The sequence below is a fragment of the Micromonospora sp. WMMD964 genome (assembly GCF_029581455.1).
In the GTDB taxonomy this organism is placed as follows: Bacteria; Actinomycetota; Actinomycetes; order Mycobacteriales; family Micromonosporaceae; genus Micromonospora.
The window spans coordinates 3,426,216-3,483,886 of record NZ_CP120860.1 but is presented as its reverse complement, the minus strand read 5'-3'; the positions used below and the strand labels follow the sequence as shown (position 1 = coordinate 3,483,886).

The window sequence follows — 57,671 nt, the reverse complement described above, 5'->3', positions numbered from 1 at the left end:
TCGCGGAGCACCACCAGGGTCCACCGCTCACCGAGGATCTCCATCGAGCGGGCGATGGTGCAGTTCTCCACCGACCAGTCCAGTGCCGCGGGTCGCATCCGACCAGGCTAGGTCTCGTTGACAGACTCAGCAAGCGGGTGTCAGGCTGCGTCCATGACGCAGACGCAGGAACCGGGGCGCAGTCGTACCTTCAGCTGGGCCGACCCGGCAGCCAACGCCGCCCAGGTCGGTCGACGCAGCGGCATCGACATGCTGCGGGCGATGATCGCCGGCGAACTGGCCGCGCCACCGGTGATGCACCTCCTCGACATGACCCGCATGCAGGCCGACGAGGGGCGGGTCAGCGTCGAGCTGACCCCGCAGGAGTTCCACTACAACCCGCTCGGCACCGTCCACGGTGGCGTGCTCTCCACCCTGCTGGACACCGCCGCCGGATGCGCCGTGCACACCACACTGCCGGCCGGCGTCGGCTACACCTCGCTGGACCTCAACGTGAAGTTCCTCCGCCCGGTCACCGTCGACAGTGGCACCCTGCGGTGCGAGGGCACGGTGCTGCAACGTGGCCGCCGCACCGCCCTGGCCGAGGCCCGCATCACCGACGCGAACGCCCGCCTGATCGCCCACGCCACCAGCACCTGCCTCCTCCTCCCCCAGCCCTGACCCCCTGACCCTCCCTGCCCCGCCCCACCGCGCGTTGATCAAGAGGTTTGCGTCAGAAAACCGGCTTCCGGTGACCGAAACCTCTTGATCAACACGAGCTAGGCGGGTGGGGGGTGGGGGGGTGGGGGGTGGGGGGGGTGGGGGGTTAGCGGAGGGCCAGGCGGGCGGCTCTCGCGTCGCGCTTCTCCTCGAAGCGGCTCGCGGCGCGGTCGAGGTCCTGCAGGTGGGTGGCCAGTTGCTCCTGGGCGGCTGCGCCGTCGGCGTCGAGGCCGGTCACGTTGAAGACGTCCCACTGACGCAGCACCGGCTGCAACACCTCGTCGCGGTGCTGGCGCAGGTCGTAGATGCCGGCCAGGGCGATCGCCACGGACTTGCGGGCGAAGCCCTCGATGCCGTTGCCCGGCATCTGGAAGTCGGCCACCACGTCGGCGACGGCCCGCATGGCCTGGCTCGGGGCCAGCTCGAACGCGGCGGCCAGCAGGTTGCGGTAGAAGACCATGTGCAGGTTCTCGTCGGCGGCCACCCGGGCCAACAACGCCTCGCAGGCCGGGTCGCCGGTGGCCTTTCCGGTGTTGCGGTGCGAGATCCGGGTGGCCAACTCCTGGAACGAGACGTACGCCAGCGAGTGCAGCACCTCGTCGCCGTGGGCGTTGGTGTAGCCCTCCGACATGTGCGTCATCCGGGCCCGCTCCAACGCCACCGGGTCGACGGCACGGGTGACGGTCAGGTAGTCGCGGATCGCGACCCCGTGCCGGCCCTCCTCGGCGGTCCACCGGTGCACCCAGGTGCCCCACGCGCCGTCGCGGCCGAACAGGGTGGCGATCTCGTGATGGTACGAGGGCAGGTTGTCCTCGGTCAGCAGGTTCACGATCAGCGCGGTACGAGCCACGTCCGGGATCGTGGAGTCGGTCGGCGACCACGCCTCACCGCCGAGCGGACCGTCGAAGGTGCGCCCCTCGCTCCACGGCACGTACTCGTGCGGGAACCACTCCTTGGCCAGCTTGAGGTGCCGGTCCAGGTTGCGGGCAACCACCGGCTCCAACTCGACGAGCAGTGCGGTCTGACTCAGTGTGGTGCTGACGGTCACGAGAAGCTCCCTACGGTGGCGTAACTTACGCTACCGTAGGTCCCCGCGGCCGTTAGCGCCAGTGGGAGCCCTCAACCGACCGCCGGCTTCAGGTCCTCCGCCGGTGGCATCCACTCCTGGGCGACGGCGGTGACCTGCTCACCGGAGCGGATGTCCTTCACCTCGTCCGGCGCCCCGTCGACGCCCGGGAACCAGACATACGGAATCCCCCGCCGCTCGGCGTAGCGGATCTGCTTGCCGAACTTCGCCGCGCTCGGCGACACCTCGGTCGGCACGCCGCTGCGGCGCAGCGCCTCCGCCACCCGGTTGCTGGCCGTCCGCCGCTCCTCGCTGGTCACCGCCACGAGGACGGCGGTCGGCACCTCCCGGGAGACCGACAGGGCCCCCGCGCCGAAGAGCAGCCCGAGCAGCCGGGTCACCCCGATCGAGATGCCCACCCCGGGGTACGAGACCGCGCCCGCGCTGGCCAGGTTGTCGTACCGGCCGCCGGAGCAGATCGAGCCGAACCGCTCGTAGCCGCGCAGCTGGGTCTCGTAGACGGTGCCCGTGTAGTAATCCAGGCCACGGGCGATGCGCAGGTCCGCCACGCAGAGGCCGGGCGAGTGCTCGGCGGCGGTCTCCACCACCCGGACCAGCTCGTCGATGCCCTCGTCGAGCAGCGGGTCGCTCACTCCGAGCGCGCGTACGGCGTCCGCGAACGAGGCGTCCGGCGCGGAGATCTCGGCCAGCGCCAGGCACGCCTTGGCCTGCGCCTCGCTCGCCCCGGCGGTCTGGGCGAGCAGGTCGGCCACCTTCGCCGGGCCGATCTTGTCGAGCTTGTCGACAGCGCGCAAGGCCGCCTCCGGGTCGGTCAGCCCGATGCCCCGGTAGAAGCCCTCGCAGATCTTGCGGTTGTTGACCTGGATGGTCACCGGTGGGATCGGCAGGGACCGCAGCGCGTCCCCGATGACCAGGGGCATCTCCGCCTCGTGGTGCGGGGCCAGGGTGTCCCGGTCGACGATGTCGATGTCGGCCTGGACGAACTCCCGGTAGCGGCCCTCCTGCGGTCGCTCACCCCGCCACACCTTCTGGATCTGGTAACGGCGGAACGGGAAGGCCAGCTTGCCGGCGTTCTCCAGCACGTAGCGGGCGAACGGCACGGTCAGGTCGAAGTGCAGGCCGAGCTGGTCGTCGCCGCCCGCGCTCTCCGCGTCGGCGTGCAGCCGCCGGATCACGTAGACCTCCTTGGAGGTCTCACCCTTGCGCAGCAGCTGGTCCAGCGGCTCCACCGCACGGGTCTCCAGCGGCGCGAAACCGTACAGCTCGAAGGTCGCCCGGATCCGGTCGAGCACGAACTGCTCGATCATCCGCTGACCGGGGGTCCACTCCGGGAAGCCGGAGATGGGCGTGGGCTTGCTCATCGGCGTACTCCTTGCGCTTCCGCGCCGGTGGCGCGGTGATGTCGTGGGTCCGCGCGCGGCGCGGAGGAGGTCTAGAGGCCCCGGGTGGGGGCCGCCGGTCGGCCGCCGCCGACCTGGGCCACCTCGACGAGGTACGGGTTGCTGACCCGCTCGCGGCCGATGGTGGTGGCGGGCCCGTGGCCGGGCAGCACGACCGTGTCGTCGGCCAGCGGAAGGATCTTGTCGCGCAGGCTGCTGAGCATGGCCGGCATGCTCCCGCCCGGCAGGTCGGTGCGGCCGATCGACCCGGCGAAGAGGACGTCGCCGGAGAGGCACAGCTCGTCGGCCTCCCAGCTCGACCCGGCACCCGGGAGCCGGAACAGCACCGACCCGCCGGTATGGCCCGGGGCATGATCGACGGCGATCTCCAGACCGGCGAGGGTGAGGGTGGCGCCGTCGGTCAGCTCCGCCACGTCCTCCGGCTCGGTGTAGCTCAGCCGGCCCCCGAACAGCGACGTCAGGTCGGTGGAGAGCCCCTTGGACGGGTCGGCCAGCATCTCCCGGTCACCGGGATGCACGTAGGCGGTGATGCCCCGCGCGCCACAGACCGGCGCGACCGAGAAGGTGTGGTCGAGGTGGCCGTGGGTGAGCAGCACGGCGGCCGGATGCAGGCGGTGCTCGGCGAGCAGCCCGTCGAGCTGGTCGAGCACCCCGATGCCGGGGTCGACCACCACGCACTGCTCCCCCGGCGCGGTGGCGACCACGTAGCAGTTGGTGCCGAAGGCGTCCGCGGGAAAGCCGGCCACGAGCACGGGCGCTGTCCTCTCCGTCGAGCAGTAGTCGTCCTGCCAGCAGCCTAACGGGCACGCCGAGCGACTTTGCCGCGTCCGTCTCAGGCACCCCGTACGGCACAGTGACAACTCCCGATAAGCGCTGCTCGCGATGGGGTGGAACCTCGTACACCACATTCCCAGTCGCTAGCCGTACACTCTGGCGGGCGTGTGGCGCGACACACGTGACGCCCGGACGGGCCGGGACGCCCGGCCGCCGGCGACGACCAGGTGAAGGAAAGGGGAGCACGGGTGGCTTCCAGCAGGGACCGGCAGCGCAAACTGGCGCGGGCCAAGCTCGACCGGCAGATGGCTCGCCGGGCCGCCGCCACGCGGCGCCGCCGGCAGATCCAGGCCGGGGTCGGGGCCGCTCTGATCCTCGTGTTGGTCGTGGCCGGCTCGGCCTGGGCGCTCGGGGCGTTCGACTCCGACCCGAAGCAGAACACGGCCGCGGCGGAGACCTGCATCTGGACGCCGCAGGACGCGACCGCCAACACCAACCTCAAGGACGTCGGCACGCCGGCGACCAAGGACCTGCCCACCGACGGCACCCGGACGATGACGGTGACGACCAACCAGGGCGCGCCGATCACCGCCGAGCTGAACCTGACCAACTCCCCGTGCGCGGCGGCGAGCATCGCCCACCTGGCGAGCCGGTCGTTCTACGACAACACGAAGTGCCACGAGATCACCGCGGACGGCGCGCTGCGCTGCGGCGACCCCAGCGGCACCGGCCTCGGCGGGCCGACCTACTCGTTCTACGACGAGGAGCTGCCGACCGTGCCGTCGGCGTCCCCGTCGGCCAGCCCGGCCCCCGGCCAGCCGCCGACGTACCCGAAGGGCACCGTGGCGATGATCTCCAACCCGCCGGGCAGCAACGGCAGCCAGTTCCTGTTCTTCTTCAAGGACTTCACCACCACCGACCCGAAGTTCCCGGTGATCGGCCGGGTGACCGGCGGGCTGGACGTGGTGGAGAAGATCGGCGCCCTCCCGACCGTGGACAATGGGACCGGAGCCAAGGTCAAGCCCAGCACCGACGTGACGATCCAGAGCCTCACCGTCGGTGAGCCGGTCACCGGTGCGGCGCCGTCGGCCACCGGCGCTCCGGTCAGCAGCCCGAGCGCCGGCTGACCGGTCGCCACCACCCACCCAGTCGGCACTCAGCAGCAGACAGCCAGGAGGATCCAGGCGTGACGTCCACCAGAGAGCGGCAGCGCGCGGCGGCACGCGCCCGGCTCGAGAAGGAGATGGCCGAGCGCTCGGCCAAGGCCCGCAAGCGCCGGCAGACGCAGGCGATCGTCAGCGCGGGTGTCGCGCTGGTGCTCGTGGTCGCCGGCACCGTCTGGCTGGCGGTGAGCCTGGGCGGCGACGACGACAAGCCCGACACCACCACCGCAGCGCCGGGGGCGTCCGAGTGCGCGTTCAACGCGCTGCCCACCGATCAGCGGCCCCCGCAGATCAAGGACGTCGGGCTGCCGAGCAACGAGCAGTCCGGCACCGGCGTGCAGACCATGACGATCGACACCAACCTCGGCCCGATCACCGCCAAGGTCGACCGTTCGCTGGTGCCGTGCACCGCCGGCAGCTTCACCTACCTCGCGGAGAAGAACTTCTTCGACAACACCAAGTGCCACCGTCTGGTGACCGAGGGCATCAAGGTGCTGCAGTGCGGTGACCCGAGCGCCACCGGCAACGGCTGGCGGGACACCGACGGCCAGGGCGGCCCGAGCTACCGCATGGCCGAGGAGAACCTGCCCACCGACAAGCGCCCGCCGTACCCGGAGGGTGTCATCGCGATGGCCAACTCCGGCCAGCCGGGCAGCACCGGCAGCCAGTTCTTCATCGTGTACGGCGACTCTCCGCTGGACCCGGCGTACACGGTGCTCGGCACCATCACCGGCGGTCTGGACATCGTCAAGGACGTGGCCAAGGCCGGTGACGACGGGGCGTTCGCCCAGCAGGCCGGTGGTGGCCACCCGAAGAAGGAGGTCGTCATCAAGGACCTCACCATGAGCAACCCGCAGGGCTGACACCCGCGCACACGGAAGCGCCCGCCGGCTGAGCCGGCGGGCGCTTCCGTGTGCGGGTCAGGCGCCGGAGGTGACCCGGTAGGCGTCGAAGACGCCGTCGACCTTGCGGACCGTGGCCAGCAGGTGGCCCAGGTGCTTCGGGTCGGCCATCTCGAAGCTGAACCGGCTCACCGCCACCCGGTCACGGGTGGTGGTGACGGTCGCGGAGAGGATGTTGACCCGCTCGTCGGAGAGCACCCGGGTGACGTCGGCCAGCAGCTTGTGCCGGTCCAGTGCCTCGACCTGGATGGCGACCAGGAACGTCGAGGCGGAGGTGAGCTTCCAACTCACCTCGACCACCCGCTCGGCCTGCGCCCGTAGGTCCTCGGCGTTGGCGCAGTCGTCGCGGTGCACGCTCACCCCGCCGGAGCGGGTGACGAAGCCGAACACCGAGTCCGGTGGGACCGGGGTGCAGCAGCGGGCCAGCTTGATCCAGACGTCGCTGACGCCCCGGACCACGACACCGGGGTCGCTGCTGCTCTGCCGGCTGCGCGGTGGCCGGGTGGCGACGGCGGTCTCGGCGATGTCCTCCGCCGCGCCCTCCTCGCCGCCGTACGCGGCCATCAGCTTCTGCACCACCGACTGCGCGGACACCTGACTGTCGCCGACCGCCGCGTAGAGCGACGCCACGTCGGCCAGGTGCAGGTCCCGTGCGATCGACATGAGCGCGTCGGAGGTGAGCATCCGCTGCAGGGGCATGCCCTGCTTGCGCATCGCCTTGACGATCGCGTCCTTGCCGGCCTCGATCGCCTCCTCGCGCCGCTCCTTGTTGAAGTACTGGCGGATCTTGGTGCGGGCGCGCGGGCTCTTGACGAAGCCGAGCCAGTCCTGCGTCGGGCCGGCGGTCTCGGACTTCGACGTGAAGATCTCGATCACGTCGCCGTTGGAGAGCGTCGACTCCAGGGGCACCAGCTTGCCGTTGACCCGCGCGCCGATGCACTTGTGCCCGACCTCGGTGTGCACCGCGTACGCGAAGTCGACCGGCGTCGACCCGGTCGGCAGCGGGATGACGTCACCCTTCGGGGTGAAGACGTACACCTCCTGGCTGGACAGGTCGAAGCGCAGCGCGTCCAGGAACTCGCTGGGGTCGGCCGCCTCCCGCTGCCAGTCGAGCAACTGCCGCAGCCAGGTCATCTCGTCGATGTGCGCCGGCGGGCCGACGATCTGGGTGCCCTTGTGCTCCTTGTACTTCCAGTGCGCGGCGATGCCGAACTCCGCGGTGCGGTGCATCGCGTACGTGCGGATCTGCATCTCCACCGGCTTGCCGGTGGGCCCGATGACAGTCGTGTGCAACGACTGGTACATGTTGAACTTGGGCATGGCGATGTAGTCCTTGAACCGGCCCGGCACCGGCTGCCAGTTGGCGTGGATGACCCCCAGCGCCGCGTAGCAGTCCCGAACCGTGTCGACCAGGATCCGCACACCCACCAGGTCGTAGATGTCGTTGAAGTCCCGACCCCGCACGATCATCTTCTGGTAGATCGAGTAGAGGTGCTTCGGCCGCCCGGTGGTCTCCGCCTTGATCTTGGCGGCCTTCAGGTCGGTCTGGACCTTCTGCGTCACCTGCCGCAGCAGCGCCTCGCGCTGCGGCTGGTGCTCCCCGATCAGCCGGTTGATCTCCTCGTAGCGCTTCGGGAACAACGTGCCGAAGGAGAGGTCCTCCAGCTCCCACTTGATCGTGTTCATACCGAGCCGGTGCGCCAACGGCGCCAGGATCTCCAGCGTCTCCTTGGCCTTCTGCTCCTGCTTGGGGCGGGGCAGGAAGGTCAGGGTGCGCATGTTGTGCAGCCGGTCGGCCAGCTTGATCACCAGCACCCGCGGGTCCTTGGCCATCGCCACGACCATCTTGCGGATCGTCTCGGCCTTGGCCGCGTCACCCAGCTTGACCTTGTCGAGCTTCGTGACGCCGTCGACCAGCAGGGCGACCTCGCCGCCGAAGTCGGCGCGCATCTGGTCGAGCGTGTATTCGGTGTCCTCGATGGTGTCGTGCAGCAGCGCGGCGACCAGCGTGGTGGTGTCCATCCCCAGGTTGCCGAGGATCGTCGCCACGGCGAGAGGATGGGTGATGTACGGGTCGCCGGACTTGCGGTACTGCCCGGAGTGCCACCGCGCGGCCGTGTCGAAGGCGCGCTGGAGCAGCCGGGCGTCGGCCTTGGGGTGGTTGTCCCGGTGACTCGCGATCAGCGGCTCCAGCACCTCGCTGACCTGGGAGGTCTGCCAGGGCGCGTTGAACCGGGCCAACCGGGCCCGGACCCGCCTGCCGGTGGGCGCGTTGGACAACCCGAAGCCCCCGCTCGGCGACGGGTCGATGCCCGCGTCCGTCGGGAACGGCACCACCACCCCGTCGGCGCCGGGCGACGCCTCAGCACTCGGCGGGCCGCTGACCGGGCGGACCGTGCTCTCGCCCGCCGCCCTGTCGGAGCCGTTGCCGGTGCCCGTCACCCGGGCCGGCACGTCGCCTGTCCGGTCGGTCACCGAGCCGTCAGCGTCGCCTGTCGGGTGCACCGTGCCCTCCGCCGGAGGGACGACATCGTGGGACACCGGCCTCCTCACCGCTCGCCGGAAACACACCGACCGAACATCGGTCGGCCTGGTCTCGCCTCGCCCGACGTGTGCCGCCGGCTTCGGCAAAGGGCAATGCTACCCGCACGGACGGCCCCCTGCCGCTCCGCCGGACGGTCGGCACCGGCTTCACCTCGACCGATCCGCCACCAAACGGTCGCCGACCCGTCGAGGGGGTCTAAACGGTCAACAGGGCGTGAACGGGACGCTGAGCCAGCCGCTCCCGCCCACCCAGGAAGCCGAGTTCCAGCAGCACGGTGAAGCCGGTGACGGTCCCGCCGGCCCGCTCGACCAGATCCAGCGTCGCCTCGGCGGTGCCCCCGGTCGCCAGCACGTCGTCCACCACCAGCACCCGGTGCCCGGCCGTGAAGGCGTCCTCGTGCACCTCCAGGGTGGCCTCGCCGTACTCCAGGGCGTAGGAGACCGAGTGCGCCGGGCGGGGCAGCTTGCCCGCCTTGCGCACCGGCACCACGCCCACCCCGGCGGCGTACGCGACGGCCGCCGCGACGACGAAGCCGCGCGCCTCGATGCCGACCACCACGTCGAAGGCGTCCCGCCCGTGGTACGCGACGATCCCGTCGACCACCTCACGGAAGACCTTCCCGTCGGCGAACAGCGGCATCAGGTCCTTGAACAGGACGCCGGGCTTCGGGAAGTCGGGCACGTCCAAAACCCGACTGGCGACCAGTCGGGCGGTCTCCGGGCCGCTGTCCCCGCGCGCCTCGGTGCTGTGGGTCTCCGTCACGGCTGTCTCGTTTCCCTTCGACGACGAACGGCGTCCGGCAACAGCATGCCGGACGCCGTTCGGGTGGTCCCGTTCGGGTGTTTAGCCTCGGGTCAGCGCCGCTTGGCGCCACCCGGCCGGTTGCCGCCGCCACCCGGGCGACCGCCTCGGGCACCGGTCGGCCGCTTGCCCGCCGGCCGTGCGCCCACCTTGGGGGCGGCGCCGGCCAGCGCCGCGGCATCCGGGTCGAGCGGCTCGTCGGTGGCGTCGGCCTGGGCCGGGCTCGCCGGACCCTTGCCGGCGGCCTCGCCCCGGGCGATCGCGCCCCGCCGGGTCAGGACGCGCTTGTTGTGCGCCTGGATCCGCGGGTCGTAGTTCTTCAGCAGCGCCAGCAGCGGCGTGGCCACCAGGATGGAGGTCAGGAACGCCACCGCCATACCGACGAACAGCACCAGACCGAGGTCCTTCAGCGTGCCGGCACCGAGCAGGCCGGCACCGATGAAGAGCAGACCACCGACCGGCAGCAGTGCCACCACCGAGGTGTTCAACGACCGCATCAGGCTCTGGTTGATGGCCAGGTTGGCCGCCTCGCCGTACGTCTGGTTGTTGTTCGCGGTGATGCCCCGGGTGTTCTCCTGGACCTTGTCGAAGACCACCACCACGTCGTAGAGCGCGAAGCCCAGGATGGTGAGGAACCCGATGATCGTCGACGGGGTGACCTCGAAGCCGACCAGCGAGTAGATACCGGCGGTCAGGATCAGGTTCATGATCAGCGAGGAGACCGCGGCGACGGCCATCCGCCACTCGAAGCGCAGGATCAGGTAGACCATCACCAGCGCGATGAAGATGACCAGACCGAGCACGGCGCGCTCGGTGACCTGGCTGCCCCACGCCTCGCTGACCTGGTTACTGCTGATCTGGTCGGCGTTGATGCCGAGGTCCTCGGCGATCTGGGCCTTGACCGCGGTGGCCTGCTCGGCACTGAGCTGCCCGGTACGCAGCTCGTAGGAGTCGCCACCGGGGCCGCCGACCTTCTGCGCGGTGACCACCTCGATGCCGGTGTTCTCCGCGGCGAGCGCCGAGTTGACCTCGCGCTCGGCGTCGTCCAGGGTGCCGACGCTCGCCGGTACCTGGAACGAGTTACCGCCGGCGAACTCGATGCCCAGGCTGAAGCCGCGAATCGAGAAGCTGAGGATCGCGATCAGGACCAGGACTCCGGCGACGCCGAACCAGAGCTTGCGTCGGCCGACGATGTTGAGACCGGCCTCGCCGTTGTAGAGGCGGCTCGCCAGACCGTTTCGAGCCATCTCAGGCCTCCTTGGCGCGCGGGTTGCGGGGCTGCTGAGTCGGCTGGTTGCGAGCCGGGAGCGCCCGGCCCAGACCGCTGACCCGCGGGGACAGGAACGCCCGGGTCCGGGCGAACATCGTCATGATCGGGTGACGGAAGAGGAAGACCACGACCAGGTCCAGCACCGTGGCCAGACCGAGCGCGAAGGCGAAGCCCTTGACCGTGCCGACCGAGACCACGTAGAGCACCACCGCGGAGAGCAGGGTGATCGCGTTGGCCGAGATGATCGTCCGGCGGGCCCGGATCCAGGCCCGGGGCACCGCGCTACGCGGGCTGCGCCCCTCCCGGATCTCGTCCTTCAATCGTTCGAAGTAGATGACGAACGAGTCCGCCGCCACACCCAGTGACACGATCATGCCGGCGATGCCGGCGAGGGTGAGCGTGAAGCCGATCTGCCGACCGAGCACCACCAGCGCGCCGAAGACCAGCAGCGCGGAGAGGATGAGGCTCAGGAAGATCACCGAGCCGAGCAGCCGGTAGTAGAAGAACGAGTAGATGATGACCAGCAGCATGCCGATGCCGGCGGCGAGCAGACCGGCACGCAGGTGGCTCGCGCCGAGCGTCGCGGTGACGTTCTGCGCCTCCTGCTGCTCGAAGGTCACCGGCAGCGCGCCGTAGCGGAGCTGGCCGGCGAGCGCGCTGGCGTCCTTCTGGTTGAAGTTGCCGGTGATCTGCGAGTTGCCGGTCAGCACACCCTGGATCTCCGGCGAGGAGACGATCTCGTTGTCCAGCACGACGGCCACCCGGCACTTGCCGTCCTGACCCAGCGCGGTCGCGTCGCAGGCCTGACCCTCGTTGTTGAACGACTCACGGGTCAGCGCGGTCCACTTGCTCTGGCCCTCGCCGGAGAAGTCCAGGCTGACGACCCAGGAGTTGGTCTGGTCGAGCACCGCGTCGGCGTCGTCCACGTCGGTGCCGAGCACCTTGGCCTGGTCCAGCAGGTACTTCGACGCGCCACCCTCACAGGCGACGACCTGCTGCTTCGGCTCGGAGATCGACGCCGGCGGGCGCTTGTCGAGCTGCGCACAGCCGATCGTCGGCACGTTGAACTGCATCTGCGCCGGCAGCACCGCCACCTCCTGCGGCGACAGCGTGCCGAACGGCTTGAGCTTGTCGCCGAGCGACGGGTCGGCGGTCAGGTCGGCCGGGGCCTGCAGCCCGTTGGCGGCCTGCCAGGCGGCGGCGCCGACCTTCTGCTCGACGGCCTTGCGCTGCTCCTCGATGCTGGCCGGCACCGGCTCGGCGCTGGCACTCGGCGTCGGCGTGGCGGCGCTCGGCGAGGCGGACGCGGAAGGCGTCGGCGTGGCGCTGGGCGACGCGGGGGCCATGCCGCCCTGACCGCCGCTGGGCGACGAGGTCGCCTTCGGCGCGCCGCTGCCCGACGGGGTCGGGGTCGCGCCGCCGGACGGGGTCGGGACGGCGCTGCCCGACGGGGTCGGGGTGGCGGCCGGCGGCGCGGCGACCGTCCCGCTGCCGTCCGCCGCCTTCAGCACCTTCCGGAAGCGCAGCTCGGCCGCGCTGCCCACCTCGTCGAGGTTCCGGTTCTCACCGGGCAGGGAGATGACGATGTTCCGGTTGCCCTCGGTGACCACCTCGGCCTCGGCGACGCCGAGCCCGTTGACCCGGCTCTCGATGATCTGCCGGGCCTCCTCGAGGTTCTCCGCCGTCGGCGGCCTGCCGTCGACGGAGTTGGTCGCCTCCAGCGTCATCCGGGTGCCGCCGATCAGGTCCAGGCCGAGCTTTGGCTCAAGCCGGTCCTTGAAGCTGCCGTTGGCGCCGGCGAAGAACACCAAAAGATAGAGGACCACGAAGATGAACCCGAGCACGGCGAGCTGCCGCCCGGGGCGCATCTGTCCCTGAGGTGGTGCCACGGCTGTCCTGTCTCCCTGTACGGTCGCGCCGCTCTGCGCAGCGACGGCGGTGTCGGGCCGGTGATCCCGCCCGACGGGTCTGCCTTGAGCCGACGTGAGGCCGACACGAGGACCGGGCGGCGTGCTTCGCCGACTGTCACGGGAACGTGCCGACGCCCGGCGTCGACCCAACTATCCAGTTTTCACGTCTCGTCCGCTGCCCCGTCGGGCGCGGCGACCCGGCCGTACGCCGAACCACCACCCCGGGAGGGGGCGGTCAGTCCTTGGTGGTGTCCGCGTCCTCGGTCACCGGCTCGCTCGGCAGCTCCGCGCGGGTGACCACCCGGGCGATGGCCGGGCGGGCGTAGCGGGTCTGCACGCCCGGTGCGACCTCGATCAGGACGGTGTCGTCCTCGATGCCGGTGACCGTGCCGTAGAGCCCGCCGATCGTCACGACCTCGTCGCCGGGGCCGAGGTTGGACTGCATCGCCTCCGCCTCACGGCGGCGCTTCTGCTGGGGCCGGATCATCATGAAATACATGACGCCGAAGAGCAGGGCGATCATCAGGATCGGCGTGAAACCGCCGGCCCCGCCGCCCGATGCTGCGTAATGCACGGTTACTGACCTTCCCATTGGCCGCCTTCCCGGCACCGGGGGTGCCGGAGCGGAGGCGGATTCTCACGTCCTGTACAGACCGCGGCGAAGTCTAAACCCTGCACCTGAGAACACCGAATGCGGCACAGATCACGTTCACATCACGGCTGTTCGGTATCCAAGGAGAACAGATCGGGCACGGCCGGACTCTCTGCGCCAAATGTACCATTCGGCGGATTTCGCCCCAGATGCCGCCAAGCCGCCTCGGTGGCCACCCGCCCCCGGGGCGTACGGGCCAACAGACCAGCCCGGACCAGGAACGGCTCGCAGACCTCCTCGACCGTGTCCGGCTGCTCCCCCACCGCCACCGCGAGGGTGGACAGACCCACCGGACCTCCCCGGAACGAGTCGACCAACGCGGTCAACACCGCCCGGTCCAACCGGTCCAGACCGAGCGCGTCCACGTCGTACACGGTCAACGCGGCACGGGCGGTCTCCAGATTGACCACCCCGTCGGCCCGTACCTCCGCGTAGTCCCGGACCCGGCGTAGCAACCGGTTGGCGATCCGGGGCGTGCCGCGGGACCGCCCGGCCACCTCCGCGGCGCCCTCGGCGGTGATCGGCACGCCGAGGATCCGCGCCGAACGGTGCAGCAACGTCTCCAGATCCACCGCGGAGTAGAAGTCGAGGTGGGCGACGAAACCGAACCGGTCCCGCATCGGCCCCGTCAACAGACCCGAGCGGGTCGTCGCACCGACCAGGGTGAACGGCTCGACGTCCAACGGGATCGCCGTCGCCCCCGGACCCTTGCCGACCACCACGTCGACCCGGAAGTCCTCCATCGCGCTGTACAGCAACTCCTCGGCCGGCCGCGCGATGCGGTGGATCTCGTCGATGAACAGCACGTCGCCCTCGGCGAGGCTGGTCAGGATCGCCGCCAGATCACCGGACCGCTCGATCGCCGGGCCGCTGGTCACCCGGATGCCCGCACCCAGCTCGGCGGCGACGATGTTGGCCAGACTCGTCTTGCCCAGCCCCGGAGGGCCGGACAGCAAGATGTGGTCCGGCGGTGAACCACGCCGCATCGCGCCCTGCAACAACAGGTCGAGCTGGTCGCGTACCCGGTCCTGGGCGATGAACTCGGCCAGCCGCCTCGGCCGTACCGTGGCCTCCGCGTCCCGGTCGGCGTCGCTGACGTACGCCGAGACGAGCCCGTCGGTCTCACTCACCGGGCCACCTTCGATCGCGACTGCGGGGCTCGAAAACCCGACTCACTCCGCGCGCCCACCGCTGCTGCCCTCCGTCGTCGCTGACGGCCCATCATCGGGTACGACCGAGCAGGCGGATGGCCTGCTTGAGCAGGACCGGCACCGGCGGCGTCGGACCGTCGACGGTCTCCGCCACGGCGGCCACCGCCTGGTCGGCCTGACCGGCCGTCCAGCCCAGCCCGACGAGCGCCTGCCGGACCTGCTCCGGCCAGGCCCCACCGGTCACGCCGGCCGCACCGTCGACACCGATCGGCACCGGCCCGATCCGGTCGCGCAGCTCCAACACCAGACGCTCGGCGCCCTTCTTACCGATACCGGGCACCCGGGTCAGCGCCGCCGTGTCGGCGTTGGCGATCGCCTTGCGTACCGCGTCCGGGGTGTGCACCGCCAGCACCGCCTGGGCCAGGCGCGGACCTACCCCGCTCGCGGTCTGGAGCAGCTCGAACAGCGACTTGGCGTCGTCGTCGGCGAAGCCGTAGAGGGTGAGCGAGTCCTCCCGCACGACGAGGCTCGTGGCGAGCCGGGCGACCTGGCCGACCCGCAGGTCCGCGATCGTCCCGGGGGCGCAGTGCACGGCCAGACCGACACCGCCGACCTCGATCACGGCCTGGTCCGGACCCGTCGCGGTCACCGTGCCGCGCACGCTGGCGATCATCGTGCTCCTCCTCGTCGTGCCCGGTCGGCCGCCGCCGCCAACTTCGAGCGGGTCCCACCGCGCCAGATATGGCAGATCGCCAGGGCCAGCGCGTCGGCCGCATCGGCCGGCTTCGGCGGCTCGTCCAGCCGCAGCAACCGGGTCACCATCGCGGTCATCTGCGCCTTGTCGGCCTGACCGGACCCGGTCACGGCCGCCTTAACCTCACTCGGCGTGTACGTCTGCACGGGCAACCCGGCGCGCGCCCCGGCCAACACGGCGATGCCGCTGGCCTGCGCGGTGCCCATCACCGTACGCACGTTGTGCTGGCTGAACACCCGCTCGACGGCGACGCTCTCCGGCTGGTGCTCGGCGACCAGCTTGGTCAACGACCGGTCCAGGTGCAGCAGGCGCAGCGGCAGCTCGTCGGCCGGGTCGGTGTAGACCACGTAGTACGCGATCAGAGTGCACGGCCTCCCCGGCACACCCTCGACCACGCCCACACCGCACCGGGTCAATCCCGGGTCGACACCGAGCACGCGCACGCCGCCCCCTCCCCAGCCGTCAGCAGTACGTGTGTTCGACACCCTAACCGTCGTCGTTCACGCCAGCCCCACGGGACACGCCCTCCGCCCTCCACGCCGCATGCCGCGCGCCGCACGCCGCACGCCGCCCCACGCCCCACGCCGCACGCCCCACGCCGCACGCCCCACGCCCTCCACGCCGCACGCCCCACGCCCTCCACGCCGCACGCCCCACGCCGCACGCCCCACGCCGCACGCCGCACGCCCCACGCCCTCCACGCCGCACGCCGCCCCACGCCCCACGCCCCACGCCCCACGCCCCACGCCCCACGCCCCACGCCCCACGCCCCACGCCCCACGCCCCACGCCCCACGCCCCACGCCGAGATCCTCACAACATCGGGGATGTTGCTGCCTCCGACGCGCGAGAGGCAGCAACATCCCCGTTATTGCGCGGATCTTGACGACGAAGACCACCCGCGGCCGATCGGGAGCGGGGTCGGAACGCCGGCGGCGGTCAAGGTCACGCTCGAACCAGGATGTAGTGGCAACGGAGCGCCGGGATACCACTACATCCTGGATGTTGCGCGATCTTGCGGCGCGACGGGCAGCACGCGAGACGGGCAGCACGCGAGACGGGCAGCACGCGAGACGGGCAGCACGCGAGACGGGCAGCACGCGAGACGGGCAGCACGCGAGACGGGCAGCACGCGAGACGGACAGCGCGCGAGACGGGCAGCACGCGAGACGGACAGCGCGCGAGACGGGCAGCACGCGAGACAGGCAGCGCGCGAGACAGGCAGCGCGCGGGGCGGGTGACGAGGGCGGGGCGAGCGGGAGTACGGCCGGCTGTGGACGGCGAGGGCGGGCGAGCCACACAGCTTCGGCCTGGAGTATGTGTCTCCGGCCCATGTGCCGGGGAGGACACAGCTCGTAACTTCTTGCGCCATGACGGCAGAACCCGTGGTGGTCCCCCACGTCGTGCAGGTTGACCTCGCTGGTCGCACCGCCCTGGTCACCGGGGGTGGCAGTGGCATCGGGCGGGCGTGCGCGCTGCGGTTGGGTGCGGCCGGCGCGAAGGTGCTCGTGGTGGACCGCAACCTGGAGGCGGCCAAGGCGGTGGCAGCCGAGGCGGGCGGCCGGGCCGAGGGTGTGGACCTGTCCGACGCGGCGGCGGTGGATCGCCTCGACGTGGACGTGGACATCGTCGTGAACAACGCCGGGCTTCAGCACGTCGCACCGCTTCAGGACTTCCCGGTCGAACGCTTCGAGTACATCCAGCGGGTGATGGTGGAGGCGCCGTTCCTGCTGATCCGCCGGGCTCTGCCACACATGTACGCCCGGGGGTGGGGTCGCGTCGTCAACATCTCCTCGGTGCACGGGTTGCGGGCCTCGCCGTACAAGGCGGCCTACGTCTCGGCCAAGCACGCCCTGGAGGGGCTGTCGAAGGTCGTCGCGTTGGAGGGCGCCGCACACGGGGTGACGGCCAACTGCATCAACCCGGCGTACGTGCGCACCGCCCTGGTGGAGAGCCAGATCGCCGACCAGGCGGTCAGCCACGGCATCGACGAGACCGAGGTGATCGAGAAGATCATGCTGGCCCGGGCCGCGATCAAGCGACTGATCGAGCCGGAGGAGGTGGCCGAGCTGCTGGCGTACCTCTGCTCGCCGCCCGCGGCGTTCATCACCGGCACGTCGATCGCCCTCGACGGGGGCTGGACGGCCAACTAGTGGGCCCGAGCACAATGTCGACCATGTCATCGCCGGTGGAGTTCCTGGAGCTGCTCGCGCGGGAGGCCGCCGCGGTCGAGTTCGAGGGGCCGCTGGTGGCCGCGCGCGCCGCCGGGTTGCCGCCCGACCGGCTGGCCGAGCTGGAGCAGGCCAAGTCGGTGGCGTTGCGGGTCCGCGCGTTGTTGGAGCGTCGACGCCGCCGGGAGAGCGAGCTGTCCGGCCTGTACGACACGGTCAGCGACCTGGCCGGTCTACGCGACCTCGACGACGTGCTGCGGGCGATCGTGCACCGGGCCCGCAACCTGCTCGGCGCGGACGTGGCCTACATGACGTTGAACGACGACGAACGCGGCGACACGTACATGCGGGTGACCGACGGGTCGGTGTCGGCCCGCTTCCAGCGGCTTCGGTTGCCGATGGGTGCCGGCCTCGGTGGCCTGGTGGCCCAGTCCGGCGCTCCGTACGTCACCGCGAACTACGGCGAGGACGCGCGCTTCCACCACACCGGCGAGATCGACGCCGGGGTCGGGGAGGAGGGCCTCGTGGCGATCCTCGGGGTGCCGCTGCGGCTCGGTTCCACCTCGATCGGTGTGCTCTACGCGGCGAACCGTTCGGCTCGACCGTTCGTCCGGGAGGAGGTGGCGCTGCTGGTCTCCCTCGCCGCGCACGCCGCGGTGGCGATCGACACCGCCCGGCTGTTGACCGAGACCCGCTCGGCGTTGGCCGAGTTGTCGGCGGCGAACACCACCATCCGGGCGCACAGCAGCTCGGTGGAGCGGGCCGCGGCGGCACACGACCGGATGACGGCGCTGGTGCTGCGCGGCGGTGGTGTGGAGGACGTGGCGGCCGCGGTGACCGAGGTCCTGGGCGGGGCGCTGCTGGCGCTGGACGCCGAGGGCCGCCTGCTGGCCCGGGTGGGCGAGATCGACGAGCCGGACCGGGCGGACATCGTGGAGGCGGTGGCGGCGTCGCGCACCGAGGGTCGCAGCGTGCGCCGCAGCCCACTCTGGTACGCGGCGGTGGTCGCCGGTGCGGAGAACCTGGGTGCGCTGGTGCTGCGCCCGGACGACGAGCTGGTCGACGCCGACCAGCGGATCCTGGAGCGTGCCGCGCTGGTGACCGCGCTGCTGCTGTTGTTCCGCCGGACGGTCGCGGAGGCGGAGGGGCGGGTGCGTGGCGAGCTGCTGGACGACCTGATCGCCCGCCCGCTGCGGGACACCGACGCGTTGCGCAGTCGGGCGCGCCGACTCGGGGTGGACCTGGACGCGCCGCACGTGCTGGTGGCGGTGGGCGACGACGCGATCGCCGCGACCGGTTCGGCTCGGCAGCGGGTGCTGTCCTGGGCCACCACGTACGCGTCGGCGCGGGGTGGGTTGGCGGCGGCGCGCGACGGCCGGGTGGTGCTGATGCTGCCCGGGCAGGACGCCGGTGGCAGCGCTCGCGCGGTGGCCCGGGACCTGTCCCGGGTGACCGGCCGTCCGGTGACCGCCGGGGCGAGTGGCCCGTCGAACGGTCCGGGGGCGCTGGCCGCCACGTTTCACGAGGCGGACCGGTGCCTGACGGCGCTGGGCGCTCTGGGCCGCGCCGGCCAGGGTGCGAGCACTGTGGAGCTGGGTTTCGTCGGGTTGCTGCTCGGGACGGTGGGTGATCGGGGCGAGAAGGACGTGACCCAGTTCCTGAGCGCCACCGTCGGGCCGGTGGTCGACTACGACGCCCGGCGGGGTACGGCTCTGGTGAAGACGCTGGACGCGTACTTCGGGGTGGGTGGCAGCCTGGCCCGGGCCGCCGAGCAGCTGCACGTGCACGTCAACACGGTGACCCAGCGGTTGGAGCGGGTGGGGCAGCTGCTCGGCGCCGACTGGCAGCGGCCCGATCGGGCGTTGGAGGTGCAGCTCGCACTGCGTCTGCACCGCCTACGCGACCCGGCCGGCTGACCGCCCCGCCAGGCCGGACCCCGACCCGCAGGAAAGGGCGACTCCGACCCGACCGGAAACGCCGCACCCCGACCCGACCGGAGAGGCCACACCCGGCCCGACCGGAAACCCCGCACCCCGACCCGACCGGAGAGGCCACACCCGGCCCGACCGCAAACGCCGCACCCCGACCCGACGGAGAAAGGCCGCACCCCGGCCCGACCGGAAACGCCGCACCCCGACCCGACCGGAGAGGCCGCGCCGGACAGGCCCGGTCAGCGGGCGCGGATGCCTTCCAGCACGGCGTCGACGACCCGCTCGGGAAGGCTCTGCTCGTCCAGGTCCGGGTTCCACTGCAGCACCCGCTGGATCAGCATGGGGCCGGTGAGCAGCGCCATCGTCACCTCCACGTCGATGTCGGCGCGGAGCACACCCTCGTCGATGCCGCGTCGCAGCACCTCGCGCATCAACTGCCGCCGGGGCGAGATGATGTTCTGGTAGAGCTGGAACTGGTCCGCGCTGCGGTTCACCGCGGGCACCAGGCAGGGCATGATCTTCGACGCCCGTGGGTCGACGTTCTTGCCGATCGCACCGACCAGCAGCACCAGGTCGTCGCGGACGGAGTGACCGGCCGGCTTCGCCAGGACGCCCTTGAGTCGCCGCAGCGCGTCGAGCAGCAGGGCGTCCTTGCCGGCCCAGCGGCGGTAGATGGTGGCCTTGCCGACCCCGGCGCGGGCGGCGATGGCCTCGATCGAGAGCGCCTCGACGGTGCTGCCCTCGGCGAGCAGGTCGAGGGTCGCCTCGATGATCGCCTCGTCGGCGCGGATGCTCCGCGGTCGCCCGGGCGACCGCGGAGCATCGGCAGTGGACGTCATGTCCGACATTCTCCCCGAACCTATGCCGTGCCGGCCAACTCGGGCTCGGCGACCGGGGCCGCCGGGGCGAGGTTGGTGTCCTCCCGGCCGGGCATCCAGCGCAGCACCACGATGATCCCGAGCGCGGCGATGATCCCGGAGAGGCCGGCCGCCCAGTGCATGGCGGTGACGAAGGCGTCGTTGGCCGCCGAGATCAGCGCCGGCGCCGCCGGGCCGAGCTGGCCCGCCGCCGCGTACGCCCCGGAGATCGACTCGTTGGCCGCGTCGCGGGCGCCGGCGGGCAGCCCGGTCAGCGCGTCACCGACGTCGCTGCGGTAGACCGCGGAGAGCACCGAGCCGAGGACCGCGACGCCGAGCGCACCGGCCACCTGCCGGATGGTGTTGCTGACCGCGGAGCCGACGCCGGCCTTCTCGCGGGGCAGCGCCGACATGATCGACTCAGTGGCCGGCGGCATGATGTTGGCCATCCCGGCGCCCTGGATGAGGAAGACCAGCAGCACGACCCAGATCGGGGTGGAGGCGCCGATGAAGACGAACGCGGCGAGCGAGATCACGGTCAGCGCCAGCCCCACGGTGGCGACGGCCTTGCCACCGTAGCGGCGGACCATCGCGGCGCTGCGCGGCGCGAAGACCAGCTGGGCGCCGGCGAAGGGCAGGAAGAGCAGACCGGTCTGCAGCGGGCTGTAGCCGCGTACCAGTTGCAGGTAGAACGAGCCGAAGAACATCGAGCCCATCGCGGCGAAGAACACCAGGCCGACGATGGCGACCGGGGCGGCGAACCGGGGCACCTTGAACAGTCGGACGTCCAGCGACGGGTGGTCGCTGCGCCGCTCGTGCTGAACGAACCAGGCCAGCACGGCGATGCCGACGAGGATCGAGCCCCAGGCGATCGGGCGGTCGAAGCCGTGCTCGCCGCCGTCGATGATGCCGTAGGAGAGGGCGACCAGGCCGACCACGGAGAGCAGGACGCCGAGCACGTCCACGCGCCCCGGCCGCGGGTCGCGCGACTCGGGGACCAGCAGGGCCACCAGAATCACGCCGGCGACGACCACCGGCACGTTGATCAGGAAGACCGAGCCCCACCAGAAGTGCTCCAGCAGCGCGCCGCCGAGGATCGGGCCGATGGCCACGGCCAGACCGACAGCACCGGCCCAGACGCCGATGGCGCGGCCACGCTCGCGCGGGTCGAAGACGTTGGAGATGATCGACAGCGTCACCGGCATGATGGCCGCGCCACCGACCCCCATCAGGGCGCGGGCCGCGATGAGCTGGCCGGGGCTCTGGGCGTACGCGGAGAGCAGCGACGCCAGGCCGAACAGCGCCAGACCGATCATCAGGAAGCGCTTGCGGCCGGCGCGGTCGCCGAGCACGCCGAAGGTGAACAGCAGCCCGGCGAAGACCAGCGTGTAGGAGTTGATCGCCCACTCCAGCTCGCCCTGGCTGGCGCCGAGGCCGTGCACCGGGTCGGCCAGGGTGCGCAGGGCCACGTTGAGGATCGTGTTGTCGAGGACGACCACGAGGAGGCTGATCACCAGCACCCCCAGGATCGCCCACCTCCTCGGGTGGCCCGTGTTGTCGTGCAGCTCCATGCCTGGTTTCCCCCCATGCTTCACCCGCGGCGCAATACGATACGGGTCAGACTCGTAACGCGGGTCAGCCTACGGCGTGGATTAACGATACGGCACCGATCCGTATCGTATGTGGTGGGCATCACGCCCCGCAGGCACCGCCGAACAGGCGGCGACCGCGTCCGACAACGAGTCGAGGTGCGCCGCCGGCGGGATGAGCGGCTCGATCCAGCCGGGCCCCGCGCCGTACACCCGCAGGCGCGGGAAGTCCCGGGCGAAGCGCACCAGGCGGTACGCGCGGCCGGTGACCGGCGTCTGCGACCAGAGCACGACGGTGTGCGGGCGGGCCCGCCGCACCGCGTCGGTCAGCGCCGACCAGGGCAACGCGGGGCCCAGATTCAGACAGCCGCGACCCTTCTCGCGCAACGCGGCGGCCAGGGCCTGCACGCCGAGGCTGTGCGCCTCCCGCTCGACGCCGGCCAGCAGCACACCGCCGGTGGGCAGGGCGCGGCCCGGCTCGCGGCGGTACACGTCCAACCCGACCCGAAGCCCCTCGCACAGGGCGTGCTCGACGACGACCTCCGCGGCGGTCCGCCCCGGAAGCCGAGCCAGCAACGGGCGGCAGACCTGCTCCCAGACCGCCGGCACGCCCCACGCCCCGGCCATCTCCAGCACCAGCGTGGCGACACCGTTACCGTCCAGGTCCTCGGCCGCCGACAGGACCTGCTTGTGCGCGATCTCCACAGCCTCGGCCGGCATCGGATCGGTCAGCACCAGACGTACCCCCGGGTAGATGGTTTCCACCCGGGATTCGCCGGAACGGCGCGCGGCGGATGCGCCGTCGCGGAATTCACCGGCGGCGGACCGCGCGGGGTCGCGGACCGCCGGTGGGATCCGGATCCGGCCCGGCGGCGGACGTGCGCGAACTCCCCTCCCGCACGCGACCGGCTCGACCAGGTCTCCTAGGTTGATGATCCACACAGTTCAGCGGAAGGTTCCCACCCCATGCCCGTCGGCTTCACCATGGCGATCGTCCTCGCCGTCGCCCTGGCGATCAGCGCCGTCCTGGCTCTACTCACCCCCGCGCGGCAGTTGAAGCGGATGGCCGCCCTGGCGGCGCTCGTCTTCCTCGCCCTCACTCTGCTGGTCGGCGTCACCGCCAGCGCCCACTCGGTGCCCATCCGCTCGGTCGGCATCGTCACCAGCTTCGGCAAGCCCACCGGCGAGGTGACCGGCTCCGGCCTGAAGTGGGTGGCACCGTGGCAGAAGGTCGGCGAGTGGGACGCGGGCCGGCAGAAGTACGACCACATCGGCGGCGACAACTGCGTACGGGTTCGCACCGGCACGCTCGCCGACGCCTGCGTCGAGGTGCTCGTCGAGTGGCAGGTCAAGCCGGAGAACGCCCCGAAGCAGTTCATGGACTACAAGGGCGACTTCGGCAGCTTCCGGGGCCAGCGGGTGGGTGTGCAGCTCGACAGCGCGGTCAACGACGCGTTCGCCGCCTACAACCCGCTCGAGAAGATCGACGCCCGGACCGGCGACCTCAACGTCGACCTGAAGCCGTTCGCGGCGAACATCAAGACCAGCGCCGAGACCCGCCTCGCCAGCGACGTGGACATCCTCTCGGTGACCATCACCCGGGTGAACCACGACGAGAAGACCGAGGGCAACATCAAGGCGTTCCAGGACAAGCTGGCCCAGACCCGCAACCTGGAGCAGGATCGCAAGAACGCCGAGATCTCCAAGCAGATCACCGAGACCAATGCGACTGTCGACAAGGTGACCCGCTGCCTGGAGATCGCGGAGAAGAACGGCGCCAACCCCGGCCTCTGCATCAACCCGGGCATCGTCACCGGCAAGTGACGACTACCGCACGGAAGGAGAGCAGCATGACCGACACCGACGTGCGAGGCCCGCAGCCTCGGCGAGGGACGGTCCAGCGGATGGACAACGTCGCGGTCGTGGTCGACGACCTCGCCGCCGCCGTGGCGTTCTTCGCCGAACTCGGGCTGGAACTGGAGGGCGAGGCGACCGTCGAGGGCAGCGCGGTGGACCGCCTCCTCGGGCTCGAGGGGGTCCGCTCGGACATCGCCATGATGCGCACCCCGGACGGCCACGGACGCGTCGAGCTGACCAGATACCAGGCGCCGGCCAGCCGAGACAGTGACCCGCGCGCGCCGACGAACACGCTGGGCGCCCATCGCATCATGTTCGCCGTCGACGACATGGACGACATCCTCGACCGCCTGCGCCCGCACGGAGCCGAACTCATCGGCGAGCTGGTGCAGTACGAGAACAGCTACCGGCTCTGCTACCTGCGCGGCCCCGCCGGGATCGCCATCGCACTGGCCGAGCAGACCGGGTAACGCCTCGGGGGTCGCGACTGGACGCCGCAGCCGGGCCGGCTACGGCGTCCAGTCGCGCCGGAGCAGCCCGTAGATCACCATGTCCGCGAAGCCGTCGCCGTCGTACGCGCGCTCCCGCAGGGTCCCTTCGTGCGTGAAGCCGCACGCCTCCGCGGTCCGCCGCATGGCCGTGTTGCCGGCCAGCGTCTCCAACTCCAGACGGCGCAGGTTCCGGTTGCGGAAGCCGTACCGGCAGAGCAGCCGGACCACCTCGGTCCCGTACCCCTGGCCACGTGCCTCGGGCAGCAGCGAGATGCCGAGGTGCGCGCACTGGTTGAACGCGCTGATCCCCCACAGCACGCTGCCACCGAGGAACGTGCCGTCGGCCACGCTCTCGGCCACCAGCACCACACTGGACTGGCCGTCGGGCGGGTCGGTGACCTGCTTCTCCAGCCGCGCCCGGATCTGGCCGACGTGGCGCGGCAGGAACGGCTCGCCGTCGGTGATCAGGTGCAACTCGGGATCCCCGTACAGACGGAACATGTCCGGCGCGTCGTCGGGCGTCGGCGGGCGCAGTCGGACCCGCTCGGTGGCGAACATTCCGCGACGCTAACAGCCGCCACGAGGACCCACGACCCGGTTTCGACTCAGTCCAGAGTGACCACCCAGCGAGCGCCCTCGCCCCGCGCCAGCCGATCGAACGCCATGGGTGCCTCGTCCAGGCCGATCGTGCCGCTGACCAGCACACGCAGATCCAGCGCGCCGTCGGCGAGGGCGGCGGCCAGCACCGGCACCTCCCGGTCCGGGTCGGACGAGCCGTACACCGAGGAGCGCAGGGTACGGGCGGAGTGGAAGACGTCCAGCGCGCCGAGGCTGACCATGTCGTCCTTGGCGCCCATGCCGACGACTGTCACCGCTCCCCCGCGCCGGGTGAGCCGCCAGGCAGCGCGGATGGTGGCGGCCCGGCCGACGCACTCGAACGCGTGGTCGACGCCCCGGCCTTCGGTGCGGGCCCGGATCTCCTTGGAGAGCCGGTCGTCGGAGAGCAGGAAGTCGGTCGCCCCGGCGGCGAGCGCCAGGTCGCGCTTGGCCTCGGCGACGTCGACGGCGAGGATCGTCGTGGCACCGGCCCGGCGGGCGGCGGCCAGAACGGCGAGGCCGACCCCACCGAGCCCGACGACGGCCACGCTCTCGCCAGGTGCCACCCGGGCGGTGTTGCCGACCGCGCCGACGCCGGTGAGCACCGCGCAGCCGAGCAGGGCGGCCTGCTCGGGCGGCAGTCCCGCCGGGATCGGGATGACGGCGCGTTCGGGCACCACCACCGCCTCGGCGAGCGCGCCGAGACCGAGAGTCAGGTTCAGCGGTACGCCGTCGTCGGTCTCGCCGCGCGGCACGGTCGGTGCGGTGGTGTCCGCGCACAGCCACGGCTCGCCGTGCCGGCACCACCAGCAGGCCCGGCAGGCCGGCGCCCAATTGAGCACCACCGGTGTGCCGACCGGAAGGCTGCCGCCCGAACCGGTCGCGGCGACCACACCGGTCGCCTCGTGCCCGAGCACCAGCGGGAACCTCGCGGCGAGGGTGCCGTTGACCATCGACAGGTCGGAGTGGCAGACACCGGCGGCAGTGATCGCCACCCGCACCTCGCCGGGGCCGGGAGCGGGCAGGCGTACCCGCTCGATCCGCAGTTCGGCGCCGGACCGCCGCGCGACGAGCGCGCGGACGGTGACCGGCTCGGGGGCGCTCATCGCTGGATCGCCTTCAGCTCGCAGAACTCGGCGAGCCCGTGCACACCCAGCTCACGGCCCAGGCCGGACTGCTTGTAGCCACCGAACGGGGCGAGCGGGTTGAACGGCGCGCCGTTGATGTCCACCGCCCCGGTACGCAGCCGGCGGGCCACCGCGAGCGCCGCGTCGGTGTCGGCGGACCAGACCGCGCCGGCCAGCCCGTACCTCGAATTGTTGGCGATGCCGACCGCCTCGTCGGTGTCGGTGAACGGAAGGACGGCGAGCACCGGGCCGAAGACCTCCTCCTGGGCGAGTGCGCTGTCGGGGTGCACGTCGGCGAACACGGTCGGCGCGACGAAGTGCCCCCGCGCCGGCACCGGGGCGTCCGGGCCACCGGCGACCAGCCGCGCGCCGTCCGCGGCGGCCTTGTCGATGTGGCCGCGCACCCGCGCGGCCTGGGCGGCGGAGACCAGCGGGCCGAGGCGGGTGGACGGGTCGAACGGGTCACCGAGGCGGTAGCCGGCCACCGCCGTGGCGATCAGGTCGAGTGCCTCGTCGTACCGGTCGCGGTGCACCAGCATCCGGGTCCACGCGGTGCAGGTCTGGCCGGAGTTGAGCAGGGCGTTGCCGACGCCCACCTTGACCGCGGTGGCCAGGTCGGCGTCGGGGAGGATCACGTTGGCGGACTTGCCGCCCAGCTCCAGTGCGACCCGGGCGATCCGGTCGGCGGCGAGCCGCATGATCCGGGCGCCGGTCGCGGTGGAGCCGGTGAACGACACCAGGTCGACGTCGGGATGACCGGCCAGGGCCTCGCCGACCACCGGCCCGGTGCCGGCGACCAGGTTGAGCACCCCCGGCGGCAACCCGGCCTCGGTGACCGCGTCGAAGAGCAGGTACGCGGTCAGCGGGGTCAGCTCGCTGGGCTTGAGCACCACCGTGCAGCCGGCGGCCAGCGCGGGGGCCAGCTTCGCCATCACCTGGTGCAGCGGGTAGTTCCACGGGGTGATCGCGCCGACCACACCGATCGGCTCGCGGACGACGAGGGAGTTGCCGATGCTCTCCTCGACCGGTGCGCGGGCGGCGAGCGTGACGTGGTCGCGCAGGACGGTCAGCGGCAACCCGACCTGGACCCGGGTGGCGAGCTTCAGTGGGGCGCCCAACTCGACGGCGATGGTGCGGGCGAGGTCGTCGGCGCGGGCGGCGAGCGCGGCGTGCAGCCGGTCCAGGTGGGCGGACCGCTCGGCGGGGGCGATGGTCGACCAACCGGGGAACGCGGCGCGGGCGGCGGCCACGGCCGCGTCCACGTCGGCTGCCGTGCCGGCCGGCACCTGCCCGATCAACTCGCCGGTGCTCGGATTCTCCACGTCGATCACGTCGCTGCCGGCGGGAGACGTCCACTCGCCGCCGACGTGCAGGTGGCGCCGGAGGCGCAGGGCGTCGGACAGCTGCGACGGTGGGGCGGCGAGGTCCATGTCGTCCCTTCGGGGGTGGGCGACCGGCGATGGCGACGGGGTCGCGGTGGGCGATGAAACTAGCGCTGGGAGTTTGGACGCTACCCGTTGGGCCGGGCGGACTCCACCGTGCCGGTGGTGCGGACGGAGCCGGTCGCGCCGAGGGTGCGGCGGGGGTCGGCCGTGCCGACGGGGTCCGGTGTGCCCACCGTGCGGGCGTACTCGGCGGCCAGACCGTGCAGCAGTGCGTCCAGGCCGAGGGCGAAGGCGCCCTCGTCCACGCTCTGCTGGTGCTCGGCGAGCCGGTGCGCGTCGCGCAGGTGCGGGTAGTGCGCGGCGTACAGCTCCGGGTCCTCCACGAAGCCACGGGCGAACGAGCCGAGCGCCGACCCGGCCACGAAGTAGCGCAGCGCCGCGCCGATGTGCGTGGCCCGGGCGGGGGGCCAGCCGGCCCGGACGAGGCCGCCGTAGACCGCGTCGGCCATGGCGAGGGCGGCCGGTCGTCGACCGGGCCCCTGCGCCAGGTACGGCACGATGTTCGGGTGCGCGGTGAGCGCCCGCCGGTACGACCAGGCCCAGTCGCGCAGCGCGGCGACCCAGTCCCGGCTGGCGAAGCCGCCGGTGTCGACGGCGCCGGTGACCGTGTCGGCGACCGCGTCGAGGATCTCGTCCTTGGTGGCGAAGTGGTTGTAGAGCGACGGCCCACGGACGCCCAACTCGGCGGCGAGCCGGCGGGTGGAGAACGCGGGCAGCCCCTCGGCGTCGATGAGCGCGGTGGCGGTCTCGACGATCAGCTGCCGGGTGAGCCGGGGCTGGCGGGGTCGGGGCACTGCGCTCCTTGAGGTCTCGTCCGTCAGGTCTGGACGCGGCAAAACTTGCACCGCTAGTTTAAGGGTGACCGGCTGCACCGACGCCAGGAGGACCACCGTGGACTTTTCGCTGACCGACGAGGAGCGGGCGGTACGGGACACCGTCCGATCGTTCATCCGCCGCGAGGTGATGCCCCTGGAGGCGGAGGTACTCCGCCGGGAGAGGGCGCACCAGCCGGGCCTGGACCACTCCGAGGTGCGCGAGCTGCAACTCAAGGCGCGCAAGTTCGGCTTCTGGGGCCTGGCCACCCCGGAAGAGTACGGCGGGATGAACCTGCCGGCGGTGCTCCAGTCGTTGATCTGGACGGAGCTGGGCCACACGTTCGTGCCGTTCCGCTTCGGCGGCGAGGCGGACAACATCCTGTTCCACGCCACCGAGGAGCAGAAGCAGGAGTTCCTCATCCCGACCATCGAGGGCGAACGGCGCTCCTGCTTCGCGATCACCGAACCGGGGGCCGGGTCGGACGCCGCCAACATCCGGCTCTCCGCCCGCCGCGACGGCGACGACTGGATCCTCGACGGGGAGAAGACCTTCATCACCGGCGGCCACGACGCCGACTTCGCCATCGTGGTCGCGGTGACAGACCGGGAGAAGGGCGCCCGCAACGGCGGGGCCACCGCGTTCCTGGTGGACCGGTCGATGGGGTGGCGCTCGGAGTTCATCCAGACCATGGGCGAGGGCGGGCCCGCGTCGCTCATCTTCGACGGTGTACGCGTGCCGCACCGCAACATCCTCGGCGAGATCGGGCAGGGCTTCACGCTGGGCATGGAGTGGATCGGCAAGGGCCGCTACACCATCCCGTCGCACGCCATCGGCATCGCCGAGCGGGTGCTGCAGATGGCGATCGATTACGCCAACACCCGGGAGACCTTCGGCACCAAGATCGGCGCCAACCAGGCGATCCAGTGGATGATCGCCGACTCGGAGACCGAGTTGGAGGCGGCCCGCTGGCTGGTGCTGCGCTCGGCGTGGACGGTCGACCAGGGCCTCGACCCCCGACACGCGTCGTCGATGGGCAAGCTCTACGGCGCCGGGATGGTCAACCGGGTGGTCGACCGGGTGCTCCAGATCCACGGTGGCATGGGCTACACCCGTGAACTGCCGATCGAGCGCTGGTACCGGCAGGTCCGCCTCTACCGGATCTTCGAGGGCACCGACGAGATGCAGCGGCTGATCATCTCCCGGGACCTGCTGCGCGGCTACACGAAGATCGGCGGCCACCTGGCCTAGAGCCCCGGGCCGCACCCGCACCCGCCCGCGTGCGCCACGCCCGGGCCCGCCCGCATCCGCACCCGCTTGCACCCACGCGCCGGGCCCGCGTGCGCCCGCCCGCACCCGCACCCGCGTGCGCCCACGCGCCGGGCCCGCGTGCGCCCGCCCGCACCCGCGTGCGCCCACGCGCCGGGCCCGCCCGCGCCAAGATCCACGCCCACCGCCCGCGCCAAGATCCGCGCAATATCAGGGATGTTGGTGTCTCCCGCGTCTCGGAAGCAGCAACATCCGGGAAGTTGCGCAGATCTTGGCGCGGGGCGCGGGCGCGGGCGGGCGGCGCCGGGCGCGAGCGGGCGCGGGGCGCGGGCGGGCGCGGGCGGGCGCGGGCGCGGGGCGCGGGCGGGCGGGCGGCTCGGGCGCGGGCGGCGCCGGGCGCGAGCAGGTGAGGGTCAGCCGGTCAGCGCCTCCAGCGCCGCGTCCACGTCCGCCTCGGTGGAGTAGATGTGGAACGAGGCCCGCACCCGTCCGGCGCGTACCGCCGCCCGGATGCCGGCCGCCGCCAGTCGCCGCTCCGCGTCCGGCACGTCCACGGTGACGATGGCGCTCTCCCCCGGCGGCTGGCCCAGCCCGGTCCGGAACCGGTTGGCCAGCGCCACGTCGTGCGCCTGGATCGCCGGCACGCCGATCTCGGTGACCAACTCCAGGGCGGGTGCCGCCCCCACCCAGCTGAACCAGGCCGGCGAGATGTCGAACCGGCGCGCGTCGTCGGCCAGTCGCAACGGCGGGCCGTAGTAGGAGGCGTGCGGATCGCGGCCCGCGTACCAGCCGGCGGCGTCCGGGCGCAGCCGTTCACGCAGCGCCGGAGCCAGGTAGGCGAACGCGGTCCCGCGCGGGTTCATCAGCCACTTGTAGCCGCCCACCGCCACCACGTCGGCCCGGCTCCCGTCGAAGGGCAGCCAGCCACACGCCTGGGTGGCGTCCACCACCACCAACGCGTCGTGCGCGCGGGCGGCGGCCACGACGTCGTCGTACGCGGCGACCGCCCCGTCGGCCGACTGCACCAGACTGAACGCGACCAGGTCGGTGTCCGCGTCGATGGCGTCGACGAGAGACTCCACCGGCACCGTGCGGACGGAGACGCCACGCTCCTCCTGCACGAGCCAGGGGAACAGGTTGGAGGTGAACTCGACGTCCGGGGCCACCACCGTCGCGTTGGCGGGCAGCGCCGCCGCGACCGGCGCGAGCATCTGCGAGACGGAGGCGCCGACCGCCACGTCGCCCTCCGGCACGTCGATCAGGCGGGCGAACGCGGTACGGGAGCGCTGCACCGAGTCGCCCCAGCCCTCCCAGGAGGTGCTGCCGACCCGCCACTGGGCGAGCGCCTCCTGCAACGCCGTCCACGCCGGCTCGGGCGGCAGCCCGTAGGAGGCGGTGTTCAACCAACCGGGCTCCGGCTTCCACAACTGCTGCGCCTGCTCGATCTCCATGACCTCGACGGTAGGCGGGCCGCCGGGCAACGGGCACGGCCAATCCCCGATCGGCGGCCTGTCGGAGTGCGTCCGGGTGAGACGGCGTGCCACAGCGAGCGATCACGGTCCGGCCCGCCGCGGTGCACCGGAAGGTCAGGGTCTCCCAGCCGGCTCACCCGGTCGGCCCCGGGCGCGGGAGAGGGTGTCGGCGAGAGCGGCGAGCCACCTGTCGACCTCGACCAGGTGCCGGACCGCCTGCCTGTCGACCTCGCCGAGCAGCGGCCGGATCCGGTCCAGTTCGTCGGCACAGGTCATCGCCGCCGGTCGCGGGCCCGCCGAACGGCCGTGGGTCACCTCATCGGCCACCTCGTCGTACAGTGAGCGCAGGTGTGCGGCGGTGTCGCGCAGCAGCGCCGCCGCCGCGGGCCAGCCGGCGAGACAGCCGGGCGGGTTGCGGCGCAGCAGCGACCCGGCCCCGGGCACGACATGGTGCCCGGCGCTGAGGACGGCGTCCCAGTCGATCTGCTGCCGGTGCGGGTCGTGCCGTTCCGAGTGGTACTGGCAGTAGGACGAGTCGGTCAGGATCATCCGACGACGCACCCGGTCGATGGCTCGCTGCGGTGACGGAGCGTCGCCGAGCACCGCCTCGACGGTCTGCTCGACCGCGTCCGCACTGGCCGCGAGGTAACGGGCGGCGTTCTGTCGCAGGTCGTGACCCGCCCCACGCGGCCAGATGGCCACACCGGCGAGCACGCCGATCAACGCGCCGAGCAGGACGTCGACGAGGCGCGCCTCGGCGAGCCGCCACCCTTCCGGGCCGAGCTGGGCGAAGACGACGGTCAGCAGCACCGTCAACAGTGCCTGCTGCCAGACCGCACCGAGCAGACGCCCGACGCCGAAGGCCAGGATCAGGGTGACCGGCAGGACGACGGCGTAGACGATCGGCAGGTCGACGACGAGCATCACCGCGCCGCTGACGAGGGCGCCGACGATCGTGCCCAGCACCGACGGCCGCAGCGCGGAGCGGGTGTCCGCGGCCGAGGTACGCAGCACCGTGAGGGTGGCCAGCAGCACCCAGAAGCCGTGGGTCAGGTTCAGCAACCCGGCGGCCACCCGGGCGACCGCCAGGGCGACGGCCAGCCTCACCGAGCTGTGCAGGTGCGCGGAGCGGGGTGCCAGGTGGGAGCGGAACTGCCACCAGTACAGCGTCCACTGGTGGTGCCGCGCGTAGTCGAACAGGCCCGGCGGGGCGTCCACACCGTCGAGCCGCGACCCGGTGGCCAGCCGGGCGCCGACGGCGAAGACCCGCACCTGCTCGGCGAGGGCCAGTGCCGTCGCGTCCCGGCACAACCGGGGTACGTCCGGGGCGTCGCGGCCGTCGCCCCCACCCCCGGGGTACGCCGCCTCGGCCCGCCCGATCGCGGCGTCCAGACCACCGAGGTCCACAGCCGCCCCGCCCGGGGTGAGGCTGCGACCGGCGGCCCGGGTCGTGTCCGCGCCGACGCGCAGCAGTCGCGCCGCCGCCAGGTCCGGGATCGGCTCCGCCGGGACGTCCGCCGCCAACCGGTCCGCCTCGGCCAGCACGTCCCGCAACGCCACCGCGCAGATCCGCAGCGCACGGTCCTGGGCGCCCGCCGCGGTGGGTGCCCAGGCCGGAGGGTTGCGGGCCAGGTCGAGTGGACCGACGACGGCGTACGCCCGCCGCCGTCGCGCGTCCCGGCCGGTGTCGTCCACGTGCGGCTCGGTCAGCGTGCGGGCCGCGGTGTCGAGGAACGCCGCGACGCCGTCGGCCGCCTCGGCGAGCCGTTGCCGGTACGAGACCGGCACCGGGTCGGGCCAGAGGAGCACCTCGGCCACGGCGAGGAGCACGATGGCGAGGGTGACGCCACCGAGCCGTTGCGGCAGGGTGTCCGGCTGGTACGGCGGGAAGGAGGCCAGGATGTAGAAGAGCTGGAACGCGCTGGCCCACCCCACCAGGCGCGGGTTGCCGACCCCACCGAACGCCACGAGGAACCCGATGACCAGCATCCCACCGGCCGCCGCCCACGTGCTCCACGCCAACGCCGAACCCGCCGCGATCAGCGCCCAGACCACCGGCAGCGAGGTTATGAGGATCCGCGCCCGTTGCGGCGCGGGACCGGGCAGCCGTGCGAACGCCCCGGCGGCGATCGTGCCGAACAGACCGTACGTGGCGAGCACCGAACTGCCGACGCCGTAGCGGCAGCCGTAGAAGACGACGGACGCGACGAGCGTCAGCCGGGCCCCACGCCGCAGGACGGCGTACCCCGGATCACGGCGGCGAAGCCGGTCGAGGAGGGTTGCCAGCACGCCTGCTCCCCGGGTTCGTCGCGACTCCCTCCCCGGCGTCCCATTCTCCCCGCTGCCCGTCGGGATCGGCGGGTTTCGCGACGAATCAGTGTCGAGCGCGGCGGAGCAGGCCGAGCCGGAGCGCCCGGAGCAGGGTGCCGGGGCGGCCCAGGGCCGCCGGGTGGTCGAGCATGGTGGTGACCCGACCCAGCCGGGCGTTGAGCACCGGATCGGTCAGTGACGCCCGGAAGAGCAGGTCACCGAACCACTTGGTGAGCCGATACCCCGGCGGGTACGGCCCGTCGACGTGCGGAAGCTCGATGTCGGCGGTGGTGGAGATCTGCCAGGCGGCGTCGACGACCACCCGGACCTGGTCGAAGTACGCCCGCGCCGGCTCGTCGTGCGGCTTCGGACCGGACCGCAGGTACGCCGACAGGCAGGAGGCGTGCAGCGTCGCGGAGGTCATGCCCTGGCCGTACACCGGGTTGAAGGAGGCGACCGCGTCGCCGGCCGCGACCAACCCGGCGGGCAGGCGGTCGAGTTTGTGGAAGTCGCGGCGTCGGCTGTCGGCCTGGTGGTACGTGACCACCCCGCCCAGCATCTCCCCGTACTCGGCGATGTCGCCGAACATCTGTGGGTAGTGCTTCCGGCAGCGTTCGGTGAAGTCGGCGACGTCGCGGCTGGGCCGGTCCTCGTCGTAACCGGCCACCAGCATGATCCAGCGGTCTCCCTCGACCGAGTTGATGCCGCCGATCCGGGCGGTGCGCCCCTTGCCGGCCATGGTGTGGAAGACCGCGACCCAGGCGTCGCTGACCTTCTCGTCCCGCCGGTAGAGCGCCGTCGCGTAGTTCAGTTTGATCGGCATGCGGCGCATCGGCGGGCGCGGCCACCCGTGCTCGGCCAGCCAGTCGCTGAGCCGGCTGGACCGACCCATCGCGTCGACCACCAGATCCGCCGGTTCGACGACCGCCTCGCCGCCACCCTCGGGCACGTACCGCGCGCCGGTGACCCGCCGCTCGTCGAGGAGCAGGCCCTCCGCGCGGCCGTACACCATGCGGATGTTGGGCACGGCGAGCGTCCGCCGCCGGACCAACGCCTCCAGGAACGGACGCGTCGTGATCAGTGCGGGCCCGGTGCCGGTCGCCGCCGGTGGCAGCCCGGGAACTCCGTTGATGAACACTTTCGCCGTGCTCTGGTCGCTCGGCGGCGGAGGGGCGCCGAGCGCGAGCGCCTCGTCGGCGATGCCGGGGAACCAGCGTTCCAACTGGACCTGGCCGGCGGGCAGCAGCGCGTGCACCTGACTGCCCTGGGGCACGCCCGGCCGAGGTCCGGCGTCGACGTCGGACGGGTCCCGTTCGATGATCAGCACTTCCTCGGCGTGGTCGCTCAACACGCGCGCGGCCATCAAACCGGCCATGCTGCCACCGAGCACCACCGCACGTCGCATGACCACACGTGTCTCAGCCGGTCGTTCGGCGGTGGCTATCCGCGAGAACAGCCGGGACGGAGAGAGAGGCATGCGATCACTCCTCGAACGTCGGGGAACCACGGCATCCACGACCGTAACCATCCGACCCCCCAGCCGTCAGCGCTCAGGCGGCCCGCCACTTCTGGTCGGCGTTGCCGGTGCACTGCCGGATCTGTGGCCGGGCGCCGTCGTCCGGGTGGCGTCGAGCACGTCGACGCACCTGTCCGCCTTGGTGTTCACCACATCGGACCTGGGCCGATGCTGGTTGATCTTGTAGGCTCAGTCGGCAACGCCACAGCGGTTCGTCAACCGTCGAAGAGGATCGAGGCAGCCCGTGCTCACCGTAGGCTCGGCGGACACCGTCGCGGTGCCCCCGAGCGAGCGGTTCGGGTACTGGCACGACCTGGTGGCACGCGAGTCGGTGCCGATGCGCATCCACAGTGCCCACGCGGCGGACTTCCGGGCCCGGGCAGAGGTCATCAGCCTGGGTGAGGTCGTGCTGTCGACCTGGCGGTACCCGTCCCTGGACATGCAGCGCACCGGCACCTTCATCCGCCGCAGCGATCCGGAGATGTACCAGTTCGCGCTCCCGTTGTCCGGGCAGGGCGGGTTGGAGCAGGAGCGGCGGAGCAACGCCTTCACGCCGGGCAGCTTCGCGATCGTCGACACGTCCCGACCACACCAGTCGACCCATCAGGGACGGTCGCACCACGAGGGCATGTTGACCACTCGGACGATCCTCGTCCCCCACGGCCTCCTGCCGGTGCATCCCAACCGGATCTCGCAGCTGCTCGGCACGAGCATCTCCGCCACCGAGGGGATCGGCGTACTGCTCAACCAGTTCGTCCACCAGGTGATGACCCATCCCGAGCAGTACCAGGACAGTGACGCCCCGCTCCTGGGCACCGTCGTGCGGGACCTCATGTCCGCGATGGTCGCCCAACACCTGGACCTCACCGACGCCCTACCGATCGAGGTACGCGGACACAGCCTGCGCATGACGGTCAAGGCGTTCATCGACGAGCACCTCGGCGACCCGGACCTGTCGCCGGGCACCGTCGCCGCCGCCCACCACATCTCCCTCCGTAGCCTGCACCGGGCGTTCGAGACCGAGGACGAGACGGTCGCCGAGACCATCCGCCGGAAACGTCTGGACCGGTGCGCACGGGACCTGCGCGATCCCCTGCTCCGGGCCCGGCCCATCCACAGCATCGCCGCCCGCTGGGGCTTCCGCTCCCAGGCCCACTTCAGCAGGGTCTTCACGGCCACGTTCGGGATGTCCCCGCAGGCGTTCCGCAACGACCCGCGCGCACCTGCCTAGAACGGGGGCCAGTCGGAGCCGGGCGGGGGCCCCGGGGTCGCACCGGCGCCCGGCGCGACCCCAGCCTCGTCGATGTCAGGCCGGGACGCCGGCCTCCTCGGTGGACCGCCGTGCCGCCGTCTCGTCGTCGTCCGGGCCGTCGTGCTCGTCGAGCATCGTGGCCTCGTCGAACGGGTCGTCTCCGCGCAGCACCTCGGCCGCCCGGTCCCGGTCGAACTCCCCGGTCCACGTCCCCACGAGCACGGTCGCCACGGCGTTACCCGCGAAGTTGGTCAGCGCCCGGGCCTCGGACATGAACCGGTCGATGCCGACGATCAGGCCGACCCCGTCGACCAGGTCCGGCCGGTGCGACTGCAGTCCACCGGCCAGCGTCGCGAGACCCGCGCCGGTGACCCCGGCGGCACCCTTCGAGGCGATGATCATGAACAGGAGCAGCGAGACCTGCTCGCCGATCGAGAGCGGCTTGCCCAGCGCGTCGGCGATGAACAGCGACGCCATCGTCAGGTAGATCGCCGTGCCGTCCAGGTTGAAGGAGTAACCGGTCGGCACGGTGATGCCGACGACCGGCTTGCTGACCCCGAAGTGCTCCATCTTCGCGATCAGCCGCGGCAACGCCGACTCCGACGACGAGGTCGACAGGATCAGCAGGAACTCCCGACCCAGGTAACGCAGCAGCGAGAAGATCGAGATCCGGGCCACGAACCAGAGCAGCGCGCCCAGGAACACCAGCACGAAGATGAGGCAGGTCGCGTAGAAGCCCAGCATGATCTGGGCGAGGCTCTTGAGCGCGTCCACGCCGGTCGCGCCGACCACGGCGGCCATCGCCCCGAACGCGCCGATCGGCGCCAACCACATGATCATGGCGAGCACCTTGAACACCACCCGCTGGATGACGGCGATCGCGCCGAGCACCGGCTCGCCGCGCCGACCCAGGGCCTGTACGGCGAACCCGACCAGCAGGGCCACCAACAGCGTCTGGAGCACCTCGCCCTCGGTGAGCGCGGAGAGCAACGTGGTCGGAATGATCCCGAGCAGGAAGTCCGTCGTCCCGCCGGCCTCGTCGCCGGCGGCGGCCTTGCCCGCACCAGCGAGGTCCTGGCCGAGGTCGAGACCGGAGCCGGGGTGGATGAGGTTGCCGACCACCAGGCCGATGGCGAGCGCGACGGTCGACATGGTGAGGAAGTAGCCGAGGGCGAGGCCGCCGACCTTGCCGACCTTCGCGGCCTGCCGGACGGAACCGACGCCGAGCACGATGGTGCAGAAGATGACCGGGCTGATCATCATCTTGATCAGGTTGACGAAGCCGGTGCCGATCGGCTTGAGTTCCTTGCCGAAATCGGGCGCGACCAGGCCGACGACGATGCCGGCGAACACGGCCACGATGACGGCCAGATAGAGGTAACGGGTACGGTCCCGGCGGACCGAGGGCGCCGCCGAGGTGGTGGATTCGGTGTCCATGTCAACAATGTGAAGTGCCTCTCACCAGTTGACAGCCTTGCGGTCATTCTGTTCACCGCGACAGCCACGACGGCGGCGGCGCACGAAGGAGGTGATGAGGATGGCCCGACGCCAGTGGAGCATCGCGGGGCAGCTCTTCGCCCTCCAGGCGGTGGTGGTGACGCTGCTCGTGCTGGCCGGCGCGGCCGGCGCCGTCTGGCTGGCCCGCAGCGACTCCCGCCAGGCCGCCCAGGAGGAGGTGCTCGCCGTGGCGCAGACCGTGGCCCGCTCCCCCGACGTCCGCGCGGCCCTCACGACCGCCGACCCGGCGGGCGTCCTCGCGCCGTACGCCGAATCGACCCGCCGGGCGACGGGCACCGACTTCGTGGTCGTGATGGCCCCCGACCGCACCCGTTTCTCCCACCCCACACCGGAGCGGATCGGCGAGCCCTTCGTCGGCGACATCGAGCCGGCCCTGGCCGGTCATCCGTTCACCACCACCAACGTCGGGACGCTCGGCGAGTCGGTGCGCGCTGTCGTCCCGGTGTACGACGAGCAGCGGCGCATCGTCGGCCTGGTCTCGGTGGGCATCACCACCCGGGCGATCAACCGCAAGCTGCTGCGCCAGTTGCCGGTGTTGATCGGCGTCGCCACACCGGCGCTCGCGCTCGCCGCGACCGGCTCGTGGCTGCTCAGTCGCCGGCTTCGTCGGCAGACCCACGGTCTGGGCCCGGCGCAGATGACCCGGATGTACGAGTACTACGACGCGGTTCTGCACTCGGTCCGCGAAGGTCTCGTGGTGCTGACCACCGACCGGCGGGTCGCATTGGTCAACGACGAGGGCCGCCGCCTGCTGGGCCTGGACGCGGACAGACCGGTGACCGACCAGCCGGTCGCCGGGATCGACCTGCCGCCTGCGGTGGCCGAGCTGCTCGGCTCCGGGCGCGACGCCCTGGACGAGCCGGTCCTGGCCGGTGACCGGGTGCTCGTCGCCAACCAGCGGACCACCCGCTTCGAGGGCGCGGTGCTCGGCACCGTGTTGACCCTGCGGGACCAGACCGAGCTGCGCACCCTGGCCAGTGAGCTGGACTCGGTGCGCGCGTTGACCGAGGCGTTGCAGGCGCAGACCCACGAGTCGGCCAACCGCCTGCACACCGTGCTGACCCTGGTGGAGTTGGGTCGCGCCGACGAGGCCGTCCGGCTCGGCACCCGGGACCTGGCCCTCGCCCAGCAACTGACCGACCGGGTGGTGGGCGCGGTGACCGAGCCGGCGCTGGCCGCCCTGCTGCTGGGCAAGTCGGCGCAGGCCGGCGAACGCGGGGTGGACCTGGTCATCGAGCCGGACTGCCGGCTCGACGACAGCCCTCTGCCGACCGGCGACCTGCTCACCGTGGTCGGCAACCTGGTCGACAACGCCCTGGAGGCGGTGGCCGGCACGCCCGCGCCTCGCCGCGTGCGGGTCTTCGTCGGCGCTGTCGACACGGAGTTGGTCGTCCGGGTCGGCGACAGCGGCCCCGGGCTGGCCCCGGAGCGGGTGGCGGACGCGTTCCGGCGCGGCTGGTCCACCAAGAGCACCGGGCGGGGCCTCGGGCTGGCCCTGGTCGGGCAGGTGGTCCGCCGGCACGGCGGCAGCGCCGAGGTGACCCGCTCGGACGACGGCGGCAGCCTGTTCACCGTCCGACTGCCGAACGGGCGGTCATGACGGACATCCGGGTGCTGGTCGTCGAGGACGAGCCGCTGCTGGCCGAGGCGCACAGCGCGTACACCGAGCGGGTTCCCGGTTTCGTGGTGGTCGGTGTGGCGCACACCGCGCGGGCGGCGATGGTGGCGCTGCGCGCGGGCGGCGGCGACGACGTGGACCTCGTACTCCTGGATTTTCGGCTGCCCGACCTGCACGGCCTGGACGTCTGCCGGGCGCTGCGCGCGGCCGGCAGCAGCGTCGACGTGCTCGCGGTGACCTCCGCCCGGGACCTGGCGGTGGTCCGCACCGCGGTGTCCCTCGGGGTGACCCACTACCTGCTCAAACCGTTCACGTTCGCGGCGTTCCGCGACAAGCTGGAGCGCTACGCGGACTACCGTGCGCAGGCGCTCGCCGACGGGGAGGTGGCCGCCCAGCACGACGTGGACCGGATGTTCGCCACCCTGCGCGGCACCGCCGGGCACAGCCTGCCCAAGGGGCTCGACGCGCAGACCCTCAATCGGGTACGCGCCGCCCTCAGCGACGGGACCGGCGCCGAGGTGGGGCTGTCCGCGACCGAGGTGGGCGCGGCGACCGGCATCTCCCGGGTGACCGCCCGCCGCTACCTGGAGTACCTGGTGACGATCGACCGAGTCGTCCGCAGCTCCCGCTACGGCACCCCCGGCCGCCCCGAGGTCGAGTACCGGCCCCGGTGAGCAGGATGAAACGTCGACCCGACACCGCCGCGAGATGCGCTCAGTCGACGGAGAGAGTGGGACAATCGACCAGACCGACAACCAGGAGGTGAGCCGTGGCGTCGAGTAACGCGGAGCGGATACCCGAGTGGCCGACGGCCGAGCATGTCCCAGCCGAGGAGTTGGCTCGCCGCCAGGGCGTTCGACCTGTCGCCTCCGTAGACGACCTGGCGCGCCCCTATCTGTTCGAGTCAGACGACGAGTTGGACGAATTCCTCGCCGACCTGTACGCCTCCCGGCGGGCCGGCGCCGCGTGAGCCTCGTCGTTCTCGACACCGACGTGGCGTCGGCAATCCTTCGCGGGCGGCTGTCGGACCCTCTCCGAGCCCGTTTGGCCGGTAAGACCCTCTGCGTGACCTTCGTGACGCTCGGCGAACTGACCAAGTGGACGGCACTGCGCAGTTGGGGGCCGCGCAAGTTGGCTGATCTCGCGCATTGGCGGTCGGGGATCGTCCTGCTGCCCTTCGACGAGGCCGTGGCGGTGACCTGGGGGCATCTTCAGGCGCGAGCGCAGCACCGTGGCCGGCCCCGGCCGACCAACGACTCGTGGATCGCGGCGTGCTGCCTTGTCGACCGGCTACCGCTCGCGACGTTCAATGGCAAGGATTTCGCCGACTTCGCCGAGTACGACGGGCTGCGCCTCTTCGACGTCTCCTAGCCTCCTCTGTGCCGGGGGCAGCCCGGGAACGCGGTGGCGGGGTGAAGATCCGTTGTTAGACTGGCCGGGTTGGGTCAGCGGTACGACCAGGGAGACCAGACATGGCGGGTGACGACGACATCTCCGGGTGAGGCCGGATGTGTTCGGCCATCGGTTCGGCGCGCTCCGCGCCGCGGTGGCCATGACGTCGTTCCATCGGTCCCGTTCGTCGTCGGGCGCGCTCGAACGCGCCCAACCCACCCTTTGAGGTCACTCGCATGTCTGACGCGTACATCGTCTGCTCGAACCTGTCCTTCTCCTGGCCGGACGACACCCCGGTCTTCTCGGAGCTGTCCTTCACCGTTCCCGGCGGTCGTACCGGCCTGGTCGCGCCCAACGGCGCCGGCAAGAGCACCCTGCTGCGGCTGATCGCCGGGGAGTTGCGGCCCAGCGGCGGCAGCGTCACCGTCGACGGTCTGCTCGGCTACCTCCCGCAGACCCTTCCGCTGGCCGGCGACCTGGCCGTGGCGCAGGTGCTCGGCGTCGCCGAGCGGATCGCGGCACTGCACGCCATCGAGGCCGGCGACGCCGGCGAGGAGCACTTCGCCACCATCGGCGACGACTGGGACATCGAGGAGCGCACCCGCGCCGAGCTGGACCGGCTCGGCCTGGGTGACCTGTCACTCGACCGGCCGCTGCACACGCTCAGCGGCGGTCAGGTGGTCTCCCTCGGTCTGGCGGCCCAGTTGCTGCGCCGCCCGGACGTGCTGCTGCTCGACGAGCCGACCAACAACCTGGACCTGGAGGCCCGGCACAAGCTCTACGACGTGCTCACCGACTGGTCCGGCTGCCTGTTGCTGGTCAGCCACGACCGGGAGCTGCTGGACCGGATGGACCGCATCGCCGAGCTGGAACGCGGCGAGATCCGCTGGTACGGGGGCGACTTCACCGCGTACACCGAGGCGGTGCAGGCGGCGCGGGAGGTGGCCGAGAGCAACCTGCGCAACGCCGAGCAGGAGGTGAAGCGGGAGAAGCGCGAGATGCAGCAGGCCCGCGAGCGGGCCGACCGGAGGGCCAGCAACGCCTCGAAGAACCTGAAGAACGCCGGGCTGGCCCGGATCGTCGCCGGCGGGCTCAAGCGCAGCGCACAGGAGTCGGCGGGCAAGGCCCAGGAGACGCACTCCAGCCGGCTCGGTCAGGCCAAGGCCCGACTGGACGAGGCCGGGCGGGCGGTCCGCGAGGAGGACCGGATCGTCGTGGACCTGCCGGACACGACCGTCCCGGCCGGACGGACGGTCTTCACGGGTACGGGGATGCGCGCCCGTTTGGACGACCGGGAACTGTTCGGCGGTGACGGTGCCGACCTGGTGATCCGAGGTCCGGAACGGATCGCGCTCACCGGGGCGAACGGCGTGGGCAAGTCGACCCTGCTGCGCCTCGTCAACGGGGACCTCGAACCGGCCGGCGGCGACGTCAAGCGGGCCGACGGACGGATCGCGTACCTGTCGCAGCGGCTGGACCTGCTGGACCTGGACCGGACGGTGGCGGAGAACTTCGCCGCGTACGCGCCGAGCCTGCCGGACGCCAGGCGGATGAACCTGCTGGCCCGGTTCCTGTTCCGGGGCGCCCGGGTCAACCTGCCCGTCGGGGTGCTCTCCGGCGGTGAGCGGCTGCGCGCGACCCTCGCCTGTGTGCTCTGCGCGGAACCGGCCCCGCAACTGTTGCTGCTCGACGAGCCGACGAACAACCTGGACCTGGTCAGCGTCGCCCAGTTGGAGAGCGCGCTGACCGCGTACCAGGGGGCGTTCGTGGTGGTCAGCCACGACGAACGGTTCCTCGCCGAGATCGGCGTGCAGCGCTGGCTGCGGCTGGCCGACGGTCGACTGCGCGAGATCGCCGCCCCCGACCGGGGCTGAGCCCGCCGACCGTGCGCGGCCCGGCCAGGCGATCACGCCCGCCGGGCCGCGCACGGGTCAGCTCGGGCCGGGCCTCGGCCCGGTCAGCTCACGTTGGCCGGGCCGAGGACGCTCTTCAGGTCGCCCATCAGCGCGGTCGTCGCCGCCACCCGGAACGGGCCCAGCCGCAGGGTGGTGGTGCGCCCACCGTTGAGGAGTTTGACGTGCACCTCCGTGTCGCCGGGGTGCAGCACGAGGGTTTCCTTGAGCTTCTCCATCAGCGGCGGCGTGCAGCGGTGCACCGGGATGGTGAGGGTGACCGGCTTGTTGGTGGCGCTGGTGCTGACGTCCGGCATGGACATGTCCATCGCCATGATCCGGGGGGTGTCGTCGCGGCGGTCCACCCGGCCCTTGACCACCACGATGGCGTCCTCGGCGATGTACTGCCCGATCACCTCGTAGGTGTTGGGGAAGAACAGCGCCTCCACCCCACCGGCCAGGTCCTCCAGGGTCGCCGAGGCCCAGGCGCGGCCCTGCTTGGTGACCCGGCGCTGCACCCCGGAGAGGATGCCGGCGAGGGTGACCACCGCCCCGTCGGGCACCGCGCCCTCCTCGGCCAGGGCGGCGATCGTGGTGTCGGCCGCCGCGCCCAGGATGTGCTCCAGGCCGAACAGCGGGTGGTCGGAGACGTACAGGCCGAGCATCTCGCGTTCGAAGGCCAGCTTGTCGCGCTTGTCCCACTCGCTGTCGCCGATCACCGGCATCACCGTCGTGCTGCCCGTGTCGGCGTCACCGAAGCCCGCCCCGAAGAGGTCGTACTGGCCGACGGCCTCCTTGCGCTTCACGTCGGCGTACGCGTCGATGGCGTCGGCGTGGACCGCGAGCAGCCCCTTGCGGGGGTGGTTGAGGGAGTCGAACGCGCCGGCCTTGATCAGGGATTCGATCGTCTTCTTGTTGCAGACCACCGCGTCCACCTTGGACAGGAAGTCGTAGAAGTCGGCGTACTCGCCCTTCTCCTCGCGGCAGCGCATGATCGAGGCGACCACGTTCGCGCCGACGTTGCGGACCGCCGCCAGGCCGAAGCGGATGTCCTTGCCGACCGGGGTGAACGGCCCGGCCGAGGTGTTCACGTCCGGAGGCAGCACCTGGATGCGCATCCGGCGACACTCGGACAGGTACAGCGCCATCTTGTCCTTGTCGTCACCGACGGAGGTCAGCAGCCCGGCCATGTACTCGGCCGGGTAGTGCGCCTTCAGGTACGCCGTCCAGTAGGAGACCAGGCCGTACGCGGCGGAGTGCGCCTTGTTGAACGCATACCCGGCGAACGGCACCAGGACGTCCCACACCGCCTGGATCGCCTCGTCGGAGTAGCCGCGCTCACGGCAGCCGTCCCGGAACGGGATGAACTCCTTGTCGAGGATCTCCTTCTTCTTCTTACCCATGGCCCGGCGCAGCAGGTCCGCCTGACCGAGGCTGTAGCCGGCGAGGATCTGCGCGGCGCGCTGCACCTGCTCCTGGTAGACGATCAGGCCGTGGGTGGGGGCCAGGATCTCCCGCAGCGGCTCCTCCAGCTCCGGGTGGATCGGGGTGATCTCCTGGAGGCCGTTCTTGCGCAGCGCGTAGTTGGTGTGCGAGTCGACGCCCATCGGGCCGGGCCGGTACAGGGCCAGGACGGCGGAGATGTCCTCGAAGTTGTCCGGCTTCATCAACCGCAGCAGCGACCGCATCGGCCCGCCGTCGAGCTGGAACACACCCAGGGTGTCACCCCGGGCGAGCAGGTCGTACGCGGCCTTGTCGTCGAGCGGCAACGCCAGCAGGTCGAGCTTCTCGCCGTGGTTCAGCTCGATGTTCTTGACCGCGTCGTCGATGATCGTCAGGTTGCGCAGGCCGAGGAAGTCCATCTTCAACAACCCGAGCGACTCGCACGTCGGGTAGTCGAACTGCGTGATGATCGCCCCGTCGGCGTCGCGGCGCATCAACGGGATGTGCTCGATGATCGGTTCGGCGGACATGATGACGCCGGCGGCGTGCACACCGGTCTGCCGGATCAGCCCTTCGATGCCCTTGGCGGTGTCGATCACCTTGCGGACGTCCGGGTCGGAGTCGTACAGGCCGCGGATCTCACCGGCCTCGGCGTACCGGGGGTGCTTGGTGTCGAAGATGCCGGTGAGCGGGATGTCCTTGCCCATCACCGCCGGCGGCATGGCCTTGGTGATCCGGTCGCCGACCGCGTACGGGTAGCCGAGGACCCGGGCCGAGTCCTTGATCGCGGCCTTCGCCTTGATCGTGCCGAACGTGGCGATCTGGGCGACCTTGTCCTCGCCCCACTTGTCGGTGACGTACTTGATCACCTCACCGCGTCGACGCTCGTCGAAGTCGATGTCGACATCCGGCATGGAGACCCGCTCGGGGTTCAGGAACCGCTCGAAGATCAGGCCGTGCTGGATCGGGTCGAGGTCGGTGATGCCCAGCGCGTACGCGACGAGGGAGCCGGCCGCCGAACCACGGCCCGGGCCCACCGAGATGCCCTGGCTCTTGGCCCACTGGATGAAGTCGGCGACCACGAGGAAGTACGACGGGAAGCCCATCTGGTTGATGACGCCCAGCTCGTACTCCGCCTGGACGACGTGCCCCTCCGGGATGCCGTTCGGGTAGCGTCGGCCCAGCCCGGCGAAGGTCTCCTTGCGGAACCAGGACTCCTCGGTCTCCCCCTCCGGCACCGGGAAGCGCGGCATGAGGTTGTGGAACTCGAACATGCCCTTCGGGTCTACCTTCTCGGCGACCAGCAGGGTGTTCCGGCAGCCCTCCTGCCACAGCTCCGACGAGTCCACCGCGCGCATCTGGTCGGCGCTCTTGATGAAGTAGCCGCCACCCTCGAACCGGAACCGGTTCGGGTCGTCGATGTTGCTGCCGGTCTGTACGCAGAGCAGCACGTCGTGGGCGGTGGCCTGCGCCTCGTGGGTGTAGTGCGAGTCGTTGGTGACCACCGGCGGGATGTCCAGCTTGCGGGCGATCTCGGTGAGCCCCTCACGGACCCGGCTCTCGATGGAGAGCCCGTGATCCATGATCTCCAGGAAGTAGTTGTCCTTGCCGAAGATGTCCTGGTAGCTCGCCGCGACCTTGAGCGCCTCGTCGAACTGCCCGAGGCGCAGGCGGGTCTGCACCGCGCCGGACGGGCAGCCGGTGGTGGCCATGATCCCCTCGGCGTGCTCGGCGATCAGCTCCATGTCCATCCGGGGCCACTTGACGTAGTGCCCCTCCATGGAGGCGCGCGAGTTGAGGGTGAACAGGTTCTTCAGCCCTTTGGCGTTCTTGGCCCACATCGTCTTGTGGGTGATCGCGCCGTTACCGGAGATGTCGTCGCTCTTCTGCTCCGGCCGCCCCCACTTGACCCGCGCCTTGTGATAGCGCGACTCCGGCGCCACGTACGCCTCGACGCCCAGGATCGGGGTGATCCCGGCGGCCATCGCCTGGTTGTAGAAGTCGTTCGCGCCGTGCATGTTGCCGTGGTCGGTGATCGCCACGGCCGACATGCCGAGCCGGTTGGCCTCGGCGAACAGGTCCTTCAGCCGGGCCGCTCCGTCGAGCATCGAGTATTCCGTGTGCACGTGCAGATGCGCGAACGAATCGGCCATGCGTGGCGCCCCCCGGCGTTGTGGATCTTGTTGGTCGGAGCCGACCGGGACCTACCCTACCGAGGTGATCTCGGCGGCTCCACCGTCCGCGCCGACGGCCGTGGCCCTCGTCTCCTGCCCGGTCCCGGGTGCGCCTAGGCTCCTCAGGATGGCGAGGTACTACGACGTGCACCCGGAGAACCCACAGCCCCGGATCATCGGCCAGGTCGCCGACCTGATCCGCGGTGGCGGGCTGGTCGCCTACCCGACGGACTCCTGCTACGCGCTCGGCATCCGACTGGGCAACCAGGAGGGGCTGGACCGGATCCGGCAGATCCGCCACCTCGACGACCGGCACCACTTCACGCTCATCTGCCGGGACTTCGCGCAGCTCGGTCAGTTCGTCCAGATCAGCAACTCGGTCTTCCGCCTGGTGAAGGCGTCCACCCCGGGCAGCTACACCTTCATCCTGCCGGCCACCCGCGAGGTGCCGCGCCGGATGCTGCACCCGAAGAAGCGCACCGTCGGCGTACGCGTACCCCGGCACACCGTCACCCAGGCGCTGCTGGCCGAGGTGGGCGAGCCGCTGGTGTCGAGCACCCTGGTCCTGCCCGGCGACGACGAGCCGATGACCCAGGGCTGGGAGATCAAGGAACGGCTCGACCACCAGCTCGACGCGGTGCTCGACGCCGGTGACTGCGGTATGGAGCCGACCACGGTCATCGACCTGTCCGGCCCGGAGCCGGAGATCCTGCGTCGGGGTGCCGGAGACGTCTCCCGCTTCGAATAGCCGTCGGGTGCCGGACCGTACGGGGGCGCGCCGGCAGCGCCCGCCGTACGCTCGGGGATCGGCCCCGGCGAGCATTGGACACCCGGCATGCCCGACGCGGACGACATCGACGCCCTGGCCCGGTCCGCCGCACACGGCGACCCGGCGGCGTTGGACGCCCTGCTGCTCGCGGTACGCCCCGAGGCGCTGCGGCTGTGTGCCCGGTTCCTGCCCAACCGGGAGGACGCCGAGGAGGCGTGCCAGGACACGCTGTTGGCCCTGGCCAACGGCATCACCCGGTTCGAGGGGCGTTCCTCGTTCCGCACCTGGCTGCACCGGTTGGCCGCCAACCGGGCCCGCTCGACGTACCGCACCCTGCGCCGCCGCTGCCGCCTGGAGGCCGGCGGCGTACCGCTGCCCGAGCGGGCCGACCCACGACGGACGAGCGTGGTCGCGGGCACCCGCCTCGACCTGCTCGACGCCTTCGACGCCGTCCGGCCCGACCTCGCCGAGGTGGTGGCCCTGCGCGACGTTCTCGGGTTGAGCTATCCCGAGATCGCCGAGTTGCTCGACGTGCCGGTGGGCACCGTGAAGTCGCGGTTGCACCTGGCCCGCCACCAGGTCCGACAACGACTCGGCACCGACGCGGGCTGAGTCGGCGGGACGGCGGCGCACCGACGATCGGGAAGGGGGACGGGTGACTGCGCTCCGCCGGGCCGTCGGCCGGGTCGGCACCGCTCTCGCGGCCACCGTGGCGGTCGCCGCCTGCGGCAGCGACGCGGTCTCGCCGCTGCCCGTACAGCCGCGCGGGCCGTCCCCGTCGCCGTCGGTGGTGGCGTCGGTGGTGGCGTCGCCGCCCACGCCGTCGGTGACACCCGACGCCGGCCGGTCGCCGACCCGGCCGCCGCCCGCCGCCGCGCTGCCGCCACCCCCCGCCCCGACCAGGACCCGGGGTACGCCACCGCGACCGACCCCGTCGGCGACCACGCCGACCAGCAGTTGTCAGGGCGCAGTCCGCTACGACCTGCCGGTGGCCGACACCGAGCTGGAGCTGCTGCGGTCGCTCTGCTTCGCCACCGGCGCGGTGCTGCGGATCCAGGGCATCGGGCCCGGCCTGGTCACCGTGGATCGTCCGGACCTGGTCTCGCAGCACTACGAGGCCGGAGTGGTGGACATCCGGTTCGTCCGTCCCGGCACCGTCGCCGTCACGATCCCCAAGGACGACCGCGCGCACACCGTCACCGTGGTGGTCCGCTAGCCGCCGCCGATCCGCACCTACCCGACCCGCACCCCGGCGAGGAGGGTGTCGACGAACTCGGCGGCGGCCTGCTCCGGTGGGACGATCTGCACGTACACCAGAGCCGCGTGCCCGGGCTGCAGACCGGCTGCCTCGACGATCCACGGCCGACCCCGGTCGCAGCGGTACGTCACCACCGTCCACTCGACACCCGCCCGGCGGGTGTTGCGAACCGGGGCGGGCAGGCAGTCCCCATGCGTCCGCTCGGCCAGGAACCCGGCCGGTGTGGTGCGGGCCGCCGTGGCGGCGGAGAGACCGACGAACGCGCCGGGCAGCCGGGGGTCGGCGGCCCAGCGACGGGGTCGCGGCGACATGATCAGGGCCGGTTCCGGCTCGCCGTCGGCACCGTACTGGCCCGCCCAGGTCGCCCCGGTGGCGGACCAGCCCTCCGGCAGCACCACGGTCAACGGCCCGCTCGTGTACGTGTCGACGGCGGGCCGCCCCGACCCCGCGCCGCCCGGCTCCGCGCCCACCCCACCCACCGCGACGACCGTCGCGACGACGGCCCCGACCAGCCGCGACCGGTACCGGCGGCGGCCGCTCGTCGCGAACACCCGCTGCGCCGGAGCACCGGCGCGGACCAGCGCGTCGTGCAGCGCCGAGGCGTCCGGGTAACGGTCGGCCCGGTGGTACGCGGTGGCCCGGCCGAGCACCGCCGCGACCGCCGGTGGCACGCCTTCCCGAAGTCGGATGTCGAGGGCGTGGCGGCCCGGATCGGGTCCGGCCGGGACCGCGCCCACCGGATCGGCGGCCAGCAGTCGAATGCCCAGCCGCCCGAGCCCGTAGACGTCGGCGCGGGTGTCGACCACCGCGCCCGGGTCGTCCTGCTCCGGGGCCATGTAACCGGGGGTGCCGGCGCGGGCGGTGAGGCCGGAGGCGGCGGCGAGCGCCTTGGCGAGGCCGAGGTCGGCGATCAGCACCCGCTCGGCGTCGGGGTCGTCCGGCCCGGCGGAGCGGAACAGCACGTTGCCCGGAGTGAGATCACGGTGCACGACACCGTGCCGGTGCAGCACGGCGACCCCGGCGCAGACCTCACCGAGCACCCGCAGCGCCGTCGACGCGGGGATCTCACCGGCGGCCAGCCGGTCGCGCAGGCTCCCGCCGTCCGCCCAGGCGAGCACCGCGTAGGGCCGGCCGTCGGGCAGCTCACCGACTGTGTGCACACGGATGAGCCGTTCGTGCTCCAACCGGCGGAGCAACCGGGCCTCGTCCAGGAAACGTTCCCGCACCCGCAGGTCGTGGCTCCAGTTCTCGGCCAACACCTTGATCGCCACGTACGCGTCGAGCGTCTCGTCGTGGCCGAGCCAGACGGTCGCGAACGAGCCGACGCCCAGCAGCCGCTCGATGGCGTAGGGCCCGATCCGCAGCGGAGCCGTCACCGTGTCACCTCCGGCCGGCGTTTCCCTGCACGGTAGACCGGGCCGAGCGTGAACCTCACGAACCGTTGGCTCCGACGCGGTGACTAACAGGGCAGGAGAACCTCGCACCGAAGGAGAAGCTCATGAAACGTCAGTCGATCCTCCTCACCAGCGCCGTGTTGGCGCTCGGCACGCTCGTCCCGGCCACCGTCGCTCCGGCAGCGGCGGCTGCTCCGGTCGGTGCGGCGCCGACCGTCGGGCACAGCCACCCGCAGGTGCTCAGCGTCGGCGGCGCGGGCGTGTACCGGATCGGCGCCGGCCTGGCGGCGCTCACCGCGGCTGGGCGCATCGACTGGACCGCGCCGGGCTGCGGCGGGGTGGTGCACGCGGGCGCGACCGGTTCCTGGGCCGGTGTGATCCTGCTGGCCTTCCGCGACGGCCTGCTGGTGGAGGTCGGTACGGCCACCGCGCCGCCCCGCTCCCCCGCCGGTGCGGCGGTCGGCATGTCCTTCGCCGAACTGGAGGACGTCTACGGGAGGCGGGGCTCGCTGATCCGCAACGACGCCGGGGACGCCGAGGCGTACCTGGTGCGGGTCGGTTCGCGGGTCGAGCTGTTCACCGGGCACCCGATCCGGCCCGGCGTCGGCTACTTCCAGGTCGGGCCGGCGAACTTCGTCGAGCGGAACTTCCGGCAGGGCACGGCCTGCTGACCACGGCCGAAGCGGGGCGTCCGGTGCGCACCGGGCGCCCCGCGCGCGTGGGAACAGGCGGGTCACACGACACTCACACCAGACGCGACGTTATAGCCGTAGACAACAGTGTGTGCCACACAGTATGGTGTGACACATGGTTAGCGAGGACGTTCTACGGACGCACCTACAGGAGTTGCGTCGCGGCACCGTCGTGGTGGCCAGCCTGGTCGCGCTCCGCCGACCCGACTACGGCTACGCACTGCTGCAGAGACTCACCGAGCACGGCTTCCCGGTGGATGCCAACACCCTCTACCCGCTGCTGCGCCGCCTCGAAGACCAAGGGCTGCTGACCAGCGAGTGGAACACCGAGGAGAGCCGGCCGCGCAAGTTCTACCGGACCAGCGACGAGGGCGAGTCGATGCTGAGCCGGCTCCTCGACGACCTCGCCGCCGTGCAGACCTCCGTCACCGGGCTGATCCAAGGAGTGGACCGATGAACACCCTGACCGACCGCTACCTCGCCGCCACCCTGCGCTCGGTGCCCGCTCCGCGCCGCGACGAGATCGCCAGCGAGCTGCGCGCCTCCATCGACGACATGATCGAGGGTCGGACCGATGGCGGCCAGGACGCCACCACCGCCGAGCGGGAGGTGCTCACCGAGTTGGGCAATCCCGACGTGCTGGCCGCCCGGTACGCCGACCGCCGGCTGCAACTCATCGGCCCGACCTACTACCTGCTCTGGCTGCGACTGCTGAAGCTGTTGCTCAGCTTCATCCCGGCGATCGTCGGCACGATCGTCACCGTCGTCGAGGCCGCCGAGGGGAAGGGGTTCGGCGCGATCGGGCCGGGCCTCGTCGCGGCCATGCAGGTGGCCGTCCAGATCGCCTTCTGGCTCACCCTGACCTTCGCCGTCATCGAGCGTTCCCAGGCGGCGGTGGACCTGCCGGAGTGGACCGTGGACCAATTGCCCGACGCCCCGGTACGCCGGAACATCCCGCTCGCCGACACCATCGCCTCGGTGATCATGCTGGTGCTGACCATCGCGTACCTGCCGTTCCAGCACTACCAGTCCTGGGTCAGAGGCACCGACAACGAGAACATCCCGATCCTCGACCCGGCCCTCTGGTCGTTCTGGCTGCCGGCGTTGATCGTGGTGCTGGCGCTCAGCGTGGTCTTCGAGGTCGTGAAGTACCGGATCGGCCGCTGGACCTGGGGCTTGTTCGGCGTCAAGGCACTGCTCGACCTGGCGTTCGCGGTGCCGCTGGCGTGGCTGGCGCTCTCCGACCGGCTGCTCAACCCGGCCCTGGCCGAGCGGCTGAGCTGGGTGGCGGACGCGGAGAACCGAGAGGGCCTCGGGCTGGCCATCGCGCTGGGTGCGGCCGTGATCGTGGTCTGGGGCCTCATCGACACCGCCGGTAAGACGCGCCGGCAGACGGCGTGAGCGACACCCGAGGCGGCCCGGCGCGTACCCCGCGTCGGGCCGCCGCCCGTCGGCGCGAACACAGCGACTGCCACCCGCCCCGTCGACGGGCGCGCAGACCGCCGTGGCATCGTTCCCGGATGACCGTGGCACCGCGAGAGGAATGGCGCCGCCCCGGCCCGACAGCGGAACAGCGTCGCAACGACCTGTGGATCGGGCTGGCGGTGACCGGGCTGGCGCTGGTCAGCCTCACCCTGGCCCGCAGCACCGGAGCGTTCCTGCTGGGCCCGCCGCCGTCCGGGCCGGAGCAGTTGTTCTGGACCGTCGCCGTGACCGTGCCGCTGATCTGGCGACGGCGGTGGCCCGGCGCGACGCTGCTTGTCGTCGCGGTGGCGTTCGTCGCCGCGCAGGCCCGCTCGGCACCGGAGACCCAGTTCTCCGCGTGGGCGCTGTTCTGCGCGCTCTACACCGTCGGCGCGTGGGGGCGGAACCGCCAACTGGCCCGCCGGCTGCGCATCGGCGTGATCGCCGCCATGTTCGCCTGGCTGGGGATCTACTACGCGGTACTGCTCGACCACATTCCGGCGACCGCCTTCGCCGACGCGGTCGGTCCGGTGCCGCCGAGGCTCGCCATGGTGGTCACCGGCGTGCTGCTCAACGTCCTGATCCTGGGGTTCGCGTACTTCTTCGGCGAGACCTCATGGGTGGCCGCCCGGCGGGAGCACGAGCTGCGCACCCAGGCCGAGGACCTACGCCGGTCCCAGACCGAGGCCCGGGAGCGGGCGGTGCTCGGCGAACGGTTCCGGATCGCCCGGGAGCTGCACGACGTGGTCGCCCATCACGTGTCGGTGATGGGCGTGCAGGCGTCCGCCTGCCGTCGGGTGTTCGACCGCGACCAGGACAAGGCCCGCACCGCACTCGCCGCCATCGAGCAGAGCGCGCGCACCGCCGTCGACGAACTGCGTCGCATGCTCGGCGTGCTGCGGACCTCCGCCGGAACCGACGCCGCGCCCCCGGCCGCGGGTGGCGTCGAGCGGATCGGCGAGCTGGTCGAGCGGGCCCGCGTCGCCGGCCTGACGGCGACCCTCGGGGTGTACGGCGACGCGGTCGCGTTGCCCGAGTCCGTCTCGCAGGCGGCCTACCGGGTGACACAGGAGGCGGTGACCAACACCCTGAAGCACGCCGGGGCGGACCTGTTGGACGTGCGGGTCCGGTATCTGGCCCGCGAGGTGGAGGTCGACGTGACCGACGACGGACGGGCCGGCGGCCGACCCAACATCCAGGGTCTGGGGCTCATCGGCATGCACGAACGGGTCACCGCGCACGACGGCGACCTGGAGGTCGGGCCACGTGCCGGCGGCGGATGGCGGGTGCGCGCCCGCTTCCCACTGGCAACGTCGGCGGGTACGCCCCTCGACGCGCAGCGCACGCCGGACGGCGAGAAACACCTGGTCGCCGACGGAGAGGGCCGCGCATGAGCAGCACCGGTCAGCCGGTTCGGGTCCTCCTCGCCGACGATCAGCACCTCGTCCGCACCGGCTTCCGGGTCATCCTGGAGGTGGAGGACGACATCGAGGTGGTCGGCGAGGCCGCCGACGGCGAGCGGGCCGTCAGCATGACCCGGGCCACCCGCCCGGACGTCGTACTCATGGACGTGGAGATGCCGGGGATGGACGGCCTGGAGGCCACCCGGCAGATCACCGCCGACGGCCCCGGGGCGCCCGCGGTGCTGATCCTGACGACGTTCGACCGCGACGACTACCTGTTCGCCGCGCTGCGGGCCGGGGCCAGCGGATTCCTGCTCAAGAACGGCACGCCCGAGGAGTTGGTCGAGGCGATCCGCGTGCTGGCCCGGGGCGACGGTCTGCTCGCACCGGAGATCACCCGCCGGGTGATCTCCACGTTCGCCCGCCCCGGTGACCCGGCGGGCACCGCCCACCGGGGCCCCGAAGCCGACGCCGCGCTGGCCGAGCTGACCCCGCGGGAACGCGAGGTGCTGGTGTTGCTCGCCGCCGGGTCGAGCAACGCGGAGATCGCCGCGACCATCCATCTGGGCGAGGCGACGGTGAAGACACACGTGAGCCGGGTGCTGGCCAAACTCGGCCTGCGTGACCGGGTGCAGGCGGTGGTGTTCGCCTACGAGAACGGGGTGGTCCGGCCCGGCGGGTGACCGACGTCCGCCGTGCGGCGGACCGCCCGCTCACCCTCCGGACGGACGGCGGAACCGCGTTCTCGATCTAGCGTGACTCCGTGACCAGAACGCTCCGACTGGACGGTGTCGACCGTGGTTTCGGCGACCGGCAGGTCCTCAAGAACGTGTCCTTCGAGGTGGCCGCCGGCCGGATGACCGGCTTCGTGGGCGCCAACGGCGCCGGCAAGACCACCACCATGCGCATCATCCTGGGTGTCCTCTCGCCCGACGCCGGTGAGGTGAGCTGGGGTGGCACCACGCTCACCCGGCAGGACCGCCGGCGCTTCGGCTACATGCCGGAGGAGCGGGGCCTCTACCCCAAGATGACCACCCGGGAGCAGGTGACCTACCTCGGCCGACTGCACGGCCTGGACGCCGCCGCGGCACGGCGTTCCACCGACGCGCTGCTGGAACGGGTCGGCCTCGGTGAACGCGGCGACGACCTGCTGGAGACGCTCTCGCTGGGCAACCAGCAACGCGCCCAGATCGCCGCCGCGCTGGTGCACGACCCCGAGGTGCTGGTGCTCGACGAACCGTTCTCCGGCCTCGACCCGCTGGCCGTGGACACCGTCGTCGCCGTGCTGCGGGAACGGGCTTCGGCCGGAGCGCCGGTGCTGTTCTCCAGCCACCAGCTCGACGTCGTGGAGCGCCTCTGCGACGACCTGGTGATCATCGGAGCCGGGGTGATCCGGGCCGCCGGCAGCCGGCAGGAGCTACGCGACTCGTACACCGTGCCCCGCTTCGAGCTGGTGGTGGCGAGCGACGCCGGCTGGGTACGCGACCATCCCGGGGTGACAGTGGTCGAGTTGGACGGCCCGCGGGTGATCTTCGACCTGCCCGCCGGCGCCGACGAGCAGCAGGTGTTGCAGGCCGCCCTCGCCCGCGGCCCGGTCCGCGCCTTCCGCCCGGTCAGCCCCTCGCTCACCGAGATCTTCCGAGAGGTCACCCAGTGAACGTCACCCAGGCCACCCGACTGGTCGCCGAACGCGAGATCCGGGTCAAGCTCCGCGATCGCACCTTCCTGTTCGGCACGCTGTTCTTCCTGCTGATCGCCGCGGCCGGCACCATCCTGCCGCCGCTGCTCTCCGGTGGGCCGTCCACCGTCGCGGTGACCGAGAGCGCGGCCGGTCCGCTGCGCGCCGCCGGCCTGGAGGTCCGGGTGGTCCCCGACGACCGGGCCGCCGAGCAGGCCGTCCGCGACGACGACGTGGACGCCGCGGTGGTCTCCGGACCGGCCGTCCTGGCCATGGACGACGCCCCCGACGACGTGGTGCGGGCCCTGAGCAGCCAGCCGACGGTACGTCTGCTCGACCCGGACGCGGTCGACCCCGTGGTGGCGTTCCTGGTGCCCTTCGTCTTCGCGTTCGTCTTCTTCATCACCTCGCAGACCTTCGGCCTGCAGATCGCGCAGAGCGTCACCGAGGAGAAGCAGACCCGCATCGTGGAGATCCTGGTCGCCGCCGTGCCGGTCCGAGCGCTACTGGCCGGGAAGGTGGTGGCCGGTGCCATCCTGGCGTTCGCGCAGATCGCGTTGATCGCGGTGGTGGCGGTGATCGGCCTCCAGATGGGCGACAGCGGGGGCCTGCTCACCCTGCTCGCCCCGGCGATCGGCTGGTTCGTGCCGTTCTTCGTGCTCGGCTTCGTGCTGCTCGCCGCGATGTGGGCGGCGGCCGGCGCGCTGGCCAACCGGCAGGAGGACATCGCCGCCGTGTCGACGCCGGTGCAGCTCGCCGTCATGCTGCCGTTCTTCGCGGTGATCTTCCTGAACGACAACGACACCGCGATGCGGGTGCTGTCCTACCTGCCGTTCTCGTCACCCACGGCCATGCCGCTGCGGCTGTTCACCGGCGACGCCGCCGGGTGGGAGCCGATCGTCTCGCTGGTCATCCTGCTGCTGGCCGCCGGCGCGTTCGTGGTCGCCGGTGCCCGGGTGTACGAGGGGTCGCTCCTGCGCACCAACGGCCGCACCTCCCTGCGTACCGCCTGGCGGGAGCGGGAGACGCTCGGCTGAGCCGACGGTTCGCGCGCGGGCGCCGGTGTCCTGGTCGGACACCGGCGCCCGCTGCCGTACGGCACCGGTCCGAACACTGTTCGGCGGCTGCGAACAGGGCGAACGCTCCTACGGTGAGCCGATCCTCACGGCAACGACCTGGTCGTCGCCGGTTTCCGGACCGGAAAGGCTCTCGATGTCCCCACCGATCGATCCACGGCTGCTCCGTCGTCTCCTCAGCGCGGTGCTCGCCGTCGTCCTCGCCAGCATCCTCGCCGCCCTCGTCCGGCCCACGCCGGCCGCCGCCGCATCGGGCGACCTCATCCTCAACGGCACGTTCGACAGCGGCAGCACCCAGCCCTGGTGGACCCGGCTCGCCTCGACCAGTACGACTGTCAACGCCGGGCAACTGCGCGTCCGCACCAGCGCGACGGTCGGCAAGCCCGTCTGGGAGGACCTGGTCGGCCACTTCGAGTTCGGCGTGACGGCGGCGCAACGGTACCGGTTGCAGTTCGACGCCACCGCCGACGTCAGCCGCTCGCTGCGCGTCTCGGTCTCCCGGGCGGACACGCCCTTCACCTCCGCCGTCGACCAGAGCGTCGCGCTCACCTCGACGATGCGCCGGTTCACCTTCGACTTCGTGTCCCCGTTCGGCGACCCGGAGGCGGTACTCCTGTTCCACTTCGGTGGCCAGGCCGCCTCGACGGTCCGGTTGGACAACATCTCACTCACTCCGCTGGCCGTCGACCCGGCCACCGATCCGATCCTGTACTGGAACGGTGTCCTGCTGGCCACGTACCGGACGCTGGACCTGCCACCCACCACCTCGTCGCGGGAGGCGGCCATCCTGCACGCGGCGATGCACGACGCCGCCGTCTCGGTCACGGGTGTCGGCAACCCCTACCGGGTACGAGTGCCGGTCAGCTACCCGGGCACCATGGACAACGTCGTAGCGCCGTCCCTGCACGCGGCCATCGACCGGGCCGCGTACGACGTGCTGACCGCCCTCTACGGCGGGCAGGGCCAGTCCTACTCCCAGGCTCTCGCCGGTGCTGTGGCGCTCCGGCCGTCCGGCGTGAACGCCGCCGAGGTCGCCCGGGGTGACACCGTCGGCGCGGCGGCCGCCGCCGCCAACCTCCAGGCCCGCGCCGACGACGGCTCCGGCAACGACACGCCCTACCGGCTGGACGGCGTTCCCGGGTCGTGGCGGCCGACCAACGGCAAGGCGGCGGTCAGCCCGAACTGGGGCCTGGTCACCCCGTTCGCGCTCACCTCCGGCCGGCAGTTCCGCCCCGGTCTTCCGGCCGGGGCCACCGGGTACCTCGACCTGCTCGGCAGCGCGGAGTACTCCGCGCAGGTGCAGGAGGTCCGCGACTACGGCGGTCGGACGTCGTCGCTGCGGACCCCCGAGCAGAAGCAGATCGCGTTCTTCTGGGCCAACGACCTGGGGGGTACGTACAAACCACCGGGCCAACTGTTCGCGCACACCCGAATCGTGTCGGAGCAGCGTCAGCTCGGCATCCTGGCCAACGCCCGGCTCTTCGGGCTGGTCGCGCTCGCGCTCGCCGACGCCGCCATCGCCGCCTGGGACGCCAAGTACCAGACACCGATCGACCTGTGGCGGCCGGTGACCGCCATCGAGGCAGCGGGCGGCGTCGGTTGGCAGCCGCTGTCGCAGGATCGCGCCGGGGTGCCGTACACGCCGGCGTTCCCGGCCTACATCTCCGGGCACGCCACCTTCGCGGGGGCCTGGTCCGCCGTCATGAAGCGGTTCTTCGGCACCGACGCGATCGCCTTCGACGCGACCACCGACGATCCGCACGCGCAGGGCGTGGTCCGGCGCATGACCGGCTTCGACCACGCCGCCGAGGAGAACGCGCTGAGCCGGATCTACCTCGGTGTGCACTACCGCTTCGACGCGGACGCCGGACTCGCCACCGGACGCTCGGTGGGCGCGTACGTCTACGCCAACCTCCTGCGACAGTGAGTCGTCAGTCGGTGTAGCCCACGCGGGCTGCTCCCCGCCCGGCCCACGGGGGCGGGCGGGGAGCAGCACGTCTCGGTCACGGCAACGGGGCGCAGTCCCAGTGCTCGAAGCTGGTGGTACGCGACCACACGTCCCGTGCGGCCCAGACGTTCCACACCGGGTCCAGCGC

Annotated in this window: 51 protein-coding genes (2 of these 51 cut by a window edge); 25 read left to right on the top strand and 26 right to left on the bottom strand. The window is 71.8% G+C overall.

Annotated features, from left to right (window positions below; translation table 11 throughout):
* A protein-coding gene (locus tag O7616_RS16170; RefSeq protein WP_282302749.1) for a helix-turn-helix domain-containing protein crosses the window boundary here: on the bottom strand, positions 1 to 98 show its 5' portion. It extends 379 nt beyond the left edge of the window; only the first 98 of its 477 coding nucleotides appear in the window; it begins with the start codon at positions 96 to 98; its stop codon lies beyond the left edge, outside the window.
* A 55-nt stretch (positions 99 to 153) separates the two neighbouring features.
* Here O7616_RS16170 and O7616_RS16165 point away from each other — a divergent pair, with 55 nt between their 5' ends.
* Positions 154 to 660, top strand: coding sequence for a PaaI family thioesterase (locus O7616_RS16165; RefSeq protein WP_282260905.1), 507 nt, complete (start codon positions 154 to 156; stop codon positions 658 to 660).
* A gap of 145 nt (positions 661 to 805) precedes the next feature.
* Here the strand turns inward: O7616_RS16165 and O7616_RS16160 are convergent, their stop codons facing one another.
* From O7616_RS16160 to O7616_RS16150, 3 genes are all read right to left on the bottom strand, one after another.
* On the bottom strand, positions 806 to 1,747 hold the full coding sequence (locus O7616_RS16160) for an acyl-ACP desaturase (RefSeq protein ID WP_282260906.1): 942 nt from the start codon (positions 1,745 to 1,747) through the stop codon (positions 806 to 808).
* Positions 1,748 to 1,818: 71 nt separating this feature from the next.
* Entirely contained in the window at positions 1,819 to 3,147 is a 1,329-nt protein-coding gene (gene hisS, locus O7616_RS16155; protein WP_282302748.1) for a histidine--tRNA ligase, read from the bottom strand.
* Positions 3,148 to 3,218: 71 nt separating this feature from the next.
* Positions 3,219 to 3,938: an MBL fold metallo-hydrolase gene (locus O7616_RS16150; RefSeq protein ID WP_282302747.1), complete on the bottom strand. Its 720-nt coding sequence runs from the start codon at positions 3,936 to 3,938 to the stop codon at positions 3,219 to 3,221.
* Positions 3,939 to 4,208: 270 nt separating this feature from the next.
* On the opposite strand from O7616_RS16150, the gene O7616_RS16145 reads away from it, so the two are divergent.
* Positions 4,209 to 5,087, top strand: a complete 879-nt coding sequence (locus O7616_RS16145) for a peptidylprolyl isomerase (protein ID WP_282302746.1) — start codon at positions 4,209 to 4,211, stop codon at positions 5,085 to 5,087.
* 59 nt (positions 5,088 to 5,146) lie between these two features.
* Positions 5,147 to 5,986 (top strand): peptidylprolyl isomerase, encoded by an 840-nt coding sequence (locus tag O7616_RS16140; protein WP_282260911.1) that lies wholly within the window; start codon positions 5,147 to 5,149, stop codon positions 5,984 to 5,986.
* 57 nt (positions 5,987 to 6,043) lie between these two features.
* Here the strand turns inward: O7616_RS16140 and O7616_RS16135 are convergent, their stop codons facing one another.
* The 8 genes from O7616_RS16135 to ruvC all read right to left on the bottom strand — a co-directional run bounded on the left by O7616_RS16135 (position 6,044) and on the right by ruvC (position 15,551).
* The gene (locus tag O7616_RS16135; protein WP_282302745.1) at positions 6,044 to 8,566 is read right to left on the bottom strand and encodes a bifunctional (p)ppGpp synthetase/guanosine-3',5'-bis(diphosphate) 3'-pyrophosphohydrolase; all 2,523 of its coding nucleotides are present in this window, start codon (positions 8,564 to 8,566) and stop codon (positions 6,044 to 6,046) included.
* A gap of 199 nt (positions 8,567 to 8,765) precedes the next feature.
* The gene (locus O7616_RS16130; protein WP_278145000.1) at positions 8,766 to 9,332 is read right to left on the bottom strand and encodes an adenine phosphoribosyltransferase; all 567 of its coding nucleotides are present in this window, start codon (positions 9,330 to 9,332) and stop codon (positions 8,766 to 8,768) included.
* 92 nt (positions 9,333 to 9,424) lie between these two features.
* On the bottom strand, positions 9,425 to 10,618 hold the full coding sequence (gene secF, locus O7616_RS16125; RefSeq protein ID WP_282302744.1) for a protein translocase subunit SecF: 1,194 nt from the start codon (positions 10,616 to 10,618) through the stop codon (positions 9,425 to 9,427).
* 1 nt (position 10,619) lies between these two features.
* Positions 10,620 to 12,530, bottom strand: coding sequence for a protein translocase subunit SecD (gene secD / locus O7616_RS16120; RefSeq protein WP_282302743.1), 1,911 nt, complete (start codon positions 12,528 to 12,530; stop codon positions 10,620 to 10,622).
* A 256-nt stretch (positions 12,531 to 12,786) separates the two neighbouring features.
* On the bottom strand, positions 12,787 to 13,143 hold the full coding sequence (gene yajC, locus O7616_RS16115) for a preprotein translocase subunit YajC (RefSeq protein ID WP_282302742.1): 357 nt from the start codon (positions 13,141 to 13,143) through the stop codon (positions 12,787 to 12,789).
* A 122-nt stretch (positions 13,144 to 13,265) separates the two neighbouring features.
* On the bottom strand, positions 13,266 to 14,333 hold the full coding sequence (ruvB, locus tag O7616_RS16110; RefSeq protein ID WP_282302741.1) for a Holliday junction branch migration DNA helicase RuvB: 1,068 nt from the start codon (positions 14,331 to 14,333) through the stop codon (positions 13,266 to 13,268).
* Positions 14,334 to 14,424: 91 nt separating this feature from the next.
* Positions 14,425 to 15,027, bottom strand: coding sequence for a Holliday junction branch migration protein RuvA (ruvA, locus tag O7616_RS16105; RefSeq protein WP_282302740.1), 603 nt, complete (start codon positions 15,025 to 15,027; stop codon positions 14,425 to 14,427).
* A complete protein-coding gene (ruvC, locus tag O7616_RS16100) occupies positions 15,024 to 15,551 on the bottom strand; it encodes a crossover junction endodeoxyribonuclease RuvC (RefSeq protein ID WP_282302739.1) in 528 nt (175 codons plus the stop codon). Before ruvC ends, ruvA begins: the two co-directional genes overlap by 4 nt.
* A gap of 926 nt (positions 15,552 to 16,477) precedes the next feature.
* Here ruvC and O7616_RS16095 point away from each other — a divergent pair.
* Entirely contained in the window at positions 16,478 to 17,260 is a 783-nt protein-coding gene (locus O7616_RS16095) for a 3-hydroxybutyrate dehydrogenase (protein WP_282302738.1), read from the top strand.
* 14 nt (positions 17,261 to 17,274) lie between these two features.
* The gene (locus O7616_RS16090) at positions 17,275 to 19,194 is read left to right on the top strand and encodes a helix-turn-helix domain-containing protein (protein ID WP_282302737.1); all 1,920 of its coding nucleotides are present in this window, start codon (positions 17,275 to 17,277) and stop codon (positions 19,192 to 19,194) included.
* A 254-nt stretch (positions 19,195 to 19,448) separates the two neighbouring features.
* Here O7616_RS16090 and O7616_RS16085 read toward each other — a convergent pair whose 3' ends face one another.
* The 3 genes from O7616_RS16085 to O7616_RS16075 form a co-directional block, all read right to left on the bottom strand.
* Positions 19,449 to 20,057: a TetR/AcrR family transcriptional regulator gene (locus tag O7616_RS16085; protein ID WP_282302736.1), complete on the bottom strand. Its 609-nt coding sequence runs from the start codon at positions 20,055 to 20,057 to the stop codon at positions 19,449 to 19,451.
* An 11-nt stretch (positions 20,058 to 20,068) separates the two neighbouring features.
* Complete coding sequence (locus O7616_RS16080) at positions 20,069 to 21,637, bottom strand: MFS transporter (protein ID WP_282302735.1); 1,569 nt, start codon at positions 21,635 to 21,637, stop codon at positions 20,069 to 20,071.
* Between the two features lie 81 nt (positions 21,638 to 21,718).
* Positions 21,719 to 22,420, bottom strand: coding sequence for a transcriptional regulator (locus tag O7616_RS16075; RefSeq protein ID WP_282302734.1), 702 nt, complete (start codon positions 22,418 to 22,420; stop codon positions 21,719 to 21,721).
* A gap of 201 nt (positions 22,421 to 22,621) precedes the next feature.
* Here O7616_RS16075 and O7616_RS16070 point away from each other — a divergent pair, with 201 nt between their 5' ends.
* Entirely contained in the window at positions 22,622 to 23,479 is an 858-nt protein-coding gene (locus O7616_RS16070; RefSeq protein ID WP_282302733.1) for an SPFH domain-containing protein, read from the top strand.
* Between the two features lie 26 nt (positions 23,480 to 23,505).
* Complete coding sequence (locus O7616_RS16065) at positions 23,506 to 23,982, top strand: VOC family protein (RefSeq protein WP_282302732.1); 477 nt, start codon at positions 23,506 to 23,508, stop codon at positions 23,980 to 23,982.
* Positions 23,983 to 24,021: 39 nt separating this feature from the next.
* Here O7616_RS16065 and O7616_RS16060 read toward each other — a convergent pair whose 3' ends face one another.
* The 4 genes from O7616_RS16060 to O7616_RS16045 all read right to left on the bottom strand — a co-directional run bounded on the left by O7616_RS16060 (position 24,022) and on the right by O7616_RS16045 (position 27,966).
* Positions 24,022 to 24,561, bottom strand: coding sequence for a GNAT family protein (locus O7616_RS16060; RefSeq protein ID WP_282302731.1), 540 nt, complete (start codon positions 24,559 to 24,561; stop codon positions 24,022 to 24,024).
* Positions 24,562 to 24,608: 47 nt separating this feature from the next.
* Complete coding sequence (locus O7616_RS16055) at positions 24,609 to 25,706, bottom strand: zinc-binding dehydrogenase (RefSeq protein ID WP_282302730.1); 1,098 nt, start codon at positions 25,704 to 25,706, stop codon at positions 24,609 to 24,611.
* Positions 25,703 to 27,157 carry an aldehyde dehydrogenase family protein gene (locus O7616_RS16050; RefSeq protein ID WP_282302729.1) on the bottom strand — a complete coding sequence of 485 codons (1,455 nt, stop codon included), beginning with the start codon at positions 27,155 to 27,157 and terminating at the stop codon, positions 25,703 to 25,705. The genes O7616_RS16055 and O7616_RS16050 overlap by 4 nt, the downstream gene beginning before the upstream one ends.
* Positions 27,158 to 27,237: 80 nt before the next feature.
* Positions 27,238 to 27,966 carry a TetR/AcrR family transcriptional regulator C-terminal domain-containing protein gene (locus O7616_RS16045; RefSeq protein WP_282302728.1) on the bottom strand — a complete coding sequence of 243 codons (729 nt, stop codon included), beginning with the start codon at positions 27,964 to 27,966 and terminating at the stop codon, positions 27,238 to 27,240.
* Between the two features lie 97 nt (positions 27,967 to 28,063).
* Between O7616_RS16045 and O7616_RS16040 the strand changes: the two genes are divergently transcribed.
* Positions 28,064 to 29,236 carry an acyl-CoA dehydrogenase family protein gene (locus O7616_RS16040; protein WP_088990369.1) on the top strand — a complete coding sequence of 391 codons (1,173 nt, stop codon included), beginning with the start codon at positions 28,064 to 28,066 and terminating at the stop codon, positions 29,234 to 29,236.
* A 431-nt stretch (positions 29,237 to 29,667) separates the two neighbouring features.
* Here O7616_RS16040 and O7616_RS16035 read toward each other — a convergent pair whose 3' ends face one another.
* From O7616_RS16035 to O7616_RS16025, 3 genes are all read right to left on the bottom strand, one after another.
* A complete protein-coding gene (locus O7616_RS16035; RefSeq protein WP_282302727.1) occupies positions 29,668 to 30,705 on the bottom strand; it encodes an aminotransferase class V-fold PLP-dependent enzyme in 1,038 nt (345 codons plus the stop codon).
* 135 nt (positions 30,706 to 30,840) lie between these two features.
* Positions 30,841 to 33,015 (bottom strand): FUSC family protein, encoded by a 2,175-nt coding sequence (locus O7616_RS16030; RefSeq protein WP_282302726.1) that lies wholly within the window; start codon positions 33,013 to 33,015, stop codon positions 30,841 to 30,843.
* An 85-nt stretch (positions 33,016 to 33,100) separates the two neighbouring features.
* Complete coding sequence (locus O7616_RS16025) at positions 33,101 to 34,513, bottom strand: FAD-dependent monooxygenase (protein ID WP_282302725.1); 1,413 nt, start codon at positions 34,511 to 34,513, stop codon at positions 33,101 to 33,103.
* A 283-nt stretch (positions 34,514 to 34,796) separates the two neighbouring features.
* On the opposite strand from O7616_RS16025, the gene O7616_RS16020 reads away from it, so the two are divergent.
* Positions 34,797 to 35,783 carry a helix-turn-helix domain-containing protein gene (locus O7616_RS16020; protein ID WP_282302724.1) on the top strand — a complete coding sequence of 329 codons (987 nt, stop codon included), beginning with the start codon at positions 34,797 to 34,799 and terminating at the stop codon, positions 35,781 to 35,783.
* Positions 35,784 to 35,858: 75 nt separating this feature from the next.
* Here O7616_RS16020 and O7616_RS16015 read toward each other — a convergent pair whose 3' ends face one another.
* A complete protein-coding gene (locus tag O7616_RS16015; protein WP_282302723.1) occupies positions 35,859 to 37,241 on the bottom strand; it encodes a cation:dicarboxylase symporter family transporter in 1,383 nt (460 codons plus the stop codon).
* Between the two features lie 100 nt (positions 37,242 to 37,341).
* Between O7616_RS16015 and O7616_RS16010 the strand changes: the two genes are divergently transcribed.
* From O7616_RS16010 to abc-f, 5 genes are all read left to right on the top strand, one after another.
* The gene (locus tag O7616_RS16010; RefSeq protein WP_282302722.1) at positions 37,342 to 38,922 is read left to right on the top strand and encodes a sensor histidine kinase; all 1,581 of its coding nucleotides are present in this window, start codon (positions 37,342 to 37,344) and stop codon (positions 38,920 to 38,922) included.
* Positions 38,919 to 39,614 carry a response regulator gene (locus O7616_RS16005; RefSeq protein ID WP_282302721.1) on the top strand — a complete coding sequence of 232 codons (696 nt, stop codon included), beginning with the start codon at positions 38,919 to 38,921 and terminating at the stop codon, positions 39,612 to 39,614. Before O7616_RS16010 ends, O7616_RS16005 begins: the two co-directional genes overlap by 4 nt.
* Positions 39,615 to 39,709: 95 nt before the next feature.
* Positions 39,710 to 39,910, top strand: a complete 201-nt coding sequence (locus O7616_RS16000; RefSeq protein WP_282302720.1) for a hypothetical protein — start codon at positions 39,710 to 39,712, stop codon at positions 39,908 to 39,910.
* On the top strand, positions 39,907 to 40,311 hold the full coding sequence (locus tag O7616_RS15995; RefSeq protein WP_282302719.1) for a type II toxin-antitoxin system VapC family toxin: 405 nt from the start codon (positions 39,907 to 39,909) through the stop codon (positions 40,309 to 40,311). Before O7616_RS16000 ends, O7616_RS15995 begins: the two co-directional genes overlap by 4 nt.
* 257 nt (positions 40,312 to 40,568) lie before the next feature.
* Positions 40,569 to 42,206 (top strand): ribosomal protection-like ABC-F family protein, encoded by a 1,638-nt coding sequence (abc-f, locus tag O7616_RS15990; RefSeq protein ID WP_282302718.1) that lies wholly within the window; start codon positions 40,569 to 40,571, stop codon positions 42,204 to 42,206.
* Between the two features lie 83 nt (positions 42,207 to 42,289).
* Here the strand turns inward: abc-f and dnaE are convergent, their stop codons facing one another.
* On the bottom strand, positions 42,290 to 45,820 hold the full coding sequence (gene dnaE, locus O7616_RS15985; protein ID WP_282302717.1) for a DNA polymerase III subunit alpha: 3,531 nt from the start codon (positions 45,818 to 45,820) through the stop codon (positions 42,290 to 42,292).
* Between the two features lie 148 nt (positions 45,821 to 45,968).
* On the opposite strand from dnaE, the gene O7616_RS15980 reads away from it, so the two are divergent.
* The 3 genes from O7616_RS15980 (at position 45,969) to O7616_RS15970 (ending at position 47,826) form a co-directional block, all read left to right on the top strand.
* The gene (locus tag O7616_RS15980) at positions 45,969 to 46,589 is read left to right on the top strand and encodes an L-threonylcarbamoyladenylate synthase (RefSeq protein ID WP_282302716.1); all 621 of its coding nucleotides are present in this window, start codon (positions 45,969 to 45,971) and stop codon (positions 46,587 to 46,589) included.
* An 87-nt stretch (positions 46,590 to 46,676) separates the two neighbouring features.
* Positions 46,677 to 47,222 (top strand): RNA polymerase sigma factor, encoded by a 546-nt coding sequence (locus O7616_RS15975; protein WP_282302715.1) that lies wholly within the window; start codon positions 46,677 to 46,679, stop codon positions 47,220 to 47,222.
* 43 nt (positions 47,223 to 47,265) lie between these two features.
* Positions 47,266 to 47,826 carry a hypothetical protein gene (locus O7616_RS15970; protein ID WP_282302714.1) on the top strand — a complete coding sequence of 187 codons (561 nt, stop codon included), beginning with the start codon at positions 47,266 to 47,268 and terminating at the stop codon, positions 47,824 to 47,826.
* Positions 47,827 to 47,843: 17 nt separating this feature from the next.
* Here the strand turns inward: O7616_RS15970 and O7616_RS15965 are convergent, their stop codons facing one another.
* A complete protein-coding gene (locus O7616_RS15965) occupies positions 47,844 to 49,244 on the bottom strand; it encodes a serine/threonine-protein kinase (RefSeq protein WP_282302713.1) in 1,401 nt (466 codons plus the stop codon).
* A 122-nt stretch (positions 49,245 to 49,366) separates the two neighbouring features.
* Between O7616_RS15965 and O7616_RS15960 the strand changes: the two genes are divergently transcribed.
* The 8 genes from O7616_RS15960 (at position 49,367) to O7616_RS15925 (ending at position 57,502) form a co-directional block, all read left to right on the top strand.
* Positions 49,367 to 49,933 carry a hypothetical protein gene (locus O7616_RS15960; RefSeq protein ID WP_282302712.1) on the top strand — a complete coding sequence of 189 codons (567 nt, stop codon included), beginning with the start codon at positions 49,367 to 49,369 and terminating at the stop codon, positions 49,931 to 49,933.
* 136 nt (positions 49,934 to 50,069) lie between these two features.
* Positions 50,070 to 50,411, top strand: a complete 342-nt coding sequence (locus O7616_RS15955) for a PadR family transcriptional regulator (protein WP_088990384.1) — start codon at positions 50,070 to 50,072, stop codon at positions 50,409 to 50,411.
* Entirely contained in the window at positions 50,408 to 51,355 is a 948-nt protein-coding gene (locus tag O7616_RS15950) for a permease prefix domain 1-containing protein (RefSeq protein ID WP_282302711.1), read from the top strand. Before O7616_RS15955 ends, O7616_RS15950 begins: the two co-directional genes overlap by 4 nt.
* Positions 51,356 to 51,474: 119 nt before the next feature.
* Positions 51,475 to 52,812, top strand: a complete 1,338-nt coding sequence (locus tag O7616_RS15945) for a sensor histidine kinase (RefSeq protein ID WP_282302710.1) — start codon at positions 51,475 to 51,477, stop codon at positions 52,810 to 52,812.
* Complete coding sequence (locus O7616_RS15940) at positions 52,809 to 53,504, top strand: response regulator transcription factor (RefSeq protein ID WP_282302709.1); 696 nt, start codon at positions 52,809 to 52,811, stop codon at positions 53,502 to 53,504. Before O7616_RS15945 ends, O7616_RS15940 begins: the two co-directional genes overlap by 4 nt.
* 80 nt (positions 53,505 to 53,584) lie before the next feature.
* Positions 53,585 to 54,478 (top strand): ATP-binding cassette domain-containing protein, encoded by an 894-nt coding sequence (locus tag O7616_RS15935; protein ID WP_282302708.1) that lies wholly within the window; start codon positions 53,585 to 53,587, stop codon positions 54,476 to 54,478.
* A complete protein-coding gene (locus tag O7616_RS15930; protein WP_282302707.1) occupies positions 54,475 to 55,536 on the top strand; it encodes an ABC transporter permease in 1,062 nt (353 codons plus the stop codon). Before O7616_RS15935 ends, O7616_RS15930 begins: the two co-directional genes overlap by 4 nt.
* A gap of 175 nt (positions 55,537 to 55,711) precedes the next feature.
* Positions 55,712 to 57,502, top strand: coding sequence for a carbohydrate binding domain-containing protein (locus tag O7616_RS15925; protein ID WP_282302706.1), 1,791 nt, complete (start codon positions 55,712 to 55,714; stop codon positions 57,500 to 57,502).
* Between the two features lie 76 nt (positions 57,503 to 57,578).
* On the opposite strand, the gene O7616_RS15920 is transcribed toward O7616_RS15925, so the two are convergent.
* Positions 57,579 to 57,671 carry the 3' portion of a peptidoglycan-binding protein gene (locus O7616_RS15920; protein WP_282302705.1) on the bottom strand. It continues 981 nt past the right edge of the window, so the window shows 93 of its 1,074 coding nt (coding positions 982-1,074); the start codon falls outside the window, past its right edge; it ends in the stop codon at positions 57,579 to 57,581.

Excerpts from the sequence above, each read along its gene's own strand:
- O7616_RS16165 (WP_282260905.1), top strand. The coding sequence starts at position 154 with ATGACGCAGACGCAGGAACCGGGGCGCAGTCGTACCTTCAGCTGGGCC.
- hisS (WP_282302748.1), bottom strand. The coding sequence starts at position 3,147 with ATGAGCAAGCCCACGCCCATCTCCGGCTTCCCGGAGTGGACCCCCGGT.
- secF (WP_282302744.1), bottom strand. The coding sequence starts at position 10,618 with ATGGCTCGAAACGGTCTGGCGAGCCGCCTCTACAACGGCGAGGCCGGT.
- yajC (WP_282302742.1), bottom strand. The coding sequence starts at position 13,143 with ATGGGAAGGTCAGTAACCGTGCATTACGCAGCATCGGGCGGCGGGGCC.
- ruvA (WP_282302740.1), bottom strand. The coding sequence starts at position 15,027 with ATGATCGCCAGCGTGCGCGGCACGGTGACCGCGACGGGTCCGGACCAG.
- O7616_RS16095 (WP_282302738.1), top strand. The coding sequence starts at position 16,478 with ATGACGGCAGAACCCGTGGTGGTCCCCCACGTCGTGCAGGTTGACCTC.
- O7616_RS16090 (WP_282302737.1), top strand. The coding sequence starts at position 17,275 with ATGTCGACCATGTCATCGCCGGTGGAGTTCCTGGAGCTGCTCGCGCGG.
- O7616_RS16085 (WP_282302736.1), bottom strand. The coding sequence starts at position 20,057 with ATGTCGGACATGACGTCCACTGCCGATGCTCCGCGGTCGCCCGGGCGA.
- O7616_RS16080 (WP_282302735.1), bottom strand. The coding sequence starts at position 21,637 with ATGGAGCTGCACGACAACACGGGCCACCCGAGGAGGTGGGCGATCCTG.
- O7616_RS16070 (WP_282302733.1), top strand. The coding sequence starts at position 22,622 with ATGCCCGTCGGCTTCACCATGGCGATCGTCCTCGCCGTCGCCCTGGCG.
- O7616_RS16065 (WP_282302732.1), top strand. The coding sequence starts at position 23,506 with ATGACCGACACCGACGTGCGAGGCCCGCAGCCTCGGCGAGGGACGGTC.
- O7616_RS16060 (WP_282302731.1), bottom strand. The coding sequence starts at position 24,561 with ATGTTCGCCACCGAGCGGGTCCGACTGCGCCCGCCGACGCCCGACGAC.
- O7616_RS16055 (WP_282302730.1), bottom strand. The coding sequence starts at position 25,706 with ATGAGCGCCCCCGAGCCGGTCACCGTCCGCGCGCTCGTCGCGCGGCGG.
- O7616_RS16050 (WP_282302729.1), bottom strand. The coding sequence starts at position 27,157 with ATGGACCTCGCCGCCCCACCGTCGCAGCTGTCCGACGCCCTGCGCCTC.
- O7616_RS16035 (WP_282302727.1), bottom strand. The coding sequence starts at position 30,705 with ATGGAGATCGAGCAGGCGCAGCAGTTGTGGAAGCCGGAGCCCGGTTGG.
- O7616_RS16025 (WP_282302725.1), bottom strand. The coding sequence starts at position 34,513 with ATGCCTCTCTCTCCGTCCCGGCTGTTCTCGCGGATAGCCACCGCCGAA.
- O7616_RS16015 (WP_282302723.1), bottom strand. The coding sequence starts at position 37,241 with ATGGACACCGAATCCACCACCTCGGCGGCGCCCTCGGTCCGCCGGGAC.
- O7616_RS16010 (WP_282302722.1), top strand. The coding sequence starts at position 37,342 with ATGGCCCGACGCCAGTGGAGCATCGCGGGGCAGCTCTTCGCCCTCCAG.
- O7616_RS16005 (WP_282302721.1), top strand. The coding sequence starts at position 38,919 with ATGACGGACATCCGGGTGCTGGTCGTCGAGGACGAGCCGCTGCTGGCC.
- abc-f (WP_282302718.1), top strand. The coding sequence starts at position 40,569 with ATGTCTGACGCGTACATCGTCTGCTCGAACCTGTCCTTCTCCTGGCCG.
- dnaE (WP_282302717.1), bottom strand. The coding sequence starts at position 45,820 with ATGGCCGATTCGTTCGCGCATCTGCACGTGCACACGGAATACTCGATG.
- O7616_RS15980 (WP_282302716.1), top strand. The coding sequence starts at position 45,969 with ATGGCGAGGTACTACGACGTGCACCCGGAGAACCCACAGCCCCGGATC.
- O7616_RS15975 (WP_282302715.1), top strand. The coding sequence starts at position 46,677 with ATGCCCGACGCGGACGACATCGACGCCCTGGCCCGGTCCGCCGCACAC.
- O7616_RS15960 (WP_282302712.1), top strand. The coding sequence starts at position 49,367 with ATGAAACGTCAGTCGATCCTCCTCACCAGCGCCGTGTTGGCGCTCGGC.
- O7616_RS15955 (WP_088990384.1), top strand. The coding sequence starts at position 50,070 with ATGGTTAGCGAGGACGTTCTACGGACGCACCTACAGGAGTTGCGTCGC.
- O7616_RS15950 (WP_282302711.1), top strand. The coding sequence starts at position 50,408 with ATGAACACCCTGACCGACCGCTACCTCGCCGCCACCCTGCGCTCGGTG.
- O7616_RS15945 (WP_282302710.1), top strand. The coding sequence starts at position 51,475 with ATGACCGTGGCACCGCGAGAGGAATGGCGCCGCCCCGGCCCGACAGCG.
- O7616_RS15940 (WP_282302709.1), top strand. The coding sequence starts at position 52,809 with ATGAGCAGCACCGGTCAGCCGGTTCGGGTCCTCCTCGCCGACGATCAG.
- O7616_RS15925 (WP_282302706.1), top strand. The coding sequence starts at position 55,712 with ATGTCCCCACCGATCGATCCACGGCTGCTCCGTCGTCTCCTCAGCGCG.